A 52,975-nucleotide genomic window follows, 5' to 3' on the forward strand; every position below is an offset into this window, starting at 1 on the left:
AGAAGGAAAAATGGTACCAGCAAAAGAAGGAAATTAAATAATATATAGTTATAACGAAGAGCATCCAAAAAGTGGTGCTCTTTTTATATTATAGGAATTAACTAGTTCTACTGAATATAGAACAGTAGGAGGAATTGAGACTAGAACATGGGGCCTATCTCTTCAAATCATGGTGTTTAGGGCAATAGTTTTGGTGGTAACGTTACAATACAAACATTTTATTAGAGATTTTCTAAATTTACATACACTCTAGATAGACTACATATCAACTTCAGATACTTGTTTTATGATACAAGTAATCAAACAAAAGGAGGGCAATACAAAATGATTACAACAGTATTAACAGGGCACTCTTTTATGTACAGGAGAGTATTAGCAGGTGGAGCAAATGTTGAAGATGTACAGACAGATAAGCATATTCCATATGAACAAAATGAATTGTAGCAAATTCTAGAAAAGTACGATTTAAAGAAGTTTGAGTTATAAAAAGAAAATAGATAAATATAGTGAAATAGATAAATTAACAAGAGAAAAGTACTTTGTGTATATCACAGGTGATTTTTATTTTCATTTGGATATAGGACTTGAATCAAACTTTTATACTAAAATATATACGGCAAAAAGGAGGGAGTATATTGCACAAAATTATTTATGGAATATTAATTTTAATGTATACTTTGTATTCATTTTTTGTAAGTGACGGAAGTGAAGTAAGGTTTATTATGCTGTTAACTATAGTACTTATCTTTTCTGTGGTTTTAGAAAAAGGAAATGCAAACAAAACGACTGATTAAAGGTCTTTTTGTTTGCATTTTTTAGTTGGCTATTAAAGTCCAGATGTTTTAGGGATAGCACCAAATCGCCATCAAGCTTAAAGAATGATTTATCCCCAAACAATAAAAATGAGCTTTTTATTACAAGTTAGCACCAAATTTCGTTTTTGGGACACTATTAAATTTTTAGTTGATGAAAACACCCGCCTAAAATAGAAAACTTTTAACATATTATCATTTATTCCGTAGCTTTTAAGGTATTTAACACGACTTTGGTTGCGTCTGCAATAAGTTTATCATCGTATTTAGCATCTTCTTTATCATGATTAGAAAGTATAGCAAGAACAATTGGCTTTTTATTTGGTGGCCAAATAATTGCGATATCATTTCTTGTTCCGTAAGATCCCGCGCCTGTTTTATCAGCTACTTCCCATCCTTTTGGTACGCCCGCACGAATCAATTTATCTCCAGTTGTATTTCTCTTCATCCAATCTACTAATAGTTCACGTTTTTCTGTTGGAAGTGCAGTCCCTAATGTAAATGATTGAAGCGTCTTAGCTATTGCTTCTGGTGTACTGGTATCATGTGTTTCTCCTGGATGCACTTCATTTAATTCAGGTTCAAATTGTTCTGAAGTAGTAACAGTATCTCCCATTTCTCTCAAGATTTTTTCAAATTCAGAGGGACCTCCTAACTGTTTAAGAATCAAATTATGTGCTGTGCTGTCACTATATCGAACAGAAGCATCTGCAAGTTCTTTTAACGTCATTCCTGTATCAACATGCTTTTCAGTAATTGGATTATAATTAGAAAGATCTTCATGAGTATACGTAATCCTTTGATCAAGAGCTTCTAATGAGTTCTTGCGTAAAAGAGCGCCCACAGCTAATGATTTAGATGTAGATGCAAACGCAAAACGATCATCTGAATGATAAGCAATAGTTTGATTCGTACCTGTGTCCAGTGCATAAATACCAAGCTTAGCATCATATTCTTTTTCAAGTTTAGCAAAAGATTGATTTCCTGTATTTTCTTGTTTAATTTGATTAGCTTGATTCGTTTGTTTAGGTGGTTCAGATTGAGCATTATTATTGGAACAGCCTATAAGTGATACACATGAAAGTAATACTACAGGTACAATCTTTTTGTAATGTAAAATGTTACAGAACTTGTTTAAAACGAACATAAATTTTCAACCTCTTTCAAGAATATATGGATTTTGTCTAGGTATTCTAAATACCAATGCAATTAAAGATGGCATAGGGTAACAATACTACTGCAGCTAAATTTTCACAGGTTAAAGGATATCCAAAACGTTTATATGATTGATAAGTCACGGTTTGGGCTGTTTCTTTTTTGTTTCCACTTGTAATGGTTCACCTGTGAAAGTATTACAATACATATTTTTTGCTTTTGGGAATAATAAGTCCTTTCATTTTTTTGTAATACATAAAAATAGATGTCAAACGGGATATGTTGTATCCAATCTGGACAACTCATATTAGAAATACACTTATTAGACACTCTAAGTAATAAATTTGTTCCACTTTAAGAGGAGGGAGAATTTTGGGTTTGTAAAATAACAATGAAACTACGTGTTTTTTCGTCATACAAAAACCTCTACATATAAGTAGAGGTTTTTAAATTATATATGAATGAATTATGCTTTTTTAGATAAAGCAAATCGAGTTCAGGTAAACGAAGAACATAGAATACATAATTTTAACTAGATTTATTATTAACTAATTTATCCCCACCACCAAGCTCCGCCTCAATTTGCGAAGTCTTCGATGACTCATCCATACGCCAATACGTAATGAAGCTGATCGCGATACATCCAGCTACATAGAAGTAGAATAGTGACTCCATTCCGATACTCTTTAGCCATAGTGCGATGAACTCAGCTGTTCCGCCAAATATCGCAACAGTTAGTGCATACGGTAAACCTACGCCAAGTGCACGAATTTCGGTTGGGAAGAGTTCTGCTTTTACAATTGCGTTAATGGAAGTGTAACCAGTAACGATAATGAGGCCGACCATCATAAGTAAAAATGCTACGATTGGTTCTGTCGTTTTTTCTAGGAAGAAAAAGATTGGTGCTGTTAGCAATGTTCCAAGAATACCGAATGCCATTAATAGTGGGCGTCGTCCAATTTTATCGGATAGTAGCCCCGCAATTGGTTGAAGTACGACGAAAATAAGTAGTGCGGCAAAGTTAATCCAGCTTACAACTTCTTTCGGCAGACCGACTGTGTTTACCATGAACTTTTGTAAATATGTTGTGTACGTATAGAATGCGACAGTGCCTCCTAATGTTAGGCCGACTACTGTTAATACTGCTTTCGGGTGCTTCATAAGCGCGCGAACGGTTCCTGCGCTTTCGCGTTTTTGTGATTTTATGTTTGCGAATTGCTCCGACTCATCCATCGTACGGCGAAGCCATAATACAGCTACTGCGCCCATCGCTCCAATAATGAATGGAATACGCCAGCCCCAAGCTTTCATATCCGGTTCGCTTAGTAATTGCTGAAGAATAATTTGAACGCCTAACGCAACCATTTGCCCAGCAACGAGCGTTACATATTGGAAACTTGAATAAAAGCCACGGCGTCCACTACTAGCCATTTCAGATAAATACGTTGCAGAAGTTCCGTACTCTCCGCCGAGTGATAATCCTTGCAGTAAACGGGCAAGAACTAAAATAATTGGTGCCATAATACCGATGCTTTCGTAACTAGGTGTACAGGCGATAATTAAAGAACCACCGGCCATAACCGTAATTGAAAGCGTTAATGCTGCCCGGCGTCCGTGCCGATCCGCATAGCGTCCCATTAATAAACTTCCGATAGGGCGCATTAAAAAACCAACTGCGAAAATAGCCGCTGTGTTCAGTAATTGGCTCGTCGGATCTCCTTTAGGAAAGAACTCTGCTGAAAAGTAAACAGCGAAAGCAGAGTAAACGTACCAGTCGTACCATTCAATTAAATTGCCGACGGAACCTTTGAAAATATTGCCGGCGACTCGATTAGATTTTGCTTGAGCCATAATCATTCCTCCTCGTGCTTATAAATAAAAATAATAATTATGAAAGCGTGTTCATTATAGTTGAATTGTACTGTCTGCAGAATTAAATCTCAATATTATGACAATTTTATTCTTTTTGTACTTTATGTACATGGAGAGTTTTTATAGTTGCTTCATTATTCGTTTTGTCATAATAATAGAAAAAGGAGATTGATAGTTTTGAATATTTTATCAAAGGATATGAAGTATGAAGAAATCACGCAAAGTGTCATTACAAACGAAAATAGTAAGCTTAATTATTACGTTAATTTTATTTGTCGTTCTCCTATTAGCAGGAATATTTGTTTACATTCAGTCCGTTGATACGAAACGCCAAGTGGAGCAGCTAGCACTGCAAACAGCGAAGTCGCTTTCTTTTATGCCTGCTATAAAAGATGCTTTTCAAAATAACGAGCATAAAAGTGCGATTCAATCCATTGCGGAACAAGTTCGTGAGCAAGCTGGCGCAGATTATGTCATTATAGAAGATCGCTTTGGGGTGATGTATTCCCATTCTAATTCGGGGTTGATTGGCACAAAGAGTAACAATCCATATAATTATGAAGCACTCACTTTTGGTGGCTATTATACGCTCGAAGGAAATGGGGAAAGTGGTCCTGCTTTAATGGCGAAGGCACCCATTATTGTTCATAACGGAGACTACGATCAAGTCGTAGGTGTTGTGACAGTAGAGTTTTCAATAAAAGGTATCGAATCTAACATACTGAGCAGAACGAAAGAAATTATACTCTTTTCCTTAGCGGTATTAATAGCTGGAATTGTTGGTGGCATCCTTTTAGCACGTAGCATTCGGAAAGATACACTCGGTTTAGAGCCGAATGAAATTGCAGCGTTATACCGGGAACGAAGCGCGATACTACTATCTATAAAAGAAGGGATTATCGCCATTGATCAAAACGGCTTTATTACGATGATGAACACCTCGGCAGAAGAGATGCTACATGTAAATGGTGATTATATGCAGCAACACATTTCAAAAGTTTTACCGGAATTTAATATGGAGAGAGTGTTAGAAAGCGATCAAGAAATCGGGTTTCAAGACAAAGTGTTTATTTTAAACATGACGCCGATACTCGAAAATAATAGTATGGTGGGAGTTGTATGTAGTTTTAGAGATAAAACAGAACTGCAAAACCTTGTGAACACAATATCTGAGGTAAGAAAGTATTCCGAGGACTTACGCGCTCAAACGCATGAATTCACAAATAAACTTTTCGTCTTATCAGGATTACTTCAGTTAGGACACTATAAAGAAGCAATTGAATTTATCCAGCAAGAATCTAATATTCATCAAAGTCAAAATCATATTTTATTCCATCAAATTCATGATGCGAAAGTACAAGCTATTTTATTAGGGAAAATTGGAACAGCATCGGAGAAGAAAATTGATTTTCATATTGAAGGAGATAGTGCGCTTCATCCGTTACCAGATCATATAAAAGTATCGCACCTTATTACGATTCTTGGAAATATAATCGACAATGCATTTGATGCGGTGAGTACACAAGAGGAAAAGAATGTTTCCTTCTTTGTTACGGATATTGGACACGATATTGTTTTTGAAGTGATAGATAGTGGAGCAGGGATACCAGAAGAAAAAATTACGACCATTTTTCAGAAAGGATTTTCAACGAAAGGAAATGATCGTGGTTACGGACTAGCAAACGTAAAAGAAATGGTAGATCTACTAGGGGGAACAATTGAAATTCAAAACGAGAAAAACGGGGGAGCTATTTTTACAATTTACCTTCCGAAAACATTGAGAGAAAGTATATGACAAACAGGGGGATGGGCATATGTTGAAGGTTGCAATTGCAGAAGATGATTTCCGCGTCGCGCAAATTCAGGAAGAGTTTTTATCAAAAATAAAGGACGTAAAAGTGATTGGAAAAGCATTAAACGCGAAAGAAACGATGGAATTACTGCAAAGGGAAGAAATCGATTTGCTTCTAATAGATAATTACTTACCAGACGGAATTGGAACCGACTTATTACCACAAATCCATGCTGACTTTCCAAACGTTGACGTCATTATGGTTACTGCGGCAAATGAAAACCATATGCTAGAAAAAGCAATTCGAAACGGCGTAAGCAACTATCTTATAAAACCGGTCACGTTAGAAAAATTCGTTCGCACAATTGAAGACTATAAAAGAAAGAAACAACTATTACATAGTAACAATGAAGTAAATCAAGCACTCATCGATAACTTCTTCGGCATTTCGCAAACACAAGATATAAAAAACTTACCGACAGGTGTAGATCCGCTAACACTGCAAAAAGTGAAAGGGATTATAAAAGGATTCGAAGCGGGCATTACAATAGAAGAAATGGGAGAACAAATGGGGGCCTCCAGAACAACCGCAAGAAGATATTTAGAATACTTAGTAGCGACAAACGAATGCACAGTAGAGTACACATACGGCATTATCGGACGACCAGAACGAAAATATCGAATAGGACGGGGACTATGAAAAAACGATTATTACTATGTATATGGATCATGACAGGAGTAATTGCTGGTTGTTCTTCGGAAAAAACTCAAACGAATACAGTAAACATAGATAAAGTAGAAATCGTTGCGCCAAACGTTCAAGGAGCAGGGTGGGACTTAACAGCACGAGCGATGCAAAAAACGCTAACAGAAGAAAAAATCTTCACAAAACCAATCACTGTCACAAACAAAGTAGGTGGCAGCGGTGATGTCGGATGGAAATATACGAAACAAAAAGGCGGTCACGTACTGGCGATTAACTCAAGCTTACTCATAACGAACAATCTACTAGGCCACAGTAAACTAACATATAAAGACTTCACACCGCTCGCAACACTCGCATCGGACTGGGAAGTCGTTGTCGTATCAAAAGAATCAAACATAGAAAACGCAAAACAACTAATGGAACAACTAAAACAAAACAAGAAAAACTTCAAAATCGGCGTTGCCCCTGGCCTAGGAAACGACGATCACTTATCCTTCGTACAAGTAAGCAAAGCATTCGGCATAAACCCTGCCGAACTACAATTCTTCGTCTACGAAAACAAAGAAAAAATCATAAACGCCCTAACGAACAAACAAATAAACGCCGCAACCATGACCCTATCCGAAGCCGAAAAACAATACAAAGCCGGCAAAATAAAAATACTAGCCGTATCCGCACCAAAACGCCTAGACCGACTGCCAGAAATTCCGACGTGGAAAGAACAAGGAATCAACGTCATATTCCAGCACTGGAAAGGAATTATGGGCCCGAAAGATATGACGGAGGAAGAGGTTGCTTATTGGGATGATGTAATTAAGAAGATGGTTGAGAGTGATAGTTGGAAGGGGATTTTGAGGGAGAGAGGGTGGGAGAGTTTTTATAAGGGGAGTGGGGAGAGTAGGGGGTTTTTGGAGGAGAGTAGTTTAGGATATAGTGAATTGGTAGGTAGTAATAAGAGTTATTAAATCATACGGTATGGCGTATGATTTTTCTTTTACACATAGTTTGGTAAAATAGTAGTAATTGTAATTAATTGTAACGGTGGGGATGAAAATGTTAGAGCAACTTATAATTGAATTGGCTAAAACAACGAAGCAAGTTGAAGATATAAAAGGTAATAAAACTTATTGGATTATAAACAACGATGATAAAGGATTAGATGTTCAAACTAAAACTTCAAGTGGACAATATGCAAAGGAAGAAGAAGCAACATCTTATTTTAACTTGAGTTTTGAGCTTCTTAAGAATGCTTGGGGAAAGCTTATCGCTATGCGTACGGTAAAGAGTGAAGATTTCGGACAAGTGAGTGAATGTAATGCTTTCTTAGTAGCTTTCTTTTCACAGCTTCCATTTGTGAATGTAACGGAATCAGGGGCTATTACATTTAAAGAGTTCCAAACTGATAATTTGCCATGTGAGCAGTATCATAAAGTTGTTGGATTTTTGGAAGAGGTAATAAACAATACATACGATCCGAAAAATTTAAGTGATCAAACCAATGGTAATTTGTATAGAGTTAAATCTAAAGGAAGACAAGATTTAAGGTTACTGGGGTTTTTAAATGATAATCATGATATTGATACGTCTTTATTAAATGAATACATTGGAGAAAAGAGTAAGAATGATGCTATTCGAAAGCTATTTTTAAAGCAGGAGTATTTTCAAATTGCTCTGTTTGTACTTAATCTTTTAAGAGTGTATCCGAGGGTTGCCAAGAAAGCTACTTTAGTGGATTTAGCGATGACCATTGTCCGAAATTCTAGAGGAGATAATTTAATGGTAGAATCAGTAGCAAAAGAACGTACGCATAATCTCTTAATGTGGTCTGAGAAATTGGAAATAATTAATGCTGAATGGATTCCATCCGAACAATACATAAAAAAGAGTGAAGAAAAGGGCGGTAATATGAGTAGTAGTTTACGTGAAGGCTTTTTAAAGATAATGAAAGAATATTTGGATGCAAAAACAGAAAAATTTGCAGGACATAAATTAGGATTAACAGTCCGAAATGATATGGCAACAGAGATCATTCGTTTACCTTTTATAAATGAGAAACAGTACAGTGTGATAGGATCGGTTGGAAAAGGGAATTGGGCAACAGTTCCGTGGATTGCGCTAATGCATAGAGATATTACAACATCGACACAGAGAGGGTATTATATCGTTTATTTATTTAGTGAAGATATGCAACGATTGTATTTAACCATTGGACAAGGTGTAACAGAAACGACTAAAGAAGATATGCAAAAAACTAAAGAAGAGATCCGCAAGCAAATACATATGTCCCAAAAGGTAAAAAAAGATGATGAGATTTTCCTAGGGACAAGCCCAAAAGCAAAAGGATATGCGAATTCAACAGCGGCTTATATTTCGTACGATTCTAATAAAATGCCAAGTGAAAAAGAGTTAGTAGAAGATCTAGAAGAAATGCTTCGTTATTATGAGGGATTTATTGCTTATAAAGAGGAAGGGACGAAATATGAAATGATTTATGAGAGGAAAGAAGTGTATTTAGATCAGCAATCCATTATTGATCATGTGTCTTCTTATATTCAAAGTAAGGGTTTCTTTTATGAGAAAAAGGATCTTATTAACTTTTATCTTGCATTAAAGACGAAGCCGTTTGTGATTTTATCAGGTATTTCAGGTACAGGGAAAACGAAAATTGTTCAGTGGTTTGCGGAGAGTTTAGGGGCTACGGAAGAGAATGGACAATTTACGCTTATTCCGGTTAGACCTGATTGGAGTGATAGTTCTGATTTGCTTGGCTATGTAAATCTTCAAGGCGAGTTTCAAGAAAGACCGTTAATTAAGGTGCTTGAAGCTGCAGATGCAAATCCAAATCGGCCGTATTTTGTAGTGTTGGACGAGATGAACTTAGCTCGAGTGGAATACTACTTTAGTGATTTTTTAAGTGTAATTGAAAGTCGTAAATGGAAAGATGGAAAAATTGTTACGTCACCAGTACTTCCAGAATCAATTACGAATAAGCGCATTATAATTCCATCAAATGTATATATTATCGGGACGGTAAACATGGATGAAACGACACATCCGTTAAGTACAAAAGTATTAGATCGTGCGAATACAATTGAATTTAATACCGTTAACTTAGATTATTTTAATTTTTTAATGGATGTAGAAGAGAAGGAAGCTGAAATTGCTTCAAATCGCTCTTTAGAAACTGAGTATCTTCATCTAAAGGAATGTTTTAAAGAAAACGAAGATCTTGTGAGAAGTATATCGAGCGTTTTAATAGAAATAAATAAAACACTTGAATCAGTTGGAGCTCAAGTTGGGTATCGTATACGAGATGAAATTTGTTTCTATATGGCATACAACGAACAAGGGAAGTTATTGTCCTTCGATGAAGCATTTGATTATCAAATATATCAAAAGATTTTACCGCGTCTTGCAGGGAGCGATGGAAGAACAGAAGAGGTATTAAAGCAGTTGTATGTATTATGCGCAAATGAAGAATATGATAGTGGTAATAATGACGCTTCCTATGCTAAATATCCTCGTTCAGCTAACAAGCTGTCTCATATGTTAAGGAGGTTCGAGTATGATGGTTTCACCTCTTTTTGGATCTAATAATGAGATAGAGCTAGTTAAGATTGAAACAGAGGAGCTATCATTGACGATTAAGGGAAATCCTTATCATGAAAAATACGAGAGTTTAAAAGAATACCACGCTATGAACACAGATGAAATGATGTATTTTCATGTAGATGGGAAGACGGAATCCGTTTCTGTATTTGATGCGGGATTGCAGAGGCTAGATGAATGGAATGGACACCCGCCAATCTTTTTTGAGAATAGAAGTTACCAGCTTGTTGTTGTTCCGAAAAATAACAGGCAGCTGTCCTTTTATCATGAACATCCGGGCTTTCGAAAACAAGTTAGTTCTATTCAAATGGGACCACTTCATGTGTTAATGGGAAATCTTTCATTTCCAAATGAAGTAGGAAATACAAGGTTTGAAATTAAAGATGATAAAGATACTATATTAACTGTTACATTTGAAGTTTTCCCGGCAAAACTTGATTATAAGGATGATTATAGAGCCTTATTAGATGAAGTAAATAATGAAATTTATAATTTAGCATTTCATTTACTAAAGAGAACTTACTTAGGAGCATCCGCAATTTACGCTACAAATCCATCAAAGAGTGAATTTTATCGTATTTTAAATGATTCCTTTGAGCGATTTATGAAGTCGATTTCTCATATTAAAAGACAGCCGCATCATACGCTTATGACTAGGCATCAACTTGTAAGAGGAGAAAAGATTCGTAAATTGGATTCTGTCGGAATGAACTATTTGCGAAAGCGACCACACTTATTGCAAGGAGAAAACAATATACCGACTAAAGGTATTACAGCTTATAAGGAAGTGTCTTATGATACGCTGGAAAATCGATTTGTTAAATGGATGATTCAAAGAATCGTACATAAAATAGATGATTTACTTAAGGCGCTAGAGCCAAGGTCTAGATATACACGTGGTGTAACTGATGAAGATTTGCTGGAACGTGTAAAAAAAATGAAGTATCGAATGAAAAATGAATTGAACGATCCATTTTGGAGGGAAATAGGAAAATTGGATCGCTCAGTCTTTTCGCTTGTTATCCAAATGGCAGCAGGCTATAGAGATGCGTATCAAATTTTCTTAATGCTATCGCGCGGTTTAACATTACGAGGACAAATTTTCAAAATGTCGGTAAAAGATGTCGCAAGGTTATACGAATACTGGACGTATTTAAAACTTGGGCAAATTCTATCTGAAAAATATATACCGCTCCATCAAGATGTTATTCAAGTTAAACAAGACGGTTTGTACGTAACGTTAGATGAGAGTAAAACCGCAAAAAGAACGTTCAAGCATCCAGTCACTGATGAAGTAATAGAACTGTATTTCCAGAAAAGAAACGGTAGACTGCCAACAGTTACACAAAAACCAGATACGATACTCGCTATTGAGAAAAAGGGAAAGAACTATCAATATCAATACATTTTTGATGCAAAATACCGAATTGATTTTGCTGAAAGATCTCATTATAAAAGGAAGTACGGCACCCCTGGTCCAATGGAAGAAGACATTAATACAATGCATCGTTACAGAGACGCATTAGTAGTGGAACAAGAGGGGCCTTTTGAGCGAACAGCTTACGGAGCGTACGTACTATTCCCGTGGAACCAAGAGGAAGCGTACGAGAACCATCCATTTTATAAAAGTATCGAAAAAGTAAATATCGGTGGCTTTCCATTCTTACCAAACGCAACAAGACTAGTCGAACAATTTCTAGACCATCTCATTGAAAAAAGCCCAGAAGAAATTATAAGAGAAGGCATCCTTCCAAGAGGAACAAAAGAAGAGTGGCACTCTTCATTAGAAGAAAAAGTATTAGTGGGCAGCGTGAAAACTGAAAGTGATTATGAAACGTATAGAAAGAGTGGCGTATATCAATTACCAATCAAACAGCTAAAACCAGGATGGCAAGAAGCGAAGTACATAGCATTATATGCACCGAAAAAATGGTACGGAGAAAAAGGTGGAATTCAATACGTAGCTAAAATCAAGCACATTCAAATGCAACAAAACGATGAGCATGTACATTTCGAACTAGAGCCATGGAAAAAACTAGACCATCTCATCCGCCCATTAGGATACGGCATTCAAACATATACAATAACAACTATGTCGTTATTAAAAGAAGTACAAGAACTCCCAGAACTCTTCATAAAATCAAAAGAAGAACGAACCCTTTGGAAAACGCTGCGTCGTTTTACGAAGCAAGTTAAGGTTGAGTTGGATCACCGTAATTTAGATGAGGCTTCTTCTATTAAGAGTTATTATGTGCAGGATGTTCAGATTTGGGTTGATTATGAGAATGAGGTTGTTATGGTGGGGAGAGATGGGCGAGTGAAGGAAGTTCCTTTGGAGTTGGTTGTTGGGAGGGGCTCGGTTTTGTTTAGGGAGGTTTTAGGGGTGTTGGATGAGTAGTAAGATTTTGTGTTGTTAACAATTAATAGTGTATTTAAAGAGACTAAGGATAATTTTGATGAGTTATATAAGGAACATTGGAGAGAAAAGTAATACTTACTATGGATGAAGATTAGATGTTGGGTTAGTATTAGATAAAGTATGTGAGGAGCTATTACAATTCATAGGGATAATTAACATATACTGAATGAGAAAATGGAAGAATGTTTGATACAATTGAATTATAGTTTTTAAGAAGGGAAAATAAAACATATGATTACAGGAGAATTAAGAAGTAAAGTAGATAAATTATGGGAAGTATTCTGGACAGGGGGCATTACGAATCCGTTGTCTGTTATTGAGCAATTTACGTACTTATTGTTCATTAAAGGTTTAGATGAAGTAGAGGCAACAAAAGAAAGTGAAGCAATGTTCTTAGGGCTAGAGCATGAAGGGACATTTCCAAAGGATAAGCAACATTTGCGCTGGAATAAATTTAAGAATTTAGAGGCGCAGCAAATGTTTGATGTAGTATCAAAAGAAGTATTTCCATTTATAAAAAATTTACATGGAAAGAAAGACTCAGCTTATGCGAAATACATGGACGATGCTATTTTTATGATTCCAACACCACAGATGCTAACAAAAATTGTGGATGGTATTGATAATATTCAAATGAGAGACCGAGATACAAAAGGAGATTTATATGAATATTTACTTTCAAAAGTAGCAACAGCAGGAACAAATGGTCAGTTCCGTACACCACGCCATATTATCGATATGATAGTGGAATTAATGAAACCAACACCAGAAGATATTATCGTGGATCCAGCAGCTGGTTCAGCGGGGTTTCTTGTTTCATCTGAAGAATACTTGCGGAAGAATCACAATGATTTATTTTTAGTGCAAGGCTTAAAGCAACATTTTAATAACGATATGTTCCATGGATTTGATATGGATCGTACGATGCTTCGAATTGGTGCGATGAACATGATGCTACACGGAGTTGAAAATCCAAACATTCAATATCAAGATTCTTTATCTGAAGGTAATAAAGATGAAGACAAATATACACTTGTTTTAGCGAATCCGCCTTTCAAAGGTTCTTTAGACTATGAAGCAGTGTCCGCTGATTTATTAAAAGTGACAAAAACAAAGAAAACAGAGCTATTATTCTTAGCATTATTTATTCGTATGTTAAAAGCTGGCGGACGTTGTGCTTCTATTGTGCCAGACGGTGTCTTATTCGGAAGTTCAAAAGCTCATAAAGATATTCGGAAAGAAATTATCGAAAATCATAAATTAGAAGCTATTATTTCTATGCCAGGTGGTGTGTTTAAACCATATGCAGGTGTATCAACTGCGATTATCATTTTTACAAAAACAGGTGTGGGTGGTACAGATAATATTTGGTTCTATGATATGAAGGCAGACGGATATTCATTAGATGATAAGCGAAATAAAGTTGATGAGAATGATATTCCAGATATTATTGCACGTTTTCATAGCTTCCAAAGTGAAAAAGGGCGGAAACGAACAGAACAATCTTTCTTTGTTCCTGTTGATGAAATCGTGTCAAAAGAGTATGACTTAAGTATTAATCGCTATAAAGAAATTGAATATGAAGAAGTACAGTATGAAGATCCGAGAGTTATCCTTGCAGAGATAAAAAAATTAGAAGAGGAAGTTTTGGAAGGTATCATAGATTTGGAGGGAATGATTGGGTGACTTGGCAGACGTATGCACTAAATGATGTGTTTACATCAATAAAAAATGGATTGAGTGTAAAACAATCTAAAGATAAAGAAGGTTTACCTATAACCCGAATTGAAACAATATCCTCAGGTGTAATTGATATTGAAAAAGTTGGTTATGCAGGTGTATCTGTGGAAGATGTTTCGGGATGGTTGTTAGAAGATGGAGATATTTTGTTAAGTCATATTAATAGTTTGGAGCATATTGGGAAAGTGGCTCAATATACGGAAGATTTAGGAGATTTAGTGCATGGGATGAACTTGGTTTGTTTGAGAGCTAAGAGAGAATTTTTATACCCTAAATTTGCTTTGTACTATTTTAGAACAAGTACATTTAAAAATAATTTACTACACTTTGTAAATCAGTCTGTTAATCAGTGTAGTATTTCAATTACTCATTTGAAAAATATTAATATTTTACTCCCGCCTGTGGAAGAGCAAAAAAAAATTGTTACTGTTTTAGACAAGGCGCAAGTGTTAATTGATAAGAGAAAAGAATCAATTGCAAAGTTAGATGAATTGATTCAAACGGTGTTTTTAGATATGTTTGGGGATTTGTTTGTTAATCCTAAGGGATGGCTTGTTAGAGAGTTTGATTATTTTGCTAAAATTGATACTAAAATGACCAAAGACTTTATTGTGTACGGAAATTATCCTCATATTGGTATTGATAACATTGAAAAAAATACGGGAAGATTGATTCATTATAAGAGCGTTAAAGAAGATCGATTGGTTAGTAATAAATATATCTTTACAGAAGAGCATATTATTTATAGTAAAATTCGACCTTATTTAAATAAAGTAGCACTTCCTAATTTTAAAGGTTTATGCAGTGCAGATGCTTACCCAATATTAATTAATAAAGAAAATACAAATCGATATTTCTTTGCTTATATACTTAGATCAAAATACTTTTTGGGTTATGTAGAAAAAGTAAGCAATAGAACTAATATACCTAAGGTTAACAAAAAACAATTAGAAGGTTTTAGTTGTATTGCACCGCCAATTCAATTGCAAGATGAATTTGCAAATATTGTTTTAAACGTAGAGGCATACAAAGTGAAATTGAATAAATCTCTTGACAAAATGGAAGATAATTTTAACTCACTTGTTCAGCAAGCTTTTAAAGGTGAATTAAAAGTTAATACAGAAATTACGGCTAGTATATAAAGAGGAGGAACCGGGGTGTATTCAAACTTTGCTTTTTTAGATGGGAAAGAGCAATATGAAAAATTTATGACTGCATGTAAGGAAGCAGAAAAGAGCTTACTTGTTAGTCCTGCAACATGTGCGATTTTATCGCGACGTGCATTAGAGTTAGCAGTGAAATGGTTGTACAGTTTTGATAACGATTTAAAAATTCCATATCAAGATAATTTATCGAGTTTAATTCATGAACATACGTTTCTATCTGTTATTGATCATGATTTACTACCTTTATTGAAGTATATTGTGAAGCTTGGAAATGTTGCAGTTCATACGAATGCAAATATTAATTGTGAAGAGGCAGTTTTGTCTCTTCATAATCTTCATCAATTTGTTTCATGGATTGATTATTGTTATTCTGATGAATTCCTAGAGGTAGCTTTTGATGAAACTTTGCTTCAGTTGAGTGAAGAAAAACGAATACGACCAGAAGAGTTGAGAGATTTATATGATCGTTTAAGCTCGAAGGATCTTGATCTTGAACAAATTCGAAAAGAAAATGCGGAGCTTCGTAATCAATTAACACAAAAGCGTGTAGAAAATACGAAGCAATATGATTTCAATGTCGATGAAATCAGCGAATTTGAAACAAGAAAGAGATATATTGATCTTGATTTAAAATTAGCTGGGTGGGAATTTAATAAGGATATCCAAATAGAAGTAGAAGTACAGAATATGCCTAACCGATCGGGACAAGGCGCTATTGACTACGTATTATTTGGAGCTAATGGTAAACCATTAGCTGTGGTAGAAGCGAAACGTACAAGTAAAGATGCGAACGTTGGAAAACAACAGGCAAAATTATATGCAGATTGCTTAGAGCTTACGTATGGACAACGACCAATTATATTCTATACAAACGGATTTGAAACATATATGTGGGATGATATGGAGTATCCTGCACGTCGTGTGTCCGGTTTTTATAATAAAGAAGAGTTATTACTTTTGATTGATCGAAGAAGTATGCAGGTACCTTTAGATCCTGTATACATCAATGACGATATTACAAACCGCCCTTATCAAAAGGAAGCGATTTTATCAGTATGCCAAGCAATTCGTCAAAAGCAGCGAAAAACATTACTTGTTATGGCAACTGGAAGTGGGAAAACACGCACTGCCATTTCAATTGTTGACGTGTTAACACGTCATAATTATGTAAAAAATGTTCTGTTCTTAGCGGACCGTAAAACATTGGTAACGCAAGCGAAAAATAACTTTAGTCGTCTATTACCTAATCTAACGCTGTGTAATTTGCTAGACAATAAAGACAATCCGGAAGAAAGCAGAATGGTCTTTTCTACATATCCAACCATGATGAATGCTATTGATGAAGTGAAAAGAAAAGACGGGAACAAGCTGTTTACAAGTGGGCATTTCGATTTAATTATTGTGGATGAGTCGCATCGTAGTATTTATAAAAAATATCGTTCCATTTTTGAATATTTTGATGGAATGCTGTTAGGACTTACAGCAACGCCAAAAGATGAGCTTGATAAGAATACATATGAAGTATTCGATTTAGAAAATGGAGTTCCGACATATGCATATGAATTAGAACAAGCGGTAAACGATGAATATTTAGTGGATTATCGCACCGTTGAAACAAAATTTAAGTTTTTGGAATCAGGTGTTCAATACGATCAATTATCTGATGAAGAAAAAGAAAAGTATGAAGAAACATTTGATGATGAAGTAGGAGAAATGATTGATAGTTCCGCATTAAACAATTGGTTGTTTAATGATGACACAATTGATCAAGTATTACGCATGCTAATGGAGAGAGGTATAAAGGTTGAAGGTGGAGATAAACTGGGTAAAACGATTATCTTTGCTAAAAATCATAACCATGCTGTTCAAATCGCAAAACGCTTTGATGTTTTATATCCTGAATACACAGGGAAGTTTGTAAGTGTAATTGATTACAATATTAACTATTATCAAACGCTAATTGATGATTTCTCAGAGCGAAATAAATCACCCCAAATTGCTGTATCTGTTGATATGTTAGATACAGGTGTGGATATTCCAGAAGTGGTCAATCTCGTATTCTTTAAAAAAGTACGCTCAAAAGCGAAGTTTTGGCAGATGATTGGTCGTGGTACCCGTCTTTGTGAGGATTTACTTGGAATTGGAGAAAATAAAAAAGAGTTCTTGATTTTTGATTTCTGTGGAAACTTTGAATTTTTCCGTGCTGACCAAAAAGGTACAGAAGGAAGAATAGTACGAAGTCTAACAGAGAAAATTTTTAATACAAAGGTTGAATTAATTCGTGAGCTACAAGATTTACAAGCTCAAGAAGAGGACTATGTGTTACATCGACAAGAGTTAGTTCAACAAGCGTTAGCGCAAATATCATCGTTAGATGATGAGAATTTCCGTGTTCGGCAACATTTGAAATATGTACACAAATTTAAAAATAAAGATACATGGGTGTCTTTAAGTATGATGGACGTCAATGAAGTGAAGGAACATATTTCTCCGATTCTTGTATCTTTAACAGATGATGAACTTGCGAAACGATTTGACTATTTGATGTTTACAATTGAATTAGCCAAAATGCAAAATAACAATGCTACTCGACCAATTCGAAGTGTTGTGCAAACGGCAGAAGGATTATCGAAATTAGGAACTATTCCGCAAGTCATGGAGCAAAAATATATCATTGATAAAGTATTAACAGAAGAATTTTGGGAAGAAGCGGATATCCTTGAATTAGATTCTGTACGTGAAGCACTGCGAGAGTTGATTAAATTTTTAGAGAAAGAAACGCAGAAGGTATATTACACTAACTTCGCAGATGAGATTATCGAAATAAATGAAAATACATCTATGTATCATGAAAATGATCTTCGGAGTTATCGAAAAAAGGTGAGTCAATATTTACAAGAACATCGAGATCAATTGGCTGTATTTAAATTACGTAATAATGAACAATTAATCCACCAGGATATTAAAGTATTAGAAGATATTCTTTGGAAAGAACTCGGAACGCGAGAAGATTATGAAAGAGAGTATGGGGATACGCCAGTTACAAAATTAGTTCGTCAAATTGTCGGATTAGATCTAAAGGCTGCGAATGCTGCATTTTCCGAGTTTTTAACGAATGAGCGATTGAATGTTAATCAGGTGCGTTTTGTGAGATTGATTGTTGATTATGTAGTGAAAAACGGTATCATGGATAAACGAGTGTTGCAAGAGGAGCCGTTTAAAACGGTAGGAAGTATTGTTGAATTATTCCAGGATAATATGGATTATGCAAAGGGGGTTATTGGAGTGATTGATCAAATTAACCATAACTCAGAAGTAATTATTGGGGTGTAAAATATTTTGGTAATGAGGCGCAGGATGAGATGTTCTGTAGCCTTTTACTTATGTGTATTTATTGATGTTGATAGAATGATATCGATGAAGGGATGTTTAAGTTAATTAGAAAAGTTATTATGGTATAAATGATTTACATGTTTTTTATATTAATAGTTTAAAATGTAATTCTAAATGTAAAGAAGAGCGGGATAGCAAGAGGTTGAAGGGGAGAGAGTATGAACTTAAAAAGGTTAAAACTATTAAGTGATTATAAAATATTTAAGAGAAATTTAGAATTTAGTTTTAATGATTCTAAAATTCTGGCAGTAGTGGGTGCCAATGGTAGCGGGAAGTCTATTTTTCAAGAAGTAATTGTAAATGTTTTTGTGAATCTATATGCCAAATTAAATAAATATAAGATATTTTTTGATTTAGATTATGAGCTAGAATACTCTTTAGTACCCAATCCGTTGATATACTCAGTGGTTTCGAATAATAAGGATATATTGAAATTTGAAGACTTACAAGAAATAATTGTAAAAGCTAGAAGTATAGGGAAGGGAAAAGAATGTCTTGAATTTGAGGTTTTTTATAGAGGGAATTGTAATAATCTTATTCAACTAAAAGTTGATGATGCAAAATTAAACCTTTTTCTTCCAAATTCTTTAGTTGTGTATTCTTCTGGAGAAAATGAAACAATTAGTAATGAATTGTTGAGATATAGGTTGATCAATTTGAACAAGTATTTTGATAGGATGAATGAAATAGATAAGTCTGATGGTAATATGAAATTACATTATGTACATGATAACTATAGATCTTTATTAATTCTATCGTTATTGATTTTTAATAATGAAAAAATTCAAAAGCTAAAAGATTTAGTAAGAGTTGACGGGTTACATTCAATGTTGATTAACATAAATTTTAAACAACGCGGATTTAAGCGAATTGAGTTACCAGAGAAAGAGCGTTTTGATCTAAATAAGTTACTTAGACGTTCTAATAACATTCCTTTTGATCAAAGTGATAATTTAGATGGTTTGTATAAATTTTATTTTAAAGAACAATATGAAATATTTAAAGACGAATATTTAGATGATCCAGTGAATTTGTATAGGGTGTTAGAGAATTTCGAGAATTTAAATTTACTTAAAATATCAAAAAGAAAGCGGAAACAAATGGAATGTGAGGCCAATTATTCTATTAAAGACATACATTCTTTTTATTCAAATGAAAATAAAGTTTTTGAAGTAATGGATAGCAAAATAGTGAAAAGTGATAAATCTTTGGTTAACTTATTAGGATTATCAGACGGTGAGTATCAAGTTTTATTGATAATGTCTCTATTGCTAATTCAGGGGAATAAATATCAAAATAATTTATTCATTCTAGATGAACCAGATACGCATTTTAATCCAGAGTGGAAAGCGAAATTTGTTTCGCTACTTTCAATGATGAAAGAGGACACTTCACAGTGTTTATTTTCAACACATAATCCAGAAGTGTTAACTGATATGAGGAACGAAGATATTATTTTCTTAAAAGAAGGAAGAATAAATTCAGTTGATATCAAGACTTTTGGTGCCAATCCCAACATAATAGCTAGTCATATTTTTAACAAAAGAAATACTATTTCTGAAGTTTCTCAAAAAGAATATGAAAAGTATCTTGATTTAATTGATAAGAATGAATCTATGGAAGATTTAAGGGGAATAGAAGAAGAGATTATGTCAATTTTTGGAAGTTCTTCTGAGAGAATGATGTTATTAAATAGGATATATAAAAAGAAAAGGGATTGAGTAGGATGTGGTTTTTTTATAAGGGAAGCTTTCAAAATGAGCATTTAGATTATTGTATAGAGAATATTGAAGGTTTTTTTGTTAATACTTTTGCTGGTTTAAGTTTTTTAGAAGCAATTGATACGGAATTTTTTCAGAAGTTGAATCGCACAAATTTAGTTAAAAAGTATTTGAAAGGTTTCCATGAAAATTACAACAAATTGAGTTTGGATGACAAATTTCTGATTAAAGGATCTTTTAGAATAAATACTGATATTGAACTTATATGTGTATCAAAATTGAAGCCCGTTAAATATTCTGAATTACCTGGTTTGATTCGTAAAGATTTGGAGAATATTTTCAATTATTTATATGATGATTTTCCGAAAGTAAAGTATTTTAAAGAATCTGTAGGTAGCCTTAAAGAGTATTATCATCAATTTTATGAACATAATTTTTCACAAAATACATTATGCCCATTTTGTGGATTGAAATTTATGAAAACATCTGGGGATAAACGAAGAGAACCTTTTGATCATTATTTATTACGGAGTCAATATCCTTTTGTTTCATTGATTAGAAATAACTTGGTTCCAATGTGTCATGATTGTAATGAAGATTATAAAAAAGAATATGATATTTCAAATGTAAAAGTATTCTATCCTTTTACAGAGGCAGAAAGCGATGTGGAATTAAAGGTTAATGGTAATGAAATTGAAATACATAGCGATAGGTTTAATGAAGAAGTGGAAGCATGGAATAATATTTTTGATGTTAAGCAAAGGGTAAAGAATTATGTGCAAATACATAAATCTGCTATCTTATCTAATCTTACGGAATTTGAATGGATTGCCGGAGAAAAAGAATTGTTGGAATGCTTAGAGCGGAAAGTAGAAGCATATAATAGTTATTTATATTGTAGGGATAATTATATTGAGAAGGCTATCCTGTTAGATGAATTTAGTGATATTATTCATGAAGAAATAAAGGTTATATCTACTGTGCTGCCAAATGCATCTTCTCATCAATCAAATAATGAACATAGTATAAAAGAGAAGAGAGAATTGATTCGGAAGTAGTAAATATATTCAAGATATGTATACTTTCAATGAAAATATATATAGAAAATTAAATGTGATATTAAATTTTTTATGCATTAGAATATGTAATAATGAGTTTAAAAGTTGAACTTTCATAAGGGGAATTTCTAGTCTGTTATATTAATTGGTAAGATAATTATGTAATATAAAGTAACAACCTAACAATTAGTTAGGTTGTTCATCTTGTTTGGTTTGAGGAATCTGTATTGCAATTGGATTAAAGTAAACATGTTAACAGATTCTTAACTACTAATTAATAACCAACCTATTATTCAATTATAAAATAGTATCGTTTCTAAAAGGAGATTTGTAAGTAATATTAGAATCGTTTTTCATATTAAAAAGCCTCAATGTATGGTGATTTATTTGTCTGTCTTATTAAATATTTCGTTATTGTGATAGTCAATAAACTCTTTAGAGATATTATGGATTTTAATGTTTTTTAACGTGTAATAATTTAATGGAATGGTACCATAATCACATAGAGTATGATAATTAGGGCACAAAACAATAATGTTTTCACGTATGTCTGGGCCGTTATATGGGCTACCTAATGGTTTTATATGATATCAGTAGATAATTCGAGTCTTTCACCACAGATTTGAAATGTATGGTTGTGCAATCTTTTTAAATCACGAGTTAAATTTGTATCTCGTATAATTCTATATACTTCTGTTCTAACTTTTTTATTGGAGTTGAAATGTCGATAACTCTAATTAATGTTTCTTCATTTCTAAGCGCCCAAGTACTTTCTCCTAAACCGTCTACTGAATAAAATAAATCTTTTTTCTTAAAGATTTTTGAATGAGAGGATGAATTTAAAAATTCTCTATTATCTTTAAAATCTTTAATGATAAATTTTAAGCACCTAATAATCACTATATTTTATTACTGTCGGAATTGCTAATAAACTCAGTAATAGCAAGAAAATATGCACCGGAATGGCCTCGAATCAGCGACCTCAACCATATCTATACTAACGTAAATCTTTTTTCTCAATCGCCTTGCACCTCCCCCAACGTCACCCCCTAACCTAAAGAAGACAAATCAAAAAGGGGGGCCAAACCACTCATGAAAACTACCACAAAAGAAAAAAGAACCACCATCATCATCATGCTACTACTCTCAGCTGCAATAGGAATCTTTTCACCATTACTCATGTACATCACGCTTGCACGTAAAAATGAAGTGTACAAATATCATTGCCGAAAGGCGTTCAATTTTCATTTGTTAATCTTTCTTCTATTTAATATTAGTTCGCGTATTAGTGATGTTTTGTTTTGGATTGTGTTTGCGCTTGAGGTAGTTCAAGTGATCATTGTTGCGTGGAAAGTAATACGCGATGAACCATATCGTTATTTCATTCGAATTCCGTTATTTAAAGAAGATAAGTACGCTGTGGAAGGAGAATAGGTGATGAAACAAGAAGTGGGGATAAGGGGAAAGCGATTTTTCGTTATGATTGCATTGTTGTTTATTGCAGTTTATATCGTTTTACGAAGACGAAAATATGAGTGCTTTTATGATGGTATTAGCGAGTATGAACATCGTTATAGTGGGTGTGTTCCTTTTGTATTGCTTGTTGTAGGTTTGTTTCAATATTGTAGGCAGAATGAGATGAGTTTTTCTCATATGCTTCAGTATGTGAAAGATAAGTTGGTGGAGTAGGTGATGATATGGCGTGGATGATTAGTGAGTTTGCAAGTGTTGGGGATGTTACGGTGCGGACGCTTCGTTATTATGACAAGATTAATTTATTAAAGCCGAGCGATTATACTGAGGGTGGGCATCGGTTATATACGAAAGATGATTTGTATGTGCTGCAGCAAATTCAATCGTTTAAGCATCTCGGTTTTTCGCTTGGAGAGATTCAAAATATTATATTGCAGCGTGATATAGAGACGGAAGAATTTTTAAGACAAATGCATTTTCAAAGGGAATTGCTTTTGGCAGAGCAAGAAAGAATTGCGAAAGTGCTTTCGCATATGGATGAGATGACGAAGAAGTTTCGAAAGGAAGAGCGAGTAGATGTTGCTTTGTTTTCTTCTTTTCTGCAAACTTTTATTTGGGAGAAAGAAAATAAAGAATGGTTAGAGGAACATTTTGCGAAGGATAGTGTTCAAGCTTTTTATAATAATAAGGAATTAAAAGAAAAGTTTGATCGGCGATTTATGGATTTGATAGGGAAGTTGAAAAAGTATAAGGAAGAAGAGAAGGATCCGAGTGATCATGAAGTTCAAGTTACCTTGAAGGGATTTTTCAATTTAATAGAAGAGGTAACGAACTATCTTGATACAACTCAAAGTGATATAGAGGACATAATTAATCAATCAAACCTTCCACTATCCGAATTCCCAGCTCTCTTCACAACTGAAGAAGAAAATTATATAAAAGAAGCAATGAAGCAGTTTAACCCCTAGTTAAACTGCTTTTCCATTATAATAGAAGAAAAACCAAAAGGAGGAACCCCCCATGCCAACCTACAACAAACTAATCCGAAACAAAATTCCACAAATAATAAAATCCAACGGAAAAACACCCACAATAAGAATCCTAAACGAAGATGAGTACATAAAGGAACTATGCAAGAAAACACAAGAAGAACTAACAGAATACATCGAAGCAAAAACAAAACCCGATAAACTCGAAGAACTATCCGACCTACTAGAACTAATAAACGGCCTAGCCGAATACGAAGGCGCAACACTAGAAGAAATCAACAACATCCGTAAAAAGAAAGCAAAAGAACGAGGCGGCTTCTCAGATCGAGTGTTTCTAATCGAAGTAACTGATAACTAGCCCCTCATAAGCCCCTTACAAGCCCCTACCAAGTAATAAATCACTAAGAAAAAACATAACAAAACAAAAACAACAACAAACACCGTAGTAGTAGTCGAAAAAAATTTTGAAATAACACGCCAAAAACCCGGCCGTCCTCCCATATATATTATGAAGAGGTTTTCACTTTTGAACGGAGACGGGAGGAATTGGGATGGCGGTGTATCGTACTGTGCAGGTGAATTTTTGGCAGGATGATTTTGTTTTGGATTTGACGCCGGAGGAGCGGTATTTTTATGTGTATTTGTTAACTTGTTCGAAGACGACGCAGTGTGGGATTTTTCCTTTTCCGAAGCGGTTAGCTGAGATGGAGACTGGTTATAATCGGGAGACTGTTGATAAGCTTGTGCAGCGCTTCATTGATTATGGGAAGATTCTTTATGATGCGGATACGCGGGAGTTATTCGTTTTAAATTGGCTTCGTTATAATCCTGTGACGAATACGAATGTGGAGAAGTGTGTGCTTCGCGAGCTGAAGGGTGTGAAGAATAAGGAGTTTGTACATATGTTTCTTCAGAAGTGCGTAGAGGAGGAGCTGAATGTTCCGATGCTTTTAGCGCATTTCGGTATGCCGAGTGATTTGGCTGTGGATGATGTTGATCCAGTTTGTGAGGAGACAGAGGAAGAAGAGGTTATAGAGGAAGAGATGGGAAGTCGAGTGTTTTCTTTTTATGAGCAACATTTCGGTAGTTTGTCTCCGCATACGGTGGAGGAACTGGGTGCGTGGATGGAAGATTTATCAGAGGAGCTTGTGCTGAAGGCTCTTCAAATTGCGTTTGAGAATAATAAGCGGACGGTTGCTTATGTGAAGGGGATTTTGAGAGGGTGGCACGGGAAGGGATTTACGAAAGTGTGTGAGGTTGAGGCGGATACGGCGAGCTTTAGGAAGAAGGAGTCGTCTGTTAGTACAGGGGAGACGGAGGAGTTTTTGGCGAAGTGTGAGGAGTGGGAGAAGAATGCGCCGTCAGAGGAAGAGTTGCAGCGCTTTTTAGCGGAGCGCGGGTGGCGTCCATGAGTATTCAAAATGTGGAGGCGGAAAAGACGGTGTTAGGTTCTCTACTAATTGATGGAGAGCTTATTAAGGAGTGCCGTTTGACGGAGCAGTATTTTTCTCTGTCGGTGCATAAGTCTATATTTCAGTTAATGCGAAAAATGGAAGAAGAGGGGCAACCGATTGATCTTGTGACGTTCATTTCTAGGGTAGATCCGAAGTTTTTAGAGGGAATCGGGGGAATGGAGTATTTTATAGGGTTAATGGATGGTGTGCCTACAACTGCCAATTTCTCTTATTATGAGGGGCTTGTTCGAGGTGCCTGGAAAATGTATCAGGCGGGTGTTCTCGGGCACAAGATGGGAGAGCGTCTTATTGCGGAGAAGAGTGAGAAAATTATTGGTGAGACGATTACGGCACTTTGTGAGTTAGAGGAAAAGGACTGTGTATGTGAGTTTGATTTGAAGGATGCGCTAGTTGATTTATATGAAGAGCTTCATCAAGATGCCAAAGAGATTACTGGTATTGAGACTGGTTATACATCGCTAAATAAAATGACGTGCGGATTGCAGGAAGGTGATTTTGTCGTTCTTGGTGCGCGTCCTTCTATGGGGAAGACTGCGTTTGCGCTAAATGTTGGACTGCATGCGGCAAAGTCTGGAGCGGCGGTAGGATTATTTTCATTAGAGATGAGTAGTAAGCAATTGTTAAAAAGGATGGCGTCTTGCGTAGGCGAAGTGTCAGGAGGTAGGCTGAAAAATCCGAAGCACCGTTTTGCGATAGAGGACTGGGAAAAGGTGAGCAAGGCGTTTGCGGAAATCGGGGAATTACCGCTTGAGATTTACGATAACGCAGGCATTTCGGTGCAAGATATTTGGATGCAAACTCGTAAGTTAAAGAGGAAGCAAGGTGATAAGAAGGTTTTAGTTATTGTAGATTACTTGCAGCTTATTACGGGCGATCCGAAGCATAAGGGCAATCGATTTCAAGAGATTAGTGAAATTTCTCGTAAGCTTAAGGTATTAGCACGTGAATTAAATGTTTGTGTAGTAGCGTTGTCGCAGTTGTCTCGTTCGGTAGAAGCACGGCAAGATAAGCGTCCTCTTTTATCTGATTTAAGAGAGACGGGACAAATTGAGCAAGATGCGGATGTCATTATGCTTATGTATCGAGAGGATTATTACGATAAGGAAACGATGCAAAAAGAGATGACGGAGATTCATGTGGCGAAGCACCGGAATGGGCCTGTGGGGAGTTTTAAGCTGAGGTTTTTGAAGGAGTTTGGGCGGTTTGTGGAGGGGAAATAGTTGAAAGACTTGAGTATGACTTTGCAAATAAAGCATAAGTTTTTCATTTCATTAACTTATGCTTTATTCTTTGATTCTTTTAATATATTTCTTATTTCCCCATAAAGAAAGATCGTCTCTCTGCAGTAATCCATTGCTGCAAGTCGTCTTGGCTACGTCGAACAAGTCGATTCACTAAAACGTCATGCCATACATAATCCTCAAGTAAGTATATATGAACGGGGTCATCTGTATAAAAAGCAATATTACGCTCTTCAAGTGATGGTCCATAAATCATCTCTTTAGAATCTATGGATAAAATAAACCAATGTTCTGTAGACAGAGTTTCTGTATAAGGTGTGATACGATGAGCTTCTAAATTTTTAATTGGATTTTCAACATGTAAGGTAATACCTTGTACTGAAACTTTATCAGCTACCTCAGATAGTTCCTCTTTTAACGCTTCATACATCTCATCCCACATTGAAATGACAATACGTTGTTCTGCTTTTTTTATTAATGCCTGACAATAGCTAATGATTGTTTTGTTGTCTTTTAAAGTAATCACTCGATTATCCGTTTTTTCCTCGGAAGTTTCGAGTTTTTTTAATGAGTCACTGATTCCTTCATAAGTAGACTGCCATTCTGATTGAGCTTTCTGTAAAAAGATTTCAACAGGTAGAGGTGAATAGCGAGTGGTGTCATTTATTTCTTCCTTCATGACAATTCCTTTTTCTACAAGGTTACCTAAAATCTCATAAATTCGTGCTCTTGGGACACCTGAATCCTTACTCACTTGGTAGGCTGTGACAGGCCCCTGTTTAACAAGAGATACATAAGATTTAGCTTCATATTCATTAAAACCAATTTTTTTAAGCTGTTGTACGATGTAGTCCACTTTTTCGTCCTCCGATGTTTGCTTTTATATTTCAACGTTACAATAACTCTTTACATTTAGCAAATTGATAGTTACTATTACAATAGTGACTAAAGGGAGGCTGCTAGTATGGATTTGTATTTAGACCCATCTATATTAATTATTTTGATTGTTTTTGGGTTTGTGGCTGCATTTATTGATTCAGTTGTAGGCGGTGGTGGACTCATTGCCTTACCAGCTTTATTATTTACAGGGCTGAATCCGGCAAGTGCAGTAGCCACGAATAAACTAGCGTCAACAATGGGGTGTGCAACTAGTAATATTGTGTTTTATCGTTCTGGTAATCTTGATTTGAAATCGGCGTTTAAATTAGTTCCACTCACTTTCATAGGTTCCATAATAGGGGCATGGACCGTTCATTTAATGAACCCAGAAGTACTGAAGCCATTGATGCTGATTATGCTTGGTGCAGTTGCTATTTATACGATATTCAAAAAGGGTTGGGGTAGTATTTCTACTCATAAGAAATTATCTGGTCGACACGTCATTATTTTTACCTTTTTTATTTTTGCTATTGGTTTTTATGATGGATTTCTAGGTCCTGGCACAGGTTCGTTTCTAATGTTCGCTCTTTTATTTATTGGGTATGATTTTTTAAAAGCAGCAGGTAATGCAAAATTTCTTAATTTAGGAAGTAATGTTGGTGCATTATTGATATTTATGTATGTGGGGCAAGTAAATTATGTGTATGGTTTTATAATGGGGATTGCTCAAATTGCTGGAGGGATTGTTGGCTCCAAATTTGCTATAAAAAAAGGAAGCGGGTATGTTCGTGCCCTTTTCATTACAGTAACTTGTTTATTGTTAGCGAAAAATCTGTATGACTATGTGCAGTAAGTAATGTAGAAAAGGTTAACTATGCAGGCTACATAAATATAATAATTCCTTGTAACATGTTTTAGATGCTACTTTATTCGAAGGTAGCATCTAAAACAATTAAGGTAAGAGGGTGAAAATAATACAAACGAATATTTTCGGGGTATGTTTATGTACTTTAGCAAAATAACTATTCCATATTCTTCTTATAATTAACCCGCAACAACCCCTTAAAATCCACCTCAGCAATCAACACACTTACTAATATAAGCGTCGCCCCTAAGTATCCTTTTCCGGTAAGTGTTTCACCTGTGAAAACGAAAGCGAAGCCTGCGGAAAAGACAGGTTCTAATGAAAAGATAAGTCCGGTATGTGTAGGCGTCGTGTATTGCTGGGCGATAACTTGCACGATGAATGCGACTGCGGTGCAAAATATGCTTAACGCTAAGATGATGAGCCATGAGTTGGCTGTGCTAGGCAGTTTTGGCGTTTCGATAATGAATGAAAAAATAAGACTAAATAGGCCGACGAAGCCGAGTTGTATGACTCCAAGTGCAATGGAGTTCACATGTTTCGTTACGCTTCCAGTAATGATGACGTGAATGGCATAAAATAAGGCAGACAGTATGCAAAATATATCGCCGTTACCGATCTTGAATTCGCTCGTTAATGTTAATAAGCCGATTCCTAATATCGTTAAAAAGATTCCTACTATCACTTTCTTTTCTGGAATGTGTTTTAAAAATATAGCTGATAAGATCGGAATGAAAATGACTGTGAGACATAGTAAGAAACCAGCGTTAGAAACACTCGTGTACTTTGTACCGAAAGTCGCAAAAATGTAAACGATAAATAAGACAGAAGCGAGTATAAATGCATATTTTACAGTTTTAAAATCGATTTTGAATAAATGTTTGTAAAATATTAAACCTGATAAAAGAAAGGCAATAATAAATCGTAATGCGATTAAGTTGTATTCTTCTATGCCTTCGAGTCCAACCTTTGTAAGTAAGATGGATGCACCCCAAAAGAATGTAACTAGTAGTAGCCCTAAATCCGCTTTTAATTGTAGTTTCATATCTATTCCCTCGTTATGTATAAAATTTAAAATTCCATACTTCTATCCCCATTTTATATTTTAATATTAATTCTGAATATTTGTAACTTAAATTCATCGACTTTTTACTCCATAAGAAAGAGGCTGTTTATAAAACAGCCTCTATATATCTGAAAATCCGAACTTTGACTAAAGACTACGTACAATCTCCACCCCTTTTCTTGTTAAATGAATCCCTGCTCTACCTCTTTTTATTTCCACATACCCTTTCATTTTTAGGAAGTTCAATCGGTGTCTCACTTGTGCTTCAGATAAATTTATTGCGACTTCTTGGCTCTTTTCAGAAATAATTCTTCTTCCGATTGCTTTTCCTTTTTCTTCATAATTCATGATGAGGGTAAGGATGAAAAGTGATTCTTGATCAAGAGCGTTTGAACTTGAAGAAAAGGGTGTTATACTCTCGGCTTGGTCGCTATTTGTTTTCTTATGTGGAGGCTTTTGAAAATAATGTTGATTAGGCAAATCATTTTTTGTTATTTGGTTTCCGGTATGGACAGCAAGCATGTAATCTATCGTATTTTTAAGTTCTCTTACATTTCCGTACCATGGATATCCTTGAAGTTCTTCAATTAGTTCTTGTTCGATTTTGACTTTAGGGTCCGATAGTGAGACAAAATGTTTAGCTAATAATTCAATGTCATTTCGGCGCGCTCTTAATTCGGGAAGGTGTATAAAGAGTACTTTAAGCCGATGGTATAAGTCTTCTCTAAACATATTTTCTTGAATCATTTTCAGTAGATCCTTATTGGTTGCTGCAATAATCCTTACGTCTATCGGGATAATTTGGCTTCCACCAACACGCATAATCTCTTTTTCCTGCAATACTCGAAGGAGTCGTGCTTGGAGTTTCAGGCTAATATCTCCAATCTCATCTAAAAAAATAGTGCCACCATTTGCTTGTTCAAATAACCCCATTTTCCCGCCCTTTTTGGCTCCGGTAAACGCTCCGTCTTCATAACCAAATAATTCACTCTCGACTAAATCATCCGATAAAGCACTGAAGTTAACAGCAAGAAAAGGGCCGCTATTTCGCTGGGAGGCATTATGAATAGCACTTGCAAACAACTCTTTTCCGGTACCACTTTCACCCTCAATTAATACAGTTAGATCAGTCTTAGCTAATCTTTTGGCAATTTGTTTCGTGTCTTGAATAGTAGAGCTAATCCCAACGATATTATGGAAGTTGTATTTTGCTACATATCCTTTTTTGACAAATTCTTTTCTTAATTTCCGTTCAAATCCGATGGTCTTAAGAGCATTTCTAAAAGTAACAATAATCGATTGATCATTTATATGTAGGCGTTCCACTATTACATCCAAGCCGTTTACAACAAATATTCCGCTTTCTTGCTGCTTATTTGAAAGGATGAAGTTCACTAAATCAATATTATCAATAATGGCATCAATCGGATGACCAATAGCATGTTTGCTTTTTATTTTCAGCATGTTTTCCAAGAATTCATTAAAGACAACAATTCTTCCTTCATAATCAATAGCTAGTATGCCATCACCAACACCATCAATTACTTGATGCAGTTGTCGATGAGCTTTAGCTAAATTTTTTGTTAAATCTACTATTTTTCGATAGTATCTCTCAGAAACGTGGTTACCTGATTCCTCCATTAAATGAAATCGATCTAGAATGGACATGATTGTAGTAATATCTATTAATCTATGACCAATATTAATTACTTTTTCTACAAAGTCAGGGATAATTTCAAGTTCGCCAGGTGTGATTGCGAGCTTGATCATTTGTATATTCGTTTTTCCAGGATAGTATGGGACATATTCAATGTGGTTCAGCCCCAATTGACGCATCGTTTCAATGGATTCGTATACTGTTTCATGATTATCATTCACATATAGGGCTTGTGTTCCTTCTGGTAAAAATAAAAGCTGATCCACGTTTTCATAATTTAATGTTCGTTTTGCTATTATTACTTCGCAGTTTTCTCCAATAAAGTCTTTCACCGTTTCTATCGTAAATGTATTCGGTAACACAATTAATGTAGAATGAAATACTTTTGGAATACTTTCTTCTACAGAAAAACTTTCGATATCTATGAGATCACCTACCATCTCCGTTAGTTGTTGATGTAGGGCTTTTCGTGTTTCTTTTAAAACGGTGATCAATACAATGTGGTTGGTTTCAAATTTGTTCATAGAGCACCTCTTTAGTTGAATGTAATTGGTCTAAAGTTGGTTATTAATTGGTCATTATGTAACCAATTAATAACCAATTATAATACATTTCAACATAGTAAACACTGATAAAACGACAAAATATTTAAAAGTATGTAAATAATCAATTTAATTTTAATATTGGCACGATATTTGCTTATATAAATGGTGTGTAAAGAAATAATGAAATGAGTAGAGTCATAATTTACATATTTAATTCTTTACCACTTGTTAGAAAAGGGAGGTTAAGAGTATACAATTTCAGCAGAGAAAGACAACGAAACCATTTAAATTATGAGGTGAGAGAAAATGAAACCACTAATTGGTGTTACTGGGTATTATATTGATCATAGTGAAATAGGGAAGGAGGGCTTACGAGGGTTACCAGGTCAGGATATGGCTATCTTTTCTTACGACTACATCCGTTCACTTCAACGAGCAGGTGCAACGGTTGTTCTACTTCCAATTGAGGAAGTTGATCAAATTGAGTCCACACTTAATCAATTAGATGGATTGTTATTAGCTGGTGGCGCGGACATCAATCCAATTTATTACGGTGATACTCCAAAATCGTATATAGGTACTGTAGAGGAAGAACGAGATAATTTTGAATTAAATCTGGCAAAGCAGGCTTTAGAAAAAGATATTCCTATTCTAGGAATTTGCCGAGGATTACAGGTGTTAAATGTTGCAGCTGGTGGATCTCTTTATCAAGACTTAGAGCACGAGATGGGGCCAGAATATTTCCATGTTCGAGAACAGTTCCGTAAATGGCAAGGCTCTCATTCTGTAGATCTTCTGGAAGAGGGGAAAATTTATGAGGCTATTGGCCAAAAAACTTTAATGGTTAATTCTTTTCACCATCAAGCAGTGAAAACATTAGGAAAAGATTTTGAGGCGAGCGCATGGTCTTTTGATGGTGTGATAGAGGCTATTGAATCGAAGGCTCATCGTTATGTAGCAGCGGTTCAATGGCATCCAGAGATGATGTCGGAAAAGGATGCTCTACAGCAACGTTTATTTAACCAATTTGTAAATGAAATTAGTAAAAAGGTAGTTAAATCATAGCGTGTTATAAATAAAAGAATTGGTGGATAGCTTGGTACGTCATGGTAGTGGGGAAACCAGACTGCCGGCTGCCCGTAAAAGTAATAATCATTGGGGGGGAAGATACAACCCCAATGATTAAAGTTTCACTTTATTGCAAAGGGGATTGGTATATGAGTCAAGTATCAGAAAAGGCAGTTTCATTCGAGCCAGAAGAAAAAAAGGAAAAAAAAGAATGGAAAATAAACGTATTTGCAATGCTACTTGTCTTGTTAGTAATTGCGGCTGTGATTACACATATATTTCCAGCCGGAAAATATGAACAGATTGAAAAAAATGGTTATACAACAGTAGATCCAAATTCATTTAAATGGATTGAATCAACGCCACTTGGATTTTTTGATACGGTAAAATCTATTCCTACAGGGATGGTAGAAGCTGCTAATATTATCTTTTTTATTCTTATTATCGGAGGTTTTTTTGGTGTATTAAAGGCATCCGGCACAGTTGAGGCTCTTGTTTCAACGATGGCAAAAAAACTTGCTAACCGTGAAAAGTTAATGATTCCTATCATCATGCTGTTCTTTGCACTTGGCGGGTCATTAATGGGAATGGCTGAGGAAGCTTTAGTGTATGTACCTCTATTTATTCCGCTAGCTCTTGCGGTTGGATTTGATACGATAACAGGAACTGCGATGGTACTAGTAGGAGCGTCCGTCGGATTTACAACGGCAATTATGAATCCGTTTACAGTTGGGCTTGCGCAAGGGATAGCAGGTCTTCCTATGTATTCGGGGATGGGGTTCCGCCTCGTTTTATTCGTAGTCATATATGTAATTGCTGTTACATTCGTCTATCGTCATGCTATGAAAGTAAAGAGGGATCCTGCAAGCGGAATTTACGGAAAATTCGATACAAATAAGCAAGACAGCTTACTAACAGCGAAAGTAAAGTTAACAAAAAGACATAAATGGATATTAACGGCCTTTTTAATCAATTATATTATTCTTGTATTTGGTGTTATTAAGTACGAGTGGTATATAAAAGAAATTGCAGCCTTATTTATTATTTTAACTATAATCATTGCAATCCTCGGTAAGATATCTCTTGATGATACTGTAGAATCTTTTACACAAGGATCGGCATCTTTAATCGGGGGTGCTTTAATCATTGGTGTATCACGCGCTATTTTAGTTGTATTGAATCAAGGGCATATTATAGACCCGCTACTGTATCAAGTATCGGAAGAAATGAAACATGTATCTCCTTTTTTAAGTGTTGTTGGAATGTACAACTTCCAAGTAGCGATTCATTTTATTTTAGCATCAGGTAGTGGTCATGCGATGTTGACAATGCCTATCATGGCGCCACTTGCAGATTTATTGGACATTACACGCCAAACAGCCGTATTATCCTTTTCATTCGCGGATGGTATTGGAAATATTATTTTTCCGACGGGTGGTACGCTAATGGCTGGATTAGCAATTGCAGGAATTTCATGGACAAGGTGGGCAAGGTGGATTCTTCCTTTAATTCTAATTGAATACTCAATCGGTTTAATAGCAGTTATAATTGCTCATCTTATTGGTTATGGTCCATCTTAATAAAAGGTGAATATGCTTTCAGTTATAGAAAGTTCGGATTTGAAGAAGATCGCTAAATAATGGTGATAGAAAAGCCCGGTTTAGAAGGGCTTTTTTTCTATGTAAAATTTCATTTGTTTGGTTTACATAATATCTTTACAATCATTTGATAAAATATATGTAACGGCATATTGTGAGGGTGGGTGGTTATCCCTTCTTTCCATTTTGAAGGAAAGAAGGGATAATATGGAGTTTTTGTTTGACCTTGTAAAAGAATTTGTAAAAGCGACTGTACGTGAAGTTTCAGCGTGTTTTTTGCGGAAGCAACTTCTGGGTAAGGACAACAAAAAACCCACTCCGCGCCGTAGGAAGCAAAAGGGTGGGTTTCGTAAAAAATAGTAACGTGTAATAACCACCACCCTATACGGTAGCAGTTAAGGAAGAGATGTTAGCGCATCTCTTCTTTTTATTATATGCCAATTTATTCGCTGTCACACTTATATAGTATTCTACCGAAAATATATCATACTCCTATTTTGTGGTCAATTTGATTGCATGATTGAAAAGGTGTAGTCTTATTCCTCTTCAAACTGAAAAATACCCCGGTTAATAAGTTGGTGGAGATACTTATCCATTTCAGCAGCAGAAACGCTTCTTTCATTTTTAAACCACCATGCGCTTAATGAGGTGATTGCCCCTGAATAAAATTCAATGATTAAATCATTTGGCATCGTATGATTTTTGCGCAGTTGATGTAACGCTTCTATTTCTTGTTTTCTCGTTTCGTGACTTAAATACTGTGTCCGGTTAATAAATTGTTCATCAGACATTTGCGTTTCTAATATTTTACCAATTTCTTCATGGTGTAGAAATTGTTCCATTACTTGAAATGGTTTACTTAATCGATCTGAAACCGGTATTTCACCAATCATCTTGCTGTATCGTTTAAATCCAAATGCTAATAAAGCATCTTTATCTTCAAAGTGTTTATAAAAGGTTGTTCGGTGTACCATCGCGCGGTCACATATTTGGTTAATCGTGATCATACTATATTTCTGTTTTGATTGCGTCATTAATTCAAATAAGGAATCCCATAGTAATTTATGTGTCCGTCTAATACGTAAATCAATTTGTTTTTCATTATCGTTCATCTACAATTCTCCTTTTTTGTAGATTAAATATACAGTGGCTGAAAATTGATTCTCCCTTTTTAATCTACATATGTATATTATATTACATGTGTTTAGGTATATTTAAAGTTTTTTTAGTAAGAAACAGGAGGAGAATTTGTAAATGAATATGACAACTAAGAGCCCTGCAAGTGGCAAAGTTGATACTTCTAATTTGAAACATACCCCCATTTTAATTGCATTACTTCTAGGGGCAATGGTTGCATTATTAAACGAAACGTTACTTGGTAATGCGTTAACCGTATTAATGAAAGAATTTGGCGTAACAGCTTCAACGATTCAATGGCTTTCTACAGCTTACATGTTAGTAGTTGGGGTTTTAGTCCCGATTACAGCGTTACTTCAACAATGGCTCACAACGAGGCAAATGTTTTTAATCGCTATGGTAACGTTTTTAGCTGGTACATTAATTGCGGGATTTGCGCCGACATTTTCCGTTTTATTAGTCGGCCGTATCGTCCAAGCGGTAGCGACAGGGTTAATTTCACCGTTATTAATGAATACGATTTTAATTATTTGTCCGCCTGAAAAACGTGGTGCAACAATGGGATTAATCGCACTTGTAATGATGGCAGCTCCAGCAATTGGTCCTACATTATCTGGAGTAATCGTAGACTCACTAAATTGGCGCTGGTTATTCTATATTGTTATTCCTGTCGTGATCATTTCCATTATGATTGGAATGAAGTACATTCAAAATGTTTCAGAGTTAACAAGGCCAAAAGTAGATTATCCATCTATCCTTTTATCGACATTAGGATTTGGCGGACTTGTGTATAGCTTTAGTGCATCAGGTGACTTAGGATGGTCCGATGCGAAAGTGTATGGCACTTTACTTGTTGGGCTTATCTCATTATGTATTTTTATCGTTCGACAATTGAAAATTGAGAATCCAATTTTAGAATTACGCGCATTTAAAGTTCCGATGTTTACATTATCAGTTGGATTAATTGTCATTGTGATGATGTCGTTATTTTCAACGATGACGTTATTACCGATGTTCCTGCAAACAGTTTTACTTGTCACAGCCTTTAAATCAGGAATCATCATGCTTCCGGGAAGTGTTATTAGCGCCATCATGGGACCAATCGCAGGTAAACTATTTGATAAATTTAGTCCGAAAGTTATTATCGTTCCCGGCATTGTATTAGTAGGGATAGCAATGTTCTTATTTAAAGGCATTACTCCTGATACATCAATGGTACAAATTATTGTTATGCATAGCGTATTAATGGTTGGACTCATGTTTGTTATGACGGCACAAACATACGGCTTAAATCAGTTAACACCAGATTTATACCCGCACGGAACAGCGTTGTTTAATACACTGCAACAAGTAGCTGGCGCAATTGGTACGGCTATCTTTATTTCGAAAATGTCTTCAGGAACAACTCAGTATATGGAAAGCTCCGCAAATCCAATGGATCCAGTAGAGAAGTTAAATGGTTTAACATCTGGATTCCAAGGTGCATTTGCACTAGGGTTAGTCTTTATCATTGTTGCATGTATCGTATCACTGTTTTTAAAAGAAGAGAAAGAGGGAGTCAAGGCAGCGAGGGTTTTACAGAACGAGAATTAAGGTTCAAATAAAAAAGACATCTTTTCTAGGAAAGGTGTCTTTTTTATATTTCTTTCGTAACATTTGTCTTGGATATTTTAATACGGAAGAATGGTCGGTGTAATCTCAATGGAGGACACAATATAATCGTTAGTTTATTTGTATAAATATGGTATGTTCAATGGCTATCCTTTTTGAGGATGAATAACTATTGGGCATAACGATGTAAAGCTTTGCTAATGACTAAAAGGCCGATAATAAGGGAAAGTATTCTCATTATAAATTCGGCAACTAATAAATTGCCCATAGCTGTCGATCCATCATACATTAATCCTATGATGATAATAGGTGCGATCATAATGATAATTCCAATTCCTATTTGAAGAAATAAATTCACGTTTTTACTCAAGATAATCACCTCCAAAAAATATTACAAAACAATAATATGGAAATTTTTGTATTATACATTTATTATACTGTGTCGAATTAAGGTTATGGTAATGTTTCTAAAATAAAAAGGAGGTGTCACATAGTCAAAAAATGACTCGTGGGACAGCTCCTTTTAAGTAGTAGTAATTAAAGATGCTTCAATGACAATTCGATTTTCAGCGTCTGTTATCCAATGTTTGTTACTCCTACATCTCCTCCGTAACATCATACCGAAGCAACTGTCCCTGATCATAAAACCTCTCAAAAATAAGCCCCATTACATAAAAGAATACTAGCCCGAAACCAATATGAATGAGTGTAAAAGTAGCTCCAAATGAAGAGAATTCATACACGAGAATTGGCAATTTCGCAGTTGTCCAAACGCCTAAGAAAAAGACGATGTACCGAATACTTGCGCCTTTTTTTAATAGGAGTGCTGCAATTGGGAAGGCAACGTAGAGAGGACCAGCCGCAATGCCACCTAATAATAGAGAGAATAAGATTCCGTATATGCCGGATTTTTCGCCCATGTATTTCATGAGCGTTTCTTTCTTCACCCATTGATCAAGTAATCCTACAAATATTAGGACAGGGGGAAGGAGAAACAACATATCTAAAATGCTATTTCCTGTTAATTGTAATGCGCTCCATCCTAAAGATTGATTAATAAAAGTTAATGCAATGAGTCCCAGTAATAAAATGAAAAAGAAGCGATATCTTTTTAGTTCCTTCATACCATCACCACCCAAATGATATAGGAGAATAGGAGTGACATGAGTAATGCAGATGCATTACGTGCGTAAGCAAAGCTTCGTCCGAATATTTTTTGTTCTATCGGTAATGTTGTAATTCCTACTGACATGAGTGTAGACATAAGTGCCGCAACTTGAGGAAGGCCTGCACCGTGTTGTACTAACGTATTACCAAGTGGGAATACGACGAAGCTTGGAATAAGTGCAACGGATCCGAGTATTGCTGAATAAACAATGCCGATAAACCCTGATTGCTCCCCAATAATAGAAGAGATGAAAGACGGCGTTAATATAGAAAGCGATAAGCCAACGAAAAGCATGATGGAGAGCATCGCAGGTAGAAGATTGCGAAACATTTTCCACGACTTCATTAGAGCTTTTTTCGTCTTCGTGCGGTCCTTCATAAAAGAAATCCACGTAAGAATAATGGCTAAAGTGTAAAGAATCACGCCGTTAATCATGGTCGGAATCCTTTAAGTCCTTATATTTGTCTATGAAAAAGGATAAGTTCTTCATTTTTTCTTCAATGTCCATTTGAAAGTCTGCCAATTGTTCCTTTCCAGCAGGCGTAATTTTGTACATCTTTCTCGGTTTGTCTTGATGATCTGTACTTACGTAAGATTCGATTGCACCTTCGTTTTCTAACTTTTTTAGCGTGCGATATAAAATGGCGCTATCGATTGGATTGACGGGAAGTTCTTCTTCGCACTTTTGTAGTAATTGCCCGCCATAGTTATCTCCTTCAGCTAGAAATAACAAAAGAAATGCACCTGTATGTCTTCCTGTATGTTTCATGGATATACCTCCTAGAATGAATTAGGATTTATACTGTTAATGACAGTATACTGTTGTTAACAGTATATGGTGCATGAAGTGTTATGTCAATTTTAAAATGTGTAATTCTTCAGAAGAAAAATATAATCGTTTTAATTGTAATTGTTTTCTGATTTTGTTGAGTGACAAAATTAAAGCATGCGGCTTTCTCGTTCAAATGTTTATTGAGTGTCTGGGTTGAAATACAAGTAACAGTGGCTTCATTTAATTTTGTGCAAAGAGTAACTAAAGACTCAGAACTGATTGTTTGTCCTAAAAATACACAGAGTAATAGAAGATTCTGTGCCTGAAATTTTCGTTTTGGTTGAATCATACCTGTTTAATACATAAGTTCCTCGATTGGTGCGTCATTGTTTATAGCCATAAATTAAGACACCCTTTCATACAGTACTGCATGAAAGGGTGCCCTAATTCATTATTTTATTCATTTTCTTAAGTTGATGGCTATGCTCTTATGAGTGCCTACAGTGTTAGTTTTTAAGTTCTAAATTTTTAGAATGAGACATGGAACTTACATGATATTTTTCTCCACCGTATTCTACATCTGCAGAAAAGGTTTTACTCTCATCATCTTTTATATGCCCGTTTATAAAAACGGTTTGAAAATCACTTGGGGCAAATTTATGTCCTGTAATGACTACTTCTAAATTCTCTTTTTCTTTGAAATATTTAATAGTTACTTCTTCGGCCTTTTTTACTATTTTTTGTTCTTCTTCTTTCTTATCATCATTCATGTTACACCCTCCTAAAATGATTAATATAAAAATAATACTCAAACTGGAAAAGATTTTTCTCAATTCAATTCCCTCCATTAATGGTATCCTATATTTAGAATATATTAAATATTCTGGGAGGGGAAATGTTTTGAGCAAAAATGATGAAGTTTTAGACTCGAGTTATTATCAAATGGCCAGAGCTGCTTATAAGAGTGATAAAGATTTAGAAGGAGTTTTTAGTGTTAAAGACCCTGAAGGAAATACTATGCAATTATGGGATAGAGGAAAAACTTTTCATGATAAACAAACAGGAATGGATGCTGTAGTGTTTGAAAGAGTAGTAGATGGAAAAACACAAGTAATGGAAGAATTAAAGTCTGACAAACAAGAATTAAAAAGTGCGATTGACTTATTTAAGGCATTAGATCAAAGTTATGATTATATGGGACCTAAATATTAAAAAACACTCACTAGGAGTGTTTTTTTGTATTTAAATCTATATTTTGTGGAATTGATGGAGCTATTAGATCAAAAAAGAGACGCTGTAATTAAAGTTTCTTTACAATAAGTGTACTCTTACAGTTTAAGCATACTATTTCTTTTTGTTTGAGGACAAGGTGCTTCCTATTACAAGTTGGGCAAATAATACCAACAGGGGGTTAAACTTACTGTATTATATTCATGACTCTAAATCCCTGTTGTTTAAGGGAAATTCATATAAAGGAGACGTAGTAATCAATTCAAGGGTATTATGACGGATTATATATGTAAACTCGGTGCAGCTAGAGGAGGAATTAATTATTATAAGAAAAAAAGACACTCTCAAGAGTGCCTCTCCTTAGCAGCCGAATCCGCCGCCCCAACAACTAGCTCCTACGATGATTAATAAGATAAAGAGCACAACAAGTAAAGCAAATCCGCCGCCGAAACCACAGCCTCCACCACAACTACCGCCATATCCCATATTAACTCCTCCTTCCATAAAGACCATTTAATTAATGGATTTAATTTACTTTATGTTTTTACGGATAAACTTGAGCAGGTCCTTTTGAAAAATAAAAGATACTTAGATTTTATAAGAATTGACGACCTTATTTTGTCACGGGTATTATGCTGATGACATATTGTATTTTATTCTGTGTATTGGGGGAAGGAGGATCTTTATGGCCAATTCTGAAATGATTTTACGATTACTTACGGATTTAAAGATTGAACAGCAAGCTTTAAAAGAGCAGTTGGAAAAAATACAAACTGCTGTGACTACTCTTGAAGAAAAATCAGCGATTGTGGAAGAGAAACCAACGACTATTGAAGAAAAACCAGCTGTTGCTGCTGCAAAGCAAAGAGCTCATTCTGGACACCCAACATCTTTTCGTGCTTGGAGAGCATCTGCTCAAAGGAATTCATAAAAATATAAGAAAAGAAGACATCTAGTAAGATGTCTTCTTTTACTTGTACAATCCAAATGATTTAAGAAGGTATATCCATATTGCTTTAAAAATAAGAAGAAAATAACGATTGTCGACTCCTTTTTTAGTATAGCATGTAATACTAAATATTTTTATGTAATGTTGCATATATATGAATTATATGATGATGTGTTGTATATATTTTAGGTGTCTGGTGCGGAAACAGAACTTACCGCTTCACCGGCTTTATTATTGGCTGAAATGGAAGAGCAAAATACAAATAAGTGTGTAGCTTCAGCATTACTTGACGTTTACTTAAATAGTAGGTAACAAAGTTAGCTTAGGGAAAAAAGATTAATATATGTACAGGAATAATATTTCTAATTATAATTTTAAGATGGAAGTATTCGTAGTATATGGGGGAATAACAACCAGTGAATAAAAAGGCAACAATTAAAATAGGGGCATTGTTTACAATTTTATTAATGGTATTTGTTTTTTATGGGTATAAGAGTTTAAATAGTTTTTTAGTCTGGAATGAACTCGGTGATGTACAGATGATTTCAAGCGATAAAGAGGTTAAAAACGGTATATACTTTGTAAGGGGAGAGATATATTCTGAACATGTAACAGGGGATGAAACGCTACTTGCTGATGGGTATGCGGTAGTGAATCGAATTCAAAAGAAAAAAACGACATATTATACACAGACTTCTGCACCCAATCGTTCGTTATGGAGTAACGGCCAAGTAACAGCTTTTTATAATGAACCAATACATATTGGAAATAAAGAATTGAAATTAATAAATAAAGAAAATATGTCTCTTGAAACTCCATTTATGGAATTAAATAGTCAGAATGTAATTTCAACAAGAATAAATGATATTCAGGTGAATACTACAAAGTTAGCAGATGGAAGAAAAAGTTTTTATTCATTTAGAGCAGTAGAAAATAAAGAAAATGTAGTTGTACTTGGATCAGTAGAGGGAAAGGTAATAAAAGAATTACCTAGTAGATATGGAAAATTTGTTTATATGGGAAATACTAAGGAGCAAATTATAGATAGCTTAAAGAATAGTAATAACAAAAATTGGATATATTTCGTAGTGCTTCTTATACTAACTAGTATTAGTGGACTTGTATTTTATATGTATGGGAAAGGAAAATGGACAAAAGATGTTTTTGTTTTTACATTTTTCGGACGGAAGGTAAATTAAAGAGGATGCATCTATCTGTGCATCCTCTTTAAACATTTATATGAGTTCTTTTTGTAAGGGAAGTTCTTCTTCATTTTCATATCAAGTAAATTAAATTTCTTCAATGTTACAAATGATAATTTAGTATAGACGATGAACTGGTAGCATCTGTTTTTGAAACAAGACCAATTGGAGTAGCACACTATTTTTATAGAATTGAATATACATTTCTCATTCTTTATTTAATAGGTATCTATTCATAAAAAAACTCTACATGTAAAAAGTGAAAAAAGCTTTTTAAAAATGCAAGTCATTCTATTCAACAATCGGGCCATATCCTTGAATAATGGGTTAAACTAGTAGTTGACCTCGTAGTTTATGGTCTGTTATATTTATACAAACACTAAAAGGATAGGTGAAGAAGTTCGGCATAGCAGAAGTTTGGTTTTCGGGAACTTTGTTATGACTGGAAAAGAGTAAATAAATCAATTTGAAGCAAACTGAAATACGCATTTTTATGTGTTTATTCGGTATGCCCATTTGATTTTTTTACTCTACGGACTTGTTCTCTTTTTTAACCGCAGAGTAAAGCTCTGCGGTTTTTTGTGTTTAAAAATTTTTAGGAGGAAGTTTTTATGAATAATTTATTAAACCAATTGCAGGTACCTTCACGATTTGAACAAACTGATAATGTTTTTTGGCAAGATCCTTATATTGCTAAAAAATTATTAGAGGTTCATTTAAGCTCTGATACTGAAGGAGCTAGTAGGAGTTTTCAGTTTATTGATAAATCTATTGAATTTATCCAACAAATAGCTCCCAAAAAATCTTATCAAAAAGTACTAGACTTAGGTTGTGGCCCAGGTCTGTATAGTGAGCGATTAGCTAGAAAAGGTTATACAGTAACAGGGATAGACTTCTCTGAAAACTCAATTCGTTATGCTAAAGAACAAGCAAAAAAGTTAGATTATGATATTGAATATCGCTATGAAAATTATTTGGAATTAAATGATTCAAATATGTATGACTTGGCCCTATTGATATATTGTGATTATGGTGCTCTTGCGCCTGAAAATCGTAGTAAATTACTTTTCAACATTTGGAACAGTCTGAAGAATGGTGGAAAGTTGTTATTGGATGTTTTCTCTCAAAATAAATTTGATCAGTTCAAGGAAGAACAATATTGGAGTATGAATGAAAATGGTGGTTTCTGGTCAAAGGATTGCTATTTAGCTATCGGTAGAAATCTTAAATATCCTGATAGAGTAACATTAGAACAAACAACAGTGGTAACCGATGATAAAATAGAAACTTACAACATTTGGTATCAATTCTTCACAAAAGAATTATTCATCAAAGAGGTAACTGCTGTAGGGTTTACTGTAAAAGAAATTTACGATGATGTTTCTGGTGAAACTGGCAATGGAGGAAGTCAAACTATAGCCTTATTGTTAGAAAAATAAGGTTAAATCGAACAAAGAGAAAGAAATATATGTTATAACTTTTTTCAAAAAGCAATATTTTTTCTTTTCAACAAACGGCAGCTATTGTTGGATAAAACTTAGATTTTTAAATGGCTTTATTATTATATTTTTTAGTGTAGTAAATATTTTACTTTAAAAATTAAACAAGCATAACCTCGTCCTAAATTTAGAACGGGGTTATGCTTGTTTGAGCCTTTAAAATTTAATAACTTTATTATCATTTTACAACATGTAGTATGTAAGGAGATTATCTCAAGGACTATTCACAAATTGTAGGTGGGGATAGAGTTGTTTGAGAACGTTTCTAACGATGCGATTCATTTTTGTTTTAAACGGAGCCCCATAAATGATAAACCATACCGAAAATAAAAAAAGCTAGTCCTACAAACAGAACGATTAAAGCAAGCATCCCGTTTTTATTATGTTCCATACAGTCAGCTCCTTTTTAAGTTATATACAAAAAGCCTTTAGTCATAATTATGGCTAAAGGCTTTGGTCTTCATACTTTGTAGTTTATAAAAAAGTTGCACTTCTGTATTAATTTGGAATATGATTGTTTAAAGAGTAGGTGATGAGTACATGCAGGAAAGAAAACAATTCCCGCTTATATCTGGAAATCTCTCATTAGATTTAGTGAATACAGAGTTAGTTAGGCGTGGACAACGTTATGATTTATTAATAACAGATGAAGATGTATTAGAATGGCTACATGTAATAAAGGTTAATCTTCCTTTTTCGGACGAAAAACCACTTATAGGAATTCAAGAGCGAATGAATCAAGTTACATCTAGCATACTAGAGCTAAGAGAATTACTGAGAAAACAGTTTGAGGCAATTGCCGATCAGCACGAAATTTCTGATGATTTTATTACGTATTTAGAAAAACAAATTGAGAAGGCACCATTTACATATAAAGTTATTGAACAGAGTTTAGTACCTATTCCAGTTGGAAAAATTGAGGATGTACTTGTATCGTTAATTGCATTTGATGCTTTAACGTTAATAGCATCAAATGAGCTTATTTCTCTTAAAAGGTGTTCAAACCCTGACTGTGTTTTATTATTTATAGATAAAAGTGGAAAGCGAAAATGGTGTTCTATGAAAATATGTGGGAACCGAAAAAAGGTAGCAAAATTTCAGGTTCGAAAGTCTGAAGAAGTTTAGGGAATCAACTTATAACAGTTGATTCTTTTTTTCTGCATTTTTAAACTAACCTCTAAAATTGATATTGACTGGTTAGTTTGTTCGGAATATAATTATTGGTAAATAAAGGAGGAGAATGATGAGTAATATAACAGCAGCTAAGCAGAAAGAGGATCAACCAATAAGTGTACGATATTTTGCAAAAATGAAAGGGAAAGGAAGAAGTCCATTACAAGTAAATATAAAGGACTCTTTAACGGGATTATTGGGGGGATTTTTAACGATTCTCACCTTAACATATTTAACGAGTATAACTTCTACAGAATTACTAATGGCTCCATTTGGAGCGAGTTGTGTATTAGCGTTTGGAGTTTGGAATGCACCGCTATCTCAGCCGCGTAATATTATTGGAGGACATTTGATCTCAACTTTCATTGGTCTATCAATATATCATTTGTTTGGGAATGAATATTGGACAATTGCTTTAGCAGTTGGTATGTCGATTGCTATTATGATGTTAACAAGAACAACGCATCCTCCGGCAGGGGCTGATCCCATTGTCGTTATTTTAGGAGCATACAGTTGGAGTTATTTAGTAACACCGGTTTTAGTTGGTTCCCTTGTTATTGTAGTTATTGCTTTATTTATTAATAATATGAGTAGTAAAAGGAGCTATCCAACTTTTTGGATATAATTTATAAGGTGAAAAACAATTTGAGTAAGTATCCCATTTTTACTATGTTTTCATTTCACATACATTTTAGTTTAAAAAGAAAAGACACCCGTATAAGAGTGTCTTTTCCAATAGTTTTTTAGCAGAAGCAAGAAGCTCCAACAATGATCAATAAAATAAATAATACAACTAGTAAAGCAAATCCTCCAGAAAAACCGCAGCTTCCGCCGCAACTACCACCAAATCCCATAATAGTTCCTCCTTTAATAAGAGGGGAAAACAAAGGGTCACTCGTGTTTTTTAACGGATTCTATTTACTTTATGTTTTGAAGCATAAACGTGAGCAGGTCCTTTTGAAAATAAAAAAAGACACCTTAAGATGCCTTTATGTAATTAATATTCGCTAGCATAAAATTCTTTTATTAGTTTTATTTCATTTGTATCTGGGTTAAATTTAAATATTTTAATTTGATTAGATTCGTCTTTATAGGCAAATGTATTATCGCCAACTGGGGTCATATTGCTGGTGTTTACGATAGGATCGCTACCGTGGTCAGTGATTTCCACAGTTTTCTCACGATCCCAAAACGCAATGACAATGATCAAGATGATAAGGCATATACGTATGTTACGTAGTTCTCTCGATACAGTATTCTCCATTCGATATTCTCCTTTGTTGTTGAGTAGATTTTGTTTATAAAAGAGATAATTCTTATGAAAATAAATAAAAAAGACACTTGAAAGTGTCTTTTTTATTTGAGTTATGCGCATTGCTTAATAAGACGCCAGTTCCTCAGTTTGAATATGAGTAACTATGTAGGGTAGTTTCATTATAACATTTTAACCATTACTGGGTCTATATGGAATTTTATTAATGATTATGTTTGATTATTCAGGATGATAAACATGGTGAAATATGTAAGTTATCTACGGTAATTGTAAAATATAATGATGTATATAACTAGTCTTGTAATGAATGCAAGCAACAGCTGATCGATTGTTAGTATTTTTCTTTGTAAAAAAATATTCAATAATTTATCATTGCAACCGCTTACTCTTTGTGTATAATAAAGGTAAGTTAATAAGTAAAAGGATTGTTACTGTTCGGCAGGCAAAACCTAAATTGATCTAGAGGCTACGGGTGTAGTGTGGCTTTTGGAATCAGTTTAGGTTTTTTTATTACCTTTTGTGACTTTAAGAAGAAGAAGGCGGAACAATATGAGAATCCATAAAATCTTAAATAACAATGTTGTTTGTACGATGAAGGATACTGAGACAGAAGTTGTACTGATGGGCAGAGGTTTGGGATTTCAGAAAAAAATAGGCGATACGATTGATGAATCTAAGATAGAAAAGACCTTTGTGCTAGAAACAAAAGAATTATCAGAGAAACTTGCTAGGTTGCTAACTGAAATTCCTGTAGAAAATTTAGAGATTACCGAGAGAATTATTCAGTTTGCTAAGACAGTTTTGCCGGGGACTTTAAGTGATTATATTTATCTTACATTAACGGATCACTTAAGTTTCGCCTTAACTCGGCATAAAGAAGGAATGGATCTCAAAAATACTTTGCTTTGGGAGATTAAGAGGTTCTATCAGAAAGAGTTTGAAATTGGTCTACAAGCTTTGAACATAATTGAAGAAGAGACTGGGTTTACACTCTCTGAAGATGAAGCAGGGTCAATTGCACTACATTTCGTTAATGCGCAGCAAGGAGAACCGGCGATGCAACAAACGGTAGCGATGACGAAAATCGTCCAAGATATTTTAAATGTTGTAAAGTACCACTATAAGATGAACTTAGATGAAAGTTCATTTAATTATAGTCGGTTTGTAACGCATTTACGGTATTTTGCGCAACGTTTAATGCAGAAGGAATTGAACTCGGCCGATGATGATTTTTTATACGAGCAAGTGAAAAGTAAGTATGAAGAGGCATATTGTTGTACAGAAAAAATTGAAGCGTATTTACGAAAAGCACATAATAGTCATCTTTCAAAAGATGAAAAAGTGTATGTAACGTTACACATTCATCGTGTAACGAAACGCAATGAATTATGTAATTGAATAAACGGGATTGTTACTGTTTGGCAGGCAAAACCTAAATTGACTTGTAGTGGAGTGATTCGTATGTATCGCGCCGTTACGGTTAGTTTAGGTTTTTTCTTTTATAAAAAATAATAAATGGGATGATTGTAGGGAGGGAAAGTTACTATGAAGTATGAAAAATTAGCAAAAGACATACTGAAGAATGTTGGCGGGAGAGAAAATATACATAGCGTTGTACATTGTATAACTCGTTTACGATTTCAATTAAAAGATGAGGGGAAAGCAAATACAGAAGTACTGAAAAGTATGGAAGATGTTGTGACTGTTATGAAAAGCGGCGGACAATATCAAGTTGTAATTGGTAACCATGTATCTGACGTATACAAAGCGGTTATTGCTGCTGGAGGGTTTCAAGAAGCTGAGGAAGAAAATGCGAGTGATAAGAAAAAGAGTAGTCTTATAGATATTCTTTCTAGTATTTTCACTCCTATTTTAGGAGTGTTAGCTGCAACTGGGATGATTAAAGGATTTAATGCATTATTTGTAGCGTTAGGCTGGTTAAGTATACAGTCAGGAACGTATCAAATATTAAATGCAGTAGGCGATTCGTTATTTTATTTCTTCCCGATCTTCTTAGGATACACAGCAAGTAAGAAATTCGGGGGATCACCATTCATCGGTATGGCAATTGGGGGAGCGTTAGTCTATCCGGCTTTATCCGGTTTAAAAGCAAGTGAGCCATTATATACGCTATTTGCAGGAACGATGTTTGAATCACCAATTCATATTACGTTTTTAGGGATACCAGTTATTTTAATGAACTATGCATCATCTGTTATTCCAATTATTCTCGCTGCTTATTTTGGAGCGAAAGTAGAACATTCTTTAAAGAAAGTTATTCCAGATGTTGTGAAAACATTTTTATTACCATCCTTCACATTATTAATCGTTGTACCAGTTACATTTCTCGTTATTGGTCCAATTGCGACGTGGGCAGGGCAGTTTTTAGGACAGACGACGCTTTGGGTTTATAATGCAAGCCCACTAGTAGCGGGTGCTTTACTCGGTGCTTTCTGGCAAGTACTTGTCATATTTGGCCTTCATTGGGGCGTTGTTCCGATTGGCTATAACAATTTAGCAGTAAACGGTGTTGATCCGATATTAGCACTTATATTTGCTGCTTCATTTGCTCAAATTGGTGCTGTGCTTGGCGTTTGGATGAAAACGAAAGATAAGAAATTAAAAACACTTAGCATTCCAGCTTTTATTTCAGGTATTTTCGGCGTTACAGAACCAGCGATTTATGGTATTACACTTCCTCTTAAAAAGCCGTTTATTATGAGCTGTATTGCTGGAGGAATTGGCGGCGCAATACTTGGCGTATTTGGTACACAAAGTTATATGACAGGCGGACTTGGTATATTTACGCTTCCTACATTTATTAGTCCGAAAGATGGGATTACAGCTGGATTTTGGGGAGCAATTGTTTCAATGGTTGTTTCTTTAATAGTAGGTTTTATTTTGACTTACTTATTTGGTTTTACGAAAAAGCAAACATCTACAGAAACAGCTGAAATAATTGATAAAATTGCTGCATCAAACGATGATGAAATAATCTTTAGTCCTTTCCATGGCGCCGTTATGCCGCTTCAAAACATTGATGATGCTGCATTTGCATCAGGAGCGTTAGGTGAAGGAGTTGCGATTGAGCCTTCAGAAGGAAAGTTGTTTTCACCAGTTTCAGGTACGATTTCTGCGCTGTTCCCGACGAATCATGCGGTAGGAATTACGGCGGATTCAGGTGCTGAAATTTTAATCCATATTGGGATGGATACTGTGAAATTAAATGGCGAATTTTTCTCTTCTCGTATTGAACAAGGAGTGAGAGTAGAAAAAGGGCAATTACTTATTGAGTTTAATATAGCTGAAATTCAAAAGGCGGGTTACATTGTGACAACACCAGTTGTTGTTACAAATTATGATAAATATAGCATCAAAAAAACGGAAATAGAAAAGATTCAAGCAGGAGATTCCTTACTAAAGTTAGGAGTTAAATAGTAGTTACATTTCATACAGGTTCAAACGAAGAAAGGTATTCTTTAAAACTTACAATAGCTTTCATCGTTCATTCTTATATAAAGGAGTTTTTCTATATGTCTAAAGTTAATTTTCCAAAAGGATTTTTATGGGGTGGAGCAACTGCAGCCAATCAAGTTGAAGGCGCATATGTAGAAGACGGAAAAGGATTAACGACGGTTGATCTATTACCAACTGGTGAAAATCGTTGGGATATTATGAAAGGAAATATTCATTCCTTTACACCAGTAGAAGGAGAGTTTTACCCGTCACATGAAGCGATTGATTTTTACCATCGTTATAAAGAAGATATTGCGTTGTTTGCAGAAATGGGATTTAAAGCGTTACGTGTATCGATTGCGTGGACGCGTATTTTCCCAAGTGGTGAAGATGAAAAGCCAAATGAAGCAGGATTACAGTTTTATGATAATTTGTTTGATGAACTGTTAAAGCACGGTATTGAACCAGTTGTTACGATGGCTCACTTCGATGTACCTGTTCATTTAGTAGAAAAGTATGGAAGCTGGAGAAGTAGAAAGCTTGTAAACTTCTTCGAGACGTACGCAAAAACGATCTTTAATAGATATAAAGATAAAGTGAAATATTGGATGACGTTTAATGAAATTAATATGCTTTTACATTTACCTTTCATGGGAGCAGGTCTAGCGTTTAAAGAAGGGGATAATAAAAAACAAATTCAGTATCAAGCAGCGCATCACCAACTTGTTGCAAGTGCGTTAGCTGTAAAAGCGTGTCATGAAATCATTTCAGATGCAAAAATTGGTTGTATGCTTGCTGCGGGTGCAACGTATCCGTACACATGTAATCCAGACGACGTTCTTCGTGCGATGGAACAAGATCGTGAATCATTCTTCTTCATTGATGTACAAGCAAGAGGAGCATATCCGGGATACGCAAAACGCTTCTTTAAAGATAACAATGTAACAATTGAAATGGAAAAAGAAGACGAGGAAATTTTAAAAGAGCATACAGTTGATTATATTGGCTTTAGCTACTATGCAAGCCGAGCAACAAGTACAGATCCAGAAGTGTTAAAAAGCATAACGAGCGGAAATGTATTCGGTTCTGTTGAAAATCCATACCTTGAAAAATCAGAGTGGGGATGGACGATTGATCCGAAAGGCTTCCGTATTACAGCGAACCAACTGTACGATCGTTACCAAAAACCGTTATTTGTCGTTGAAAACGGTCTCGGTGCAATCGATCAATTAAATGGTGAAGACGAAGTGAATGATGAGTACCGTATTGATTACTTGCAAAAACATATGATTGAAATGTCCGAAGCGATCCAAGATGGAGTAGATATTATCGGATATACAAGCTGGGGCCCAATTGACCTTGTAAGTGCTTCTACTGGAGAAATGAAAAAACGTTACGGATATATATACGTTGATAAAGATAACGAAGGAAAAGGTTCATTAAAAAGATCGAAGAAGAAAAGCTTCGATTGGTATAAGGAAGTAATTAAGACGAATGGTAAGAGTTTGGAATCTTAAGTATGAAAGGGAGACATCTTAATTGATGTCTTCTTTTTTTCATTGTGAATGATGGAGCTATATTTCCCTTTACACAAACATAAAGGTATAATATAGTTTAGTTAAGTGAACTAAACTAAACTATTAGATAAGATGAAAGAACGCATAATTGGAGGAAGAACGCTATGACTAGATCATATAAAGAAGTAATTAATGAAATGAATCGAGCCTACACGGAACTCTACATTTTACTATTTCAAGATTTAAAGGATGAGTTCGGTCTTACTGGGCAGCAAGAGAGCATGCTATTTCATATCAATTTAAATGAAAACACAACAGCAAATAACATTGCGAGTACGTTTAATATAACGAAAAGTGCTGTGAGCCAAGTTTTATCGAAATTGGAAAAGCAACAGATGATTTCAAAGCAAGTTAATCCGAATAATAAAAGGGAGTATTTCCTTACACTCGGTCCAAACGGTAGTAAGTATATGGAGCAATTGTCGAAGTTAGATGATGTATTAATCGAGAAATATTTCTCGAAAATTGATATCGAAGCTTTGCAGCAAATGACTGATACGTTAACGAAAATAAATAAAGTGATATTGGAAGAAAAACAGAAGGATCTTCAGTCTAATGAGTGAGAATGAAGATGAAGCAATTAGTAGAAAGGAGGGGAGGCGTGTGATGAGTTACATACCAAATATGATTACGATAGCAAATTTTGTGTGTGGACTTTTAGCTATTCACGCTGTTTTCGTTCACGATATGTATGGTGCAGTTATGTTCATTATTACAGGTATGGTATTTGATCTGTTTGATGGTATGGTCGCTCGGAAACTTGATTCTGTTTCGGAAATAGGCGGAGAGCTAGACTCATTTGCGGATTTAGTGACTTTCGGTGTGGCACCGTCTATTCTTGCATATAGTGCCTCGTTAAAAGATTTGCAGTCTATTGGGATGATATGTGCGCTCGCTTATAGTATTTGCGGAATGCTACGGCTTGCTAGATTTAACACGCAACAAAGCAAACTCCCAACATTCATCGGAATGCCCATTCCATTTGCGGCAATGTGTCTCCTCATTTTATGCCTCCTAAATAACCCAGTTTCCGTAGCGTTGGGTACATGCTTACTCGCTTATTTAATGGTGAGCAAAATCAAATTCCCCCATTTTAAAAAAGATATATCGGAAAGCTTGAAGTCCGAAAGATGGGATTAATAGGAAAGATAAGGAGCATAACATGATTCGTATGGCATTAAGGTCATTCAACATACAAATATATTGTTTGCTAGGCGTGATGTTATTCGGATGGTTGATGACACCTTTTCGAGCCCAGTTTGTAGGGGGAAGCATCGGCCTTTTAGTTAGTATGTACTGCGCCTGGATTTTAGGAAGGCGTATCGAAAAGTTCGGAAATAGCATTGTAAAAAAAGAAAAAGCACCGATGCTTGGAATGATAAATCGGTTCGCAGCCGCAATACTCGGCGCGATTATTATGTATGAAATTGAACACCGTGAGTACATGTGGACATTTGCTGCGGGAATTATGGGTGGGTATTTCTTGGTTATTATTAATTTGGGGTATTACAGTATGAGGGATGAGAAGGAATAAAGTGCTGTGTAAATCACTAATTTGGATGTGAAAACCTTCCTTTATAGAGAGCTTTTGATTACAAAGAAAAGACACCCATATAAGAGTGTCTTTTC

The 52,975-nt window shown here is 35.0% G+C and carries 47 protein-coding genes; 33 read left to right on the forward strand and 14 right to left on the reverse strand.

The features are described from left to right. The first annotated feature begins 635 nt into the window (after positions 1 to 635). Positions 636 to 794, forward strand: a complete 159-nt coding sequence (locus tag GFJ36_RS28975) for a hypothetical protein (protein WP_002159080.1) — start codon at positions 636 to 638, stop codon at positions 792 to 794. A gap of 217 nt (positions 795 to 1,011) precedes the next feature. Here the strand turns inward: GFJ36_RS28975 and blaIII are convergent, their stop codons facing one another. Together blaIII and GFJ36_RS04085 are read right to left on the reverse strand one after the other, a co-directional pair. Continuing rightward, positions 1,012 to 1,959 carry a class A beta-lactamase BlaIII gene (gene blaIII / locus GFJ36_RS04080; RefSeq protein WP_157349471.1) on the reverse strand — a complete coding sequence of 316 codons (948 nt, stop codon included), beginning with the start codon at positions 1,957 to 1,959 and terminating at the stop codon, positions 1,012 to 1,014. Positions 1,960 to 2,495: 536 nt separating this feature from the next. Beyond that, on the reverse strand, positions 2,496 to 3,818 hold the full coding sequence (locus tag GFJ36_RS04085; RefSeq protein WP_157349472.1) for an MFS transporter: 1,323 nt from the start codon (positions 3,816 to 3,818) through the stop codon (positions 2,496 to 2,498). A 226-nt stretch (positions 3,819 to 4,044) separates the two neighbouring features. Here GFJ36_RS04085 and GFJ36_RS04090 point away from each other — a divergent pair, with 226 nt between their 5' ends. The 16 genes from GFJ36_RS04090 (at position 4,045) to dnaB (ending at position 26,600) form a co-directional block, all read left to right on the forward strand. Next, on the forward strand, positions 4,045 to 5,634 hold the full coding sequence (locus tag GFJ36_RS04090; RefSeq protein ID WP_157349473.1) for an ATP-binding protein: 1,590 nt from the start codon (positions 4,045 to 4,047) through the stop codon (positions 5,632 to 5,634). Positions 5,635 to 5,653: 19 nt separating this feature from the next. Beyond that, positions 5,654 to 6,331 carry a response regulator gene (locus GFJ36_RS04095; protein WP_157349474.1) on the forward strand — a complete coding sequence of 226 codons (678 nt, stop codon included), beginning with the start codon at positions 5,654 to 5,656 and terminating at the stop codon, positions 6,329 to 6,331. Next, positions 6,328 to 7,302: a tripartite tricarboxylate transporter substrate binding protein gene (locus tag GFJ36_RS04100; RefSeq protein WP_157349475.1), complete on the forward strand. Its 975-nt coding sequence runs from the start codon at positions 6,328 to 6,330 to the stop codon at positions 7,300 to 7,302. Before GFJ36_RS04095 ends, GFJ36_RS04100 begins: the two co-directional genes overlap by 4 nt. 88 nt (positions 7,303 to 7,390) lie before the next feature. After that, positions 7,391 to 9,931 (forward strand): McrB family protein, encoded by a 2,541-nt coding sequence (locus GFJ36_RS04105; protein WP_157349476.1) that lies wholly within the window; start codon positions 7,391 to 7,393, stop codon positions 9,929 to 9,931. After that, on the forward strand, positions 9,906 to 12,344 hold the full coding sequence (locus GFJ36_RS04110) for a restriction endonuclease-like protein (RefSeq protein WP_157349501.1): 2,439 nt from the start codon (positions 9,906 to 9,908) through the stop codon (positions 12,342 to 12,344). The genes GFJ36_RS04105 and GFJ36_RS04110 overlap by 26 nt, the downstream gene beginning before the upstream one ends. A gap of 252 nt (positions 12,345 to 12,596) precedes the next feature. Then, the gene (locus tag GFJ36_RS04115; RefSeq protein WP_097890670.1) at positions 12,597 to 14,051 is read left to right on the forward strand and encodes a type I restriction-modification system subunit M; all 1,455 of its coding nucleotides are present in this window, start codon (positions 12,597 to 12,599) and stop codon (positions 14,049 to 14,051) included. Then, entirely contained in the window at positions 14,048 to 15,247 is a 1,200-nt protein-coding gene (locus GFJ36_RS04120) for a restriction endonuclease subunit S (protein ID WP_157349477.1), read from the forward strand. Before GFJ36_RS04115 ends, GFJ36_RS04120 begins: the two co-directional genes overlap by 4 nt. A gap of 15 nt (positions 15,248 to 15,262) precedes the next feature. After that, positions 15,263 to 18,604: a DEAD/DEAH box helicase family protein gene (locus tag GFJ36_RS04125; protein ID WP_157349478.1), complete on the forward strand. Its 3,342-nt coding sequence runs from the start codon at positions 15,263 to 15,265 to the stop codon at positions 18,602 to 18,604. Between the two features lie 218 nt (positions 18,605 to 18,822). After that, on the forward strand, positions 18,823 to 20,385 hold the full coding sequence (locus GFJ36_RS04130; RefSeq protein WP_157349479.1) for an AAA family ATPase: 1,563 nt from the start codon (positions 18,823 to 18,825) through the stop codon (positions 20,383 to 20,385). 5 nt (positions 20,386 to 20,390) lie between these two features. Then, entirely contained in the window at positions 20,391 to 21,443 is a 1,053-nt protein-coding gene (locus GFJ36_RS04135) for a hypothetical protein (protein ID WP_157349480.1), read from the forward strand. 1,092 nt (positions 21,444 to 22,535) lie between these two features. Next, positions 22,536 to 22,877 carry a magnetosome magnetite crystal formation protein family gene (locus tag GFJ36_RS04140; RefSeq protein ID WP_157349481.1) on the forward strand — a complete coding sequence of 114 codons (342 nt, stop codon included), beginning with the start codon at positions 22,536 to 22,538 and terminating at the stop codon, positions 22,875 to 22,877. 3 nt (positions 22,878 to 22,880) lie between these two features. Then, a complete protein-coding gene (locus GFJ36_RS04145) occupies positions 22,881 to 23,132 on the forward strand; it encodes a hypothetical protein (protein ID WP_157349482.1) in 252 nt (83 codons plus the stop codon). 8 nt (positions 23,133 to 23,140) lie between these two features. Next, positions 23,141 to 23,884 (forward strand): MerR family transcriptional regulator, encoded by a 744-nt coding sequence (locus GFJ36_RS04150; protein ID WP_157349483.1) that lies wholly within the window; start codon positions 23,141 to 23,143, stop codon positions 23,882 to 23,884. A 52-nt stretch (positions 23,885 to 23,936) separates the two neighbouring features. Continuing rightward, positions 23,937 to 24,263 (forward strand): nucleoside triphosphate pyrophosphohydrolase, encoded by a 327-nt coding sequence (locus GFJ36_RS04155; protein ID WP_157349484.1) that lies wholly within the window; start codon positions 23,937 to 23,939, stop codon positions 24,261 to 24,263. A gap of 193 nt (positions 24,264 to 24,456) precedes the next feature. Beyond that, entirely contained in the window at positions 24,457 to 25,317 is an 861-nt protein-coding gene (locus GFJ36_RS04160; protein ID WP_157349485.1) for a DnaD domain-containing protein, read from the forward strand. Then, the gene (gene dnaB, locus GFJ36_RS04165) at positions 25,314 to 26,600 is read left to right on the forward strand and encodes a replicative DNA helicase (RefSeq protein WP_157349486.1); all 1,287 of its coding nucleotides are present in this window, start codon (positions 25,314 to 25,316) and stop codon (positions 26,598 to 26,600) included. The genes GFJ36_RS04160 and dnaB overlap by 4 nt, the downstream gene beginning before the upstream one ends. Positions 26,601 to 26,691: 91 nt before the next feature. Here dnaB and GFJ36_RS04170 read toward each other — a convergent pair whose 3' ends face one another. Next, a complete protein-coding gene (locus GFJ36_RS04170; protein ID WP_157349487.1) occupies positions 26,692 to 27,477 on the reverse strand; it encodes a TrmB family transcriptional regulator in 786 nt (261 codons plus the stop codon). Positions 27,478 to 27,585: 108 nt separating this feature from the next. Between GFJ36_RS04170 and GFJ36_RS04175 the strand changes: the two genes are divergently transcribed. After that, a complete protein-coding gene (locus GFJ36_RS04175) occupies positions 27,586 to 28,353 on the forward strand; it encodes a TSUP family transporter (protein WP_157349488.1) in 768 nt (255 codons plus the stop codon). A 169-nt stretch (positions 28,354 to 28,522) separates the two neighbouring features. Here the strand turns inward: GFJ36_RS04175 and GFJ36_RS04180 are convergent, their stop codons facing one another. Further along, the gene (locus GFJ36_RS04180; RefSeq protein ID WP_157349489.1) at positions 28,523 to 29,410 is read right to left on the reverse strand and encodes a DMT family transporter; all 888 of its coding nucleotides are present in this window, start codon (positions 29,408 to 29,410) and stop codon (positions 28,523 to 28,525) included. Positions 29,411 to 29,578: 168 nt separating this feature from the next. Beyond that, the gene (locus GFJ36_RS04185; protein ID WP_157349490.1) at positions 29,579 to 31,612 is read right to left on the reverse strand and encodes a sigma 54-interacting transcriptional regulator; all 2,034 of its coding nucleotides are present in this window, start codon (positions 31,610 to 31,612) and stop codon (positions 29,579 to 29,581) included. A gap of 327 nt (positions 31,613 to 31,939) precedes the next feature. On the opposite strand from GFJ36_RS04185, the gene GFJ36_RS04190 reads away from it, so the two are divergent. Next, complete coding sequence (locus GFJ36_RS04190; RefSeq protein ID WP_097890636.1) at positions 31,940 to 32,698, forward strand: gamma-glutamyl-gamma-aminobutyrate hydrolase family protein; 759 nt, start codon at positions 31,940 to 31,942, stop codon at positions 32,696 to 32,698. Positions 32,699 to 32,850: 152 nt separating this feature from the next. After that, complete coding sequence (locus GFJ36_RS04195) at positions 32,851 to 34,281, forward strand: YfcC family protein (RefSeq protein ID WP_157349491.1); 1,431 nt, start codon at positions 32,851 to 32,853, stop codon at positions 34,279 to 34,281. A gap of 554 nt (positions 34,282 to 34,835) precedes the next feature. Here the strand turns inward: GFJ36_RS04195 and GFJ36_RS04200 are convergent. Further along, positions 34,836 to 35,411 (reverse strand): TetR/AcrR family transcriptional regulator, encoded by a 576-nt coding sequence (locus GFJ36_RS04200; protein ID WP_157349492.1) that lies wholly within the window; start codon positions 35,409 to 35,411, stop codon positions 34,836 to 34,838. 142 nt (positions 35,412 to 35,553) lie between these two features. Here GFJ36_RS04200 and GFJ36_RS04205 point away from each other — a divergent pair, with 142 nt between their 5' ends. Further along, positions 35,554 to 37,029: an MDR family MFS transporter gene (locus tag GFJ36_RS04205; RefSeq protein WP_157349493.1), complete on the forward strand. Its 1,476-nt coding sequence runs from the start codon at positions 35,554 to 35,556 to the stop codon at positions 37,027 to 37,029. Between the two features lie 187 nt (positions 37,030 to 37,216). On the opposite strand, the gene GFJ36_RS04210 is transcribed toward GFJ36_RS04205, so the two are convergent. From GFJ36_RS04210 to GFJ36_RS04230, 5 genes are all read right to left on the reverse strand, one after another. Further along, a complete protein-coding gene (locus GFJ36_RS04210; RefSeq protein WP_157349494.1) occupies positions 37,217 to 37,417 on the reverse strand; it encodes a hypothetical protein in 201 nt (66 codons plus the stop codon). A 226-nt stretch (positions 37,418 to 37,643) separates the two neighbouring features. After that, complete coding sequence (locus GFJ36_RS04215; RefSeq protein ID WP_137013727.1) at positions 37,644 to 38,171, reverse strand: permease; 528 nt, start codon at positions 38,169 to 38,171, stop codon at positions 37,644 to 37,646. Further along, the gene (locus GFJ36_RS04220; RefSeq protein WP_137013725.1) at positions 38,168 to 38,650 is read right to left on the reverse strand and encodes a hypothetical protein; all 483 of its coding nucleotides are present in this window, start codon (positions 38,648 to 38,650) and stop codon (positions 38,168 to 38,170) included. The genes GFJ36_RS04215 and GFJ36_RS04220 overlap by 4 nt, the downstream gene beginning before the upstream one ends. Continuing rightward, positions 38,643 to 38,984 (reverse strand): PadR family transcriptional regulator, encoded by a 342-nt coding sequence (locus GFJ36_RS04225; protein WP_000683186.1) that lies wholly within the window; start codon positions 38,982 to 38,984, stop codon positions 38,643 to 38,645. The genes GFJ36_RS04220 and GFJ36_RS04225 overlap by 8 nt, the downstream gene beginning before the upstream one ends. A 509-nt stretch (positions 38,985 to 39,493) precedes the next feature. Beyond that, positions 39,494 to 39,757 carry a hypothetical protein gene (locus GFJ36_RS04230; protein WP_088608498.1) on the reverse strand — a complete coding sequence of 88 codons (264 nt, stop codon included), beginning with the start codon at positions 39,755 to 39,757 and terminating at the stop codon, positions 39,494 to 39,496. 130 nt (positions 39,758 to 39,887) lie between these two features. Here GFJ36_RS04230 and GFJ36_RS04235 point away from each other — a divergent pair, with 130 nt between their 5' ends. Further along, complete coding sequence (locus GFJ36_RS04235) at positions 39,888 to 40,199, forward strand: hypothetical protein (protein WP_088608499.1); 312 nt, start codon at positions 39,888 to 39,890, stop codon at positions 40,197 to 40,199. A gap of 378 nt (positions 40,200 to 40,577) precedes the next feature. Here the strand turns inward: GFJ36_RS04235 and GFJ36_RS04240 are convergent, their stop codons facing one another. Beyond that, positions 40,578 to 40,703: a YjcZ family sporulation protein gene (locus tag GFJ36_RS04240; RefSeq protein WP_000540377.1), complete on the reverse strand. Its 126-nt coding sequence runs from the start codon at positions 40,701 to 40,703 to the stop codon at positions 40,578 to 40,580. Between the two features lie 199 nt (positions 40,704 to 40,902). On the opposite strand from GFJ36_RS04240, the gene GFJ36_RS04245 reads away from it, so the two are divergent. From GFJ36_RS04245 to GFJ36_RS04265, 5 genes are all read left to right on the forward strand, one after another. Then, the gene (locus GFJ36_RS04245; protein ID WP_046957167.1) at positions 40,903 to 41,148 is read left to right on the forward strand and encodes a hypothetical protein; all 246 of its coding nucleotides are present in this window, start codon (positions 40,903 to 40,905) and stop codon (positions 41,146 to 41,148) included. Positions 41,149 to 41,582: 434 nt separating this feature from the next. Next, the gene (locus tag GFJ36_RS04250; RefSeq protein ID WP_097890624.1) at positions 41,583 to 42,365 is read left to right on the forward strand and encodes a hypothetical protein; all 783 of its coding nucleotides are present in this window, start codon (positions 41,583 to 41,585) and stop codon (positions 42,363 to 42,365) included. 614 nt (positions 42,366 to 42,979) lie between these two features. Beyond that, a complete protein-coding gene (locus tag GFJ36_RS04255; RefSeq protein ID WP_097890622.1) occupies positions 42,980 to 43,807 on the forward strand; it encodes a class I SAM-dependent methyltransferase in 828 nt (275 codons plus the stop codon). Positions 43,808 to 44,407: 600 nt separating this feature from the next. Beyond that, complete coding sequence (locus GFJ36_RS04260; RefSeq protein ID WP_087985704.1) at positions 44,408 to 44,992, forward strand: CGNR zinc finger domain-containing protein; 585 nt, start codon at positions 44,408 to 44,410, stop codon at positions 44,990 to 44,992. A 118-nt stretch (positions 44,993 to 45,110) separates the two neighbouring features. After that, positions 45,111 to 45,665: an HPP family protein gene (locus GFJ36_RS04265; RefSeq protein WP_000065737.1), complete on the forward strand. Its 555-nt coding sequence runs from the start codon at positions 45,111 to 45,113 to the stop codon at positions 45,663 to 45,665. 118 nt (positions 45,666 to 45,783) lie between these two features. Here GFJ36_RS04265 and GFJ36_RS04270 read toward each other — a convergent pair whose 3' ends face one another. Together GFJ36_RS04270 and GFJ36_RS04275 are read right to left on the reverse strand one after the other, a co-directional pair. Further along, positions 45,784 to 45,894, reverse strand: coding sequence for a YjcZ family sporulation protein (locus tag GFJ36_RS04270; protein ID WP_000505686.1), 111 nt, complete (start codon positions 45,892 to 45,894; stop codon positions 45,784 to 45,786). A 143-nt stretch (positions 45,895 to 46,037) separates the two neighbouring features. Continuing rightward, positions 46,038 to 46,304 (reverse strand): YmzC family protein, encoded by a 267-nt coding sequence (locus tag GFJ36_RS04275; protein ID WP_088608503.1) that lies wholly within the window; start codon positions 46,302 to 46,304, stop codon positions 46,038 to 46,040. 558 nt (positions 46,305 to 46,862) lie between these two features. Here GFJ36_RS04275 and licT point away from each other — a divergent pair. The 6 genes from licT (at position 46,863) to GFJ36_RS04305 (ending at position 52,880) form a co-directional block, all read left to right on the forward strand. Further along, a complete protein-coding gene (gene licT / locus GFJ36_RS04280; RefSeq protein WP_098082433.1) occupies positions 46,863 to 47,711 on the forward strand; it encodes a BglG family transcription antiterminator LicT in 849 nt (282 codons plus the stop codon). A gap of 147 nt (positions 47,712 to 47,858) precedes the next feature. Continuing rightward, positions 47,859 to 49,751 (forward strand): beta-glucoside-specific PTS transporter subunit IIABC, encoded by a 1,893-nt coding sequence (locus tag GFJ36_RS04285; RefSeq protein WP_157349495.1) that lies wholly within the window; start codon positions 47,859 to 47,861, stop codon positions 49,749 to 49,751. 95 nt (positions 49,752 to 49,846) lie between these two features. After that, positions 49,847 to 51,286 carry a 6-phospho-beta-glucosidase gene (locus tag GFJ36_RS04290; RefSeq protein ID WP_098082431.1) on the forward strand — a complete coding sequence of 480 codons (1,440 nt, stop codon included), beginning with the start codon at positions 49,847 to 49,849 and terminating at the stop codon, positions 51,284 to 51,286. A gap of 164 nt (positions 51,287 to 51,450) precedes the next feature. Next, complete coding sequence (locus GFJ36_RS04295; RefSeq protein WP_098082430.1) at positions 51,451 to 51,909, forward strand: MarR family winged helix-turn-helix transcriptional regulator; 459 nt, start codon at positions 51,451 to 51,453, stop codon at positions 51,907 to 51,909. Next, positions 51,902 to 52,486 carry a CDP-diacylglycerol--serine O-phosphatidyltransferase gene (gene pssA, locus GFJ36_RS04300; RefSeq protein WP_098082429.1) on the forward strand — a complete coding sequence of 195 codons (585 nt, stop codon included), beginning with the start codon at positions 51,902 to 51,904 and terminating at the stop codon, positions 52,484 to 52,486. Before GFJ36_RS04295 ends, pssA begins: the two co-directional genes overlap by 8 nt. A 22-nt stretch (positions 52,487 to 52,508) precedes the next feature. After that, positions 52,509 to 52,880 (forward strand): ATP synthase subunit I, encoded by a 372-nt coding sequence (locus GFJ36_RS04305; protein WP_098082428.1) that lies wholly within the window; start codon positions 52,509 to 52,511, stop codon positions 52,878 to 52,880. The last annotated feature ends 95 nt before the right edge of the window (positions 52,881 to 52,975 follow it).

Source organism: Bacillus sp. EE-W1 (assembly GCF_009760835.1).
Lineage (GTDB): Bacteria > Bacillota > Bacilli > Bacillales > Bacillaceae_G > Bacillus_A > Bacillus_A wiedmannii.

Excerpts from the sequence above, each read along its gene's own strand:
- blaIII (WP_157349471.1), bottom strand. The coding sequence starts at position 1,959 with ATGTTCGTTTTAAACAAGTTCTGTAACATTTTACATTACAAAAAGATT.
- GFJ36_RS04085 (WP_157349472.1), bottom strand. The coding sequence starts at position 3,818 with ATGGCTCAAGCAAAATCTAATCGAGTCGCCGGCAATATTTTCAAAGGT.
- GFJ36_RS04090 (WP_157349473.1), top strand. The coding sequence starts at position 4,045 with ATGAAGAAATCACGCAAAGTGTCATTACAAACGAAAATAGTAAGCTTA.
- GFJ36_RS04095 (WP_157349474.1), top strand. The coding sequence starts at position 5,654 with ATGTTGAAGGTTGCAATTGCAGAAGATGATTTCCGCGTCGCGCAAATT.
- GFJ36_RS04100 (WP_157349475.1), top strand. The coding sequence starts at position 6,328 with ATGAAAAAACGATTATTACTATGTATATGGATCATGACAGGAGTAATT.
- GFJ36_RS04105 (WP_157349476.1), top strand. The coding sequence starts at position 7,391 with ATGTTAGAGCAACTTATAATTGAATTGGCTAAAACAACGAAGCAAGTT.
- GFJ36_RS04110 (WP_157349501.1), top strand. The coding sequence starts at position 9,906 with ATGGTTTCACCTCTTTTTGGATCTAATAATGAGATAGAGCTAGTTAAG.
- GFJ36_RS04115 (WP_097890670.1), top strand. The coding sequence starts at position 12,597 with ATGATTACAGGAGAATTAAGAAGTAAAGTAGATAAATTATGGGAAGTA.
- GFJ36_RS04130 (WP_157349479.1), top strand. The coding sequence starts at position 18,823 with ATGAACTTAAAAAGGTTAAAACTATTAAGTGATTATAAAATATTTAAG.
- GFJ36_RS04135 (WP_157349480.1), top strand. The coding sequence starts at position 20,391 with ATGTGGTTTTTTTATAAGGGAAGCTTTCAAAATGAGCATTTAGATTAT.
- GFJ36_RS04140 (WP_157349481.1), top strand. The coding sequence starts at position 22,536 with ATGAAAACTACCACAAAAGAAAAAAGAACCACCATCATCATCATGCTA.
- GFJ36_RS04145 (WP_157349482.1), top strand. The coding sequence starts at position 22,881 with ATGAAACAAGAAGTGGGGATAAGGGGAAAGCGATTTTTCGTTATGATT.
- GFJ36_RS04150 (WP_157349483.1), top strand. The coding sequence starts at position 23,141 with ATGGCGTGGATGATTAGTGAGTTTGCAAGTGTTGGGGATGTTACGGTG.
- GFJ36_RS04155 (WP_157349484.1), top strand. The coding sequence starts at position 23,937 with ATGCCAACCTACAACAAACTAATCCGAAACAAAATTCCACAAATAATA.
- GFJ36_RS04160 (WP_157349485.1), top strand. The coding sequence starts at position 24,457 with ATGGCGGTGTATCGTACTGTGCAGGTGAATTTTTGGCAGGATGATTTT.
- dnaB (WP_157349486.1), top strand. The coding sequence starts at position 25,314 with ATGAGTATTCAAAATGTGGAGGCGGAAAAGACGGTGTTAGGTTCTCTA.
- GFJ36_RS04175 (WP_157349488.1), top strand. The coding sequence starts at position 27,586 with ATGGATTTGTATTTAGACCCATCTATATTAATTATTTTGATTGTTTTT.
- GFJ36_RS04180 (WP_157349489.1), bottom strand. The coding sequence starts at position 29,410 with ATGAAACTACAATTAAAAGCGGATTTAGGGCTACTACTAGTTACATTC.
- GFJ36_RS04185 (WP_157349490.1), bottom strand. The coding sequence starts at position 31,612 with ATGAACAAATTTGAAACCAACCACATTGTATTGATCACCGTTTTAAAA.
- GFJ36_RS04190 (WP_097890636.1), top strand. The coding sequence starts at position 31,940 with ATGAAACCACTAATTGGTGTTACTGGGTATTATATTGATCATAGTGAA.
- GFJ36_RS04195 (WP_157349491.1), top strand. The coding sequence starts at position 32,851 with ATGAGTCAAGTATCAGAAAAGGCAGTTTCATTCGAGCCAGAAGAAAAA.
- GFJ36_RS04200 (WP_157349492.1), bottom strand. The coding sequence starts at position 35,411 with ATGAACGATAATGAAAAACAAATTGATTTACGTATTAGACGGACACAT.
- GFJ36_RS04205 (WP_157349493.1), top strand. The coding sequence starts at position 35,554 with ATGAATATGACAACTAAGAGCCCTGCAAGTGGCAAAGTTGATACTTCT.
- GFJ36_RS04215 (WP_137013727.1), bottom strand. The coding sequence starts at position 38,171 with ATGAAGGAACTAAAAAGATATCGCTTCTTTTTCATTTTATTACTGGGA.
- GFJ36_RS04220 (WP_137013725.1), bottom strand. The coding sequence starts at position 38,650 with ATGATTAACGGCGTGATTCTTTACACTTTAGCCATTATTCTTACGTGG.
- GFJ36_RS04225 (WP_000683186.1), bottom strand. The coding sequence starts at position 38,984 with ATGAAACATACAGGAAGACATACAGGTGCATTTCTTTTGTTATTTCTA.
- GFJ36_RS04230 (WP_088608498.1), bottom strand. The coding sequence starts at position 39,757 with ATGAATGATGATAAGAAAGAAGAAGAACAAAAAATAGTAAAAAAGGCC.
- GFJ36_RS04240 (WP_000540377.1), bottom strand. The coding sequence starts at position 40,703 with ATGGGATATGGCGGTAGTTGTGGTGGAGGCTGTGGTTTCGGCGGCGGA.
- GFJ36_RS04245 (WP_046957167.1), top strand. The coding sequence starts at position 40,903 with ATGGCCAATTCTGAAATGATTTTACGATTACTTACGGATTTAAAGATT.
- GFJ36_RS04255 (WP_097890622.1), top strand. The coding sequence starts at position 42,980 with ATGAATAATTTATTAAACCAATTGCAGGTACCTTCACGATTTGAACAA.
- GFJ36_RS04260 (WP_087985704.1), top strand. The coding sequence starts at position 44,408 with ATGCAGGAAAGAAAACAATTCCCGCTTATATCTGGAAATCTCTCATTA.
- GFJ36_RS04265 (WP_000065737.1), top strand. The coding sequence starts at position 45,111 with ATGAGTAATATAACAGCAGCTAAGCAGAAAGAGGATCAACCAATAAGT.
- GFJ36_RS04270 (WP_000505686.1), bottom strand. The coding sequence starts at position 45,894 with ATGGGATTTGGTGGTAGTTGCGGCGGAAGCTGCGGTTTTTCTGGAGGA.
- GFJ36_RS04275 (WP_088608503.1), bottom strand. The coding sequence starts at position 46,304 with ATGGAGAATACTGTATCGAGAGAACTACGTAACATACGTATATGCCTT.
- licT (WP_098082433.1), top strand. The coding sequence starts at position 46,863 with ATGAGAATCCATAAAATCTTAAATAACAATGTTGTTTGTACGATGAAG.
- GFJ36_RS04285 (WP_157349495.1), top strand. The coding sequence starts at position 47,859 with ATGAAGTATGAAAAATTAGCAAAAGACATACTGAAGAATGTTGGCGGG.
- GFJ36_RS04290 (WP_098082431.1), top strand. The coding sequence starts at position 49,847 with ATGTCTAAAGTTAATTTTCCAAAAGGATTTTTATGGGGTGGAGCAACT.
- GFJ36_RS04295 (WP_098082430.1), top strand. The coding sequence starts at position 51,451 with ATGACTAGATCATATAAAGAAGTAATTAATGAAATGAATCGAGCCTAC.
- pssA (WP_098082429.1), top strand. The coding sequence starts at position 51,902 with ATGAGTGAGAATGAAGATGAAGCAATTAGTAGAAAGGAGGGGAGGCGT.
- GFJ36_RS04305 (WP_098082428.1), top strand. The coding sequence starts at position 52,509 with ATGATTCGTATGGCATTAAGGTCATTCAACATACAAATATATTGTTTG.